Genomic DNA, 57671 nt, shown 5'->3' on the forward strand with positions numbered 1-57671 from the left:
GATTGGTGCGCAGTCGAAGCACAGGGCCGAACGGTTCGACCTTGGTCGGCGTAATCTTGTAGGACTTGAGCACAGTCGGATTGAAGCCATGACGACGAATCTGCGCGTGCAGATCGCTTGCGGAGCCAGGCAGAGCGCTGCCCAGGTCGCTTTGGGATAGCCGACCTTGGGACTTGGAGGTGCGCTCTTTTTTTACAGGAGAATTGTTTTTTTTCACTTGCCGAGAGCGTATTGGCCGCTCCCTATTTCTTTGCCGTGACTTGGGGACCCCGTCCGATTGTGACCAGGACCACCAAGCGGGAGGCTGACGTTTCTTCGGCTTTGGTGAAACGTCAGCTTCAGCCTTTTTTCCATCCCCAGTTGGCTTTTTTGTACCAGGCTTCCCGTCTTTCATCCATTTCGGAGGGCGCATCATCTCGTTGAACAACTGCTTCAGCCAGTCTCCGCCCTTGTTGCTGGTTGATTTGTCCGCCAAGTTATCTCACCTCCGCTTGACATTGCTTTTACAGCATATGACAAGGTGTCAAGCGTTGCGCATACGCAAAAGACCACCCGCTGGTGCCGGGTGGTCTCTGCGTGGATCGTAATTCGTTTACGCGAGCGTTTTCCATACTTCGAGCTTGGTTTTCATACGACGGATCACTTCATCGGTGAAGTCGGTGGTCGATGCGGTGCCGCCGAGATCTGCGGTGCGAGTGCCTTCGACAACCGCTTCCAAAGTCGATTCGTAGATCGCACGGGATGCGAGATCCGCTTCTTTCGTTTTGAAGAAGGTGAGCAAGGATGCGGCTGCGAGGAGCATCGCCATCGGGTTGGCCACGTTTTTGCCGAACAGACCAGGTGCTGTGCCATGCGGAGCTTCGGCCATCACAGTCGAGGTGTTCTGTTGATCGTCGAACGCCAGCAGGATCGATTCGGCACCTGCGATCGAGCCGAACATTTGCAACACGAGGTCGGAGAGGCAGTCGCCGTCGCGGTTCAGTGCCGGGATGACCAATGGTTCGCCCGAAGTGTTCATCAGCAGCGCATAGGTGGCGTCGATCAATTGCGGTTCGTATTTTACTTCCGCATAGCTTTTCGAAGCGAGGTCCATCTCTTCTTTCAGCATGCCTTCGTAAACCGGGGAAACGGTGAATTTCGGGCCGCCGAATACTTTTGCATTGGTTTTGCGCGCTTGTTCAAATGCGTATTGAGCAACACCGCGGCAGATTTTGCGGGAGATTTTCTCGGTGCGGTAGGCGATTTCGTCCACGCCTTCGCCTTCGCGCCACTCTTTTGCGCCGTATGCATCGTCAACCGCCATGCGGACGACAGAGATCGGTGCGTACACGCCTGCAACCGGAGTGATGCCCGGAATGCGGCGACCTGTGCGCACGATGACGGTGCCGTCGATGCCTTTGCGCAGGATCGCGTTCGGGGAGCCGACATCGCCCGGAATCTCTGGAGTGATCGTCGCCGCTTTGTAGCCGTAGCCGTGTTCTTTCATCGCGGCTGCCGCTTCGTGCACCACTTGGTTTTGCGTCGCACGGCGGTTTTCGAGCGACAGGTCAAAACGTGCAAATTCGATGTTGACACCGGTAAGCGTCGGATCGAGCACGCGCAGCCCTTCTTCAAGCAATTCTTGACCGGTTTGGTCGCCTTCCATCACTACTACTGTAAATTTTTCCATGGAGTTCACCTCATATGTCGAATAGCTGAAGCTGTGTGCATGTGCATTGAAAAGTAAAGGGGGAAGCTTGTCGCTCCCCCTTAGTGTTAGCAAATCGTCAGCAGTTCATTAAACCGCTTGGGATTTGGTGTAGTTGAGCAAACCGCCTGCCAGAATGATGTCGATTTGACGTCCGGTCAGGTCATGGGTCACTTTGAACTCGGTGCCTTTGGTTACGTTTTTCACAGTCAGTTCGTTACCTGCTTCGATTTGGCCGCGCAGGTTGTCGATTGCGATTTCGTCACTTTGTTCGATCGATTCGTAGTCCGCTTCGTTCACGAAAGTGAGCGGGAGCAGGCCGAAGTTGATCAGGTTGGCACGGTGGATACGAGCGTAAGACTTCACGATGACAGCTTTCACGCCGAGGTACATCGGAGCGAGCGCAGCATGTTCACGGGAAGAACCTTGGCCGTAGTTGTGGCCGCCGATGATGATCGATTTGCCAAGTTCTTTCGCACGGGACGGGAACTGCGGGTCAACGCGCACGTAAACGTGCTCGGAGATCGCCGGGATGTTCGAACGCAGCGGCAGAACTTTTGCACCAGCCGGCATGATGTGGTCGGTGGTGATGTTGTCGCCGACTTTCAGCGATACCGGAGCGTTCAGTGCGTCTGCCAGTTCGGTGTTGACCGGAAGCGGCTTGATGTTCGGGCCGCGCACGACTTCAACAGTGTCCGGCTCTTCGGACGGAGACAGCACGAGGCGATCGTCGATCAGGTACTTGTCCGGCATTGCGATGGTCGGCAGGTCGCCCAGTTCGCGCGGGTCGGTGATGAAGCCGGTCACAGCAGCAGCTGCGCAAGTTTCGACAGATGCCAAGTATACTTTTGCATCGGCAGTACCGGAACGGCCTTCGAAGTTACGGTTGAACGAACGAACGGATACAGCGCCGGAAGACGGAGCTTGACCCATGCCGATGCACGGACCGCAAGCGGACTCGAGGATACGAGCGCCAGATGCGAGGATGTCAGCCAGTGCGCCGTTGCGAGCGATCATTTCGAACACTTGCTTGGAGCCCGGAGATACGACCAGAGATACGTTCGGGTGTACGGTCTTGCCCTTGAGAACCGCCGCGAGACGCATCAGGTCGGTGTACGAAGAGTTGGTGCAGGAACCGACTGCCACTTGGTTGACCGGAATTTTTTGACCGTTCAGTTCCGGAACCGGAACGACGTTGTCCGGGGAGTGCGGTTGTGCAATGTTCGGTGCCAAAGTGTTCAGGTCGATGATGATCTCTTCATCGTAGGTTGCATCTGCATCTGCTGCCAGCGCAGTGTAGTCGCCGCCGCGGCCTTGTGCTTCGAGGTAGATGCGGGTGTTTTCGTCAGACGGGAAGATCGAGGTGGTAGCACCAAGCTCTGCACCCATGTTGGTGATGGTAGCGCGCTCCGGAACGGTCAGCGATGCTACGCCTTCGCCCGTATATTCGATGATCTTGCCTACGCCGCCTTTAACGGTCATACGGCGCAGAACTTCGAGGATGATGTCTTTTGCTGCGACCCACGGTTGCAGTTTGCCTTGCAGTTCAACCTTTACAACTTTCGGAGAGTTCAGGTAGAAAGCGCCGCCAGCCATTGCGACTGCGATGTCCAGACCGCCTGCACCCATTGCGATCGAACCCATGCCGCCCGCAGTCGGGGTGTGGGAGTCAGAACCAAGCAGGGTTTTGCCCGGCTTTGCGAAACGCTCGAGGTGTACTTGGTGGCAGATCCCGTTGCCCGGGCGCGAGAAGTGAATCCCGTGCTTCGAAGCAACCGTTTGCAGGAAGCGGTGGTCGTCCGCGTTTTCAAAACCGGATTGCAAGGTGTTGTGGTCAACGTAGGAAACGGACAGTTCCGTTTTAACTTGCGGCACGCCCATCGCTTCAAATTGCAGGTACGCCATGGTACCAGTAGCATCTTGAGTCAGCGTTTGGTCGATGCGGATTGCGATTTCTTTACCAGCTACCAACTCGCCTTGGACGAGATGAGCTTCAAGAATTTTTTGTACAAGATTCTTTCCCATTCCAAAAACCTCCCATAAACCTCATATGAGTCTCTGCAATCTAGCGTACCCTAAAGGGAGCCTAGACCAACAGGAAATTCAAACATGATCAGAAGACATCAGCGGTGAACTCGCTTAGACCATCTTGGAGATGAACTCAGTCGATTTGCGCACCGCAAGTGCAAACTCTTCCACCGAAGCCGCAGTGAAGCGGTCTACAGGGCCAGAGACGGACAACGCTGCCACAATCTGGCCTGTGCGCGAGAAGATCGGTGCTGCGACCGCAGCCGCGCCCAACTCCCGCTCTTCGATCGAGACCGCATAGCCTTTGTCCCGCACCGTTTGAATCGATTTGATAAATTCTTCACGGTTCAGATCTTGTGGCCAGCTCGGATCGTTCAAAAACAATTCGATTGGTTCTTCCGCATAGGCGAGCAACACTTTGCCCGATGCGCCGACATAAAGCGGCAAGCGTTTGCCGATATCGGCGACGCGCCGCACTGGCTGGGTGCTTTCCACCGCTTGAATGCGGATGCGCTCAATCCCGGAGCGGACATACAAAGATGTCGTTTCACCGAGTTGATCGCGCAACCGGGTCATCTCAGGTCGGACGATCGAGGATAGGTCGTCCGATCGGTTGATGTTTGAGACCAACTCCAGCACGCTCCAGCCGAGACGATACTTCTCGGTGGTGGGATGGCGTCTCACAAAGCCTTTGCTCTCCAGTGAGGCGAGCAAGCGGTGTACGGTGCTCTTGTGCAGCCCGATTCGCTTGGCGATGTCCGAAAGTCCCAACTCGGTTTCCGATCCGGAAAAGCAGAGCAGGATATCCAGAGCCCGTTCCACCGCACGGACCGTGCCTTTTTCACCTTCCGCAGCCATACTGCAACCTCCTCATAGCGGAGTGTTTCGTTAGATGAAACCCTGTTTCATTTTATAGTATACCATGAGTGGGAAATTGTTCAAAGATTTTTTTTCCTGTCAGGGAGGCAAGCCAAACCCGCATATAGCTTGATGATGAACGCATGCACTCGCTAGTGTCTCTTTTGAGCGGGGAAGCCATTCAAACAGGAGGTCTGCCCCATGGAGAAACAGGTGTGGCTGAAGACGGTCGAGGAATTTTTTCGAGAAAAAAATCGAGCTTGGCTGCAAGGCGAAGAGACGACGCTCCTGCACTATTTGTCAGGCACGCCAGCCGATTGTCATTCGTTTCAGGAGGTGCGGGCACTGCGCAATGCCTTACAGTCCCGAGAGGTGCGTTATCGCAAGGCGAAGACCGATCTGCAGATCGTAAAAACCTATTGGAACAGGGAGCAAGAGACAGCGACGGTCGATCTGATCGAACAGGTCCGCTTTTTTTATGAACAGGGGGATGACATCGGTCATGAAGCGCGGCGCAGCGTGCACCGCCTGACCTTGATTCCGTTTGGCGGCACGTGGAAGGTGGTGCAGGATCAGGCCGACTGTGAGCAGAAAGCACCGCATCATCCGAAAGTAGAAGCCGTACAGCTTGAGGAAGCGAGCGTGCGCTTGGCAGAACAGCGTCTGGTGCGCGGCCGATATGATCGGGTCCGAGCGTTTAAATTTGCGGAGCTGTGGTGGAACAGCTACAACCCGGCCTATCAAAAGATACAGGGCAACGATTGCACAAATTTCATCTCGCAGGTCGTGCATGCGGGTGGGATGCCGATGATCTTCACATCCTCCCGTGGAACTGGCTGGTGGCACCGCAACAAGTCCTGGAGTTACTCATGGGCGGTCGCACATTCGTTCAAACTCGCCTTGTCGCGTCTGTTGCATGCCCAAGCGGTGGCCGACCCGCGGCAACTGAAAGTGGGCGATGTGATCTGCTATGATTGGGACGGCGACGGACGCTGGCAGCACAATACGGTCGTGGTCGATTTTGATGTAAGCGGCATGCCGCTGGTCAATGCGCACACGGTCGCATCCCATCGTCGCTATTGGGATTATCGGGACAGCTATGCGTTCACGGCGCGCACTCAATATGTTTTTTATCACATCCCAGACAATTTTTAAAATTTTTGTCGTGAATGGACGAAAATGAGCAGGAGTCACCCTATTTCCAGTAGAAGTAATGTTCCGATATAAAATTCAGTCAAATTCTAAATGGAAGGGGGAGCTTCCCGCTGGCAAAAAAACGCTATGTATACGGATTGATTGGATTTTTGATCGGACTCTGTTACGGACTTTTTCATTTGACTGCTACTTTCTTTGATATGATCGCGCATGGCGGAATTGGTTTGGGATTCGGTGTGGCACTTTCGGTATTGCAGGAGAAAAATCAAAAATTACTGCGCTCGCACCAGTCGTCGCTCAATGCTCTGGCCAATGCGGTCGCTGCTAAAGATGATGAAACGAACGGACACTGTCAACGCGTCGTGCGCTATTCGGCGTTGATCGGTCAGCGACTCGGCCTTGACGCACGCATGCTCCAGCAGCTCGAGTGGGGAGCCTTGCTGCACGACATCGGGAAGATTGCGGTACCCGATTCGATTTTGAAAAAACCGTCTGCGCTCACGGAAGAAGAATGGGCGGTGATGAAGGAACATCCGTTCATGGGACATTTGATGGTCAAGGACATCGACTTTCTCAAAGAAGGGCAGGATGTGGTGCTCTACCACCATGAGCGAATTGACGGACGCGGCTATCCGGCTCAGTTACATGGGGAGGACATTCCGCTGCTCGCCCGAATTTTTGCGATCGCCGATACGTTCGATGCGATCACGTCCGACCGTCCGTACCGCAAGGCGCAGTCGATCGAATTTGCCCGAGAAGAAATTATGCGCCATGTCGGGGCACAGTTTTGTCCGCGCTGCGTAGATGCTTTTCTGGCGATTCCGATCGGTGATTTGGAACGGATTCAAGAGGAGTCAAAAATATTGGAATATGAGTCTTTGCAGTTACAAAAATTTAAGAATATATCATAAATTCTACTTGAACAGCCTTCCCAGTTGCGAGAGGCTGTTCCTTTTTGTATGCTAGTATCTTAGAAAGCTTTTAACCCTGCTGTTTAAAAAAGGGGGTCCTCACTTCAATGCACATTGTACTTGTTGAACCAGAGATCCCGGCGAATACGGGAAATATCTCTCGTACCTGTTCTTGTACAGGTTGTTCGCTGCATCTGGTCAAGCCTCTCGGATTCTCCGTTGATGATAAGCAGTTAAAGCGGGCCGGTCTCGATTACTGGCACTTGCTCGACTTGCATTACCACGACAGCTTTGCAGACCTCCGGGCCAAGTATCCGCAGGGTCGTTTCTTCTTTGCAACGACCAAAGCGGACAAGTCGTACACCGACATCGAATTCGGCCCTGACGACTTTCTTGTCTTTGGACGAGAGACACGGGGACTGCCAGATGAGCTGATCGAGGAAAACCGCGACAGCCTGATTCGCATCCCCATCCTGCCGGACGCACGGTCGCTCAACCTGTCGAACGCCGTGGCCGTCGTCGTCTTTGAAGCCCTCCGCCAGCAAGGATTTCCGAATTTGACGTAAGAGAAGAGGAGACGCATCATGGGACTGACAACGCTTCTGTTTGATCTTGACGGCACACTGCTGCCGATGGATAACGACCGTTTTGTCAAAGGGTATTTCAAGCACCTTGCTGCCAGCGTGGCCCATCTTTTGCCGCCGGAGCAGTTTGTGGCCCAAGTCTGGGCATCGACGAAAGCGATGGTCAAAAATGATGACGCTGCTCTTTCTAACGAGCAGGTGTTTAAATCGGACTTTCTTGGCACATTACAAGTGACAGGCGATGATTTCTTTCCAATTGTCGATGCGTTTTATGCCCGAGAGTTTGGAGAGTTGGCACACCTGTCCGAGCCGACCCCTTTGGCTCGCGAGATCTGCTTGGCCGCTTTGGAAAAAGGATACCGGCTGGTGTTAGCGACCAATCCGCTGTTTCCGCGCACGGCGACATTACACCGGATGCGCTGGGCTGGTATTGACGATTTGCCCTTTGAACTGGTCACCACATATGAAGACAGTCATTTCTGCAAACCGAATCCAAATTATTACCGCGAGATCGTACAGAAAATTGGCGCGCCTTACGAATCTTGTATGATGATTGGGAATGATGCCTACGAAGATCTCGTCGCTGGCACGATCGGTCTGCAGACCTATTGGGTGAACAACGGCGAGCCAGCACCCGAACATCCTTTGCCGTTTGATCGTCAAGGGACGCTGGATGACCTCTTGCAATTCGTACGCGTTGAACTCCCGGCCTTGCGTTAGCAGCCGACTGCTATGGACTGTGCCCGCGCACAGTCTTTTCTCTTGACTTCATTGTGAATGGGAGCTGTGCTTGCTTAAAAAAATTGGTCTATTCGGGTCTGGAAATGTATAGAATGAATTAACTCCGTTAATAATGTTCGGGTAAAGACGAAAATTAATTGACTCAAAGTAAATGTTCATTGCAATCAGCGAACGACTGATGGATCGAACGAGAGGAGAATGTGTGTATGCCAGCAACGTTGGGACAGAAGATTAAAGAACTACGCATTCAGAAAGGTTTGACGCAGAGTGATCTTGGCTCCGGGATGGTAACCCCGTCGATGATTTCGCAAATCGAAGCGGACAAAGCCAACCCGTCGCACAAACTGCTGCAAGCGATCGCTGAAAAACTGGAGACCCCGATCGAATATTTCCTGACCGATATGCAGATGCAAATTGAGCAGATCGCTACATACAAGGTGGCACGAGCCATGATGGAAGCCGGGGAGTATGAGCAAGCCGTTCCTGTGCTGTCCGAATTGATGGAGGATTCGATTCCGCAGCTGCACTCGGCGGAAATTCAATTTGACCTCGCGGAATGCCAATTGGAGACCGGGCACTTGGATGAGGCGATGGACGGTTTCGACCGCGTCTTGTCGTCGGCTGCCACTCGCAAAGACCTGTACATGCAGATCCTGGCCCTGAAAAAGCTCGGCCTCGTCGAGAAGAAACGCCACAATTATCCGCTGGCCATCTACCACTGGCAAAAGGCGCTCGATCTGATCGAAAAGCTGGAGGAAAAAGATCCGTTCTTGTCCTCGGAGATTCTCAGTCAGCTCGGTGAAGTCTACGGATACCTCGGTGAGAAGAAAGACGCGCTGAGCGCTTACAAGCGCGCGCATGAGCTGTTGGGAGGCTCGGTCAACTTTACGATGATCTCCGATCTGTATCGCCACCTTGGTCAGAAGTTCAAAGAGATTGGCGATTTTGATCGGGCGAGCGAGTATTCGCAACATGCGATCTCCCTCTACCGCGGTTTGAAAAATATCAAGCTCGCGATCGAAGTGAAAGAAAACTTTGGGATCTCCAAAGCAGAAGGTGGCGATCTGAACGTCGCGCTTCAGACGCTGGCTGAGTGCCTGACCGAATACCAAGAGTATGGCTACAATGACAAAGTGGCGCATACGCATGGTGAGATGGCGCGCATCTATCTGACCAACAAAGTGTTTGATGAAGCGTCGAAACACTGTGAGGCGGCACTGCAACTGCTGTCCGATACTGAAGTCGAGCGCGGCTATGTCTATCGCACCTTCGCGATCATCAAAAAGGAGCAAGGCCACTTCGAGGCTGCGATCGAGTATATGGAAAAATCGGTCGGCGTATTCGAAGTTGCCGATCTGCCTCGTGAAATTGCCAAATCGTACTCGCTGCTCGGCGACATCTACAAAGATCAAGGCGACTTGCAAAAGGCGATTCATTCCTTAGAGCAGATGAAGCGCGCAATGGAAAGCAACTTGAAGGAACGTGGCATTGTCCTCTAAGTTCCATCACATACTAAGCACTGGAATAAGCCCCGGAAACGGGGCTTTTTGTATGTTGACACAGTGTCAGTCAGGAGCGTATAATCTTTTCATCATTTGGTTTTTGTACTGACCAGTCAGTTTTAGGAACGAGGAGGTGGATGCCTTGTCTTATGTTTCATTTCAACATGTGGAATTGAGCTACGGGCGGCATCAGATATATCGGGATTTGCATTTCGATTTGGAGGACGGGCAGATTGGGGCTGTGTATGGCCCATCGCGGACGGGGAAATCGAGCGTGCTGTTGCTGGCGTCGGGGAACCTGCTCCCTTCAAAAGGTGAGGTGCAAGTGGGCGGGAAGAAGCCGGACAAAAAACGGGTCGGCCTCGGACCGATTCAAGACTTGTCGCCGCTGTTCGATACGTTGACGGTGGAAGAGCACCTGCTGTTTCAAGCGCGTTTGCATCATGTGCGCAAGGCGAAAGAGCGGGTGAGCGAGCTGTTGAACACGTATGATTTGGAGGAAGTGCGCAAGTATCGGGTGAAAGATATCCCACATTTGGAACAGTTTCGGACCGGACTGGCTACAGCGCTGGTGCATCAACCCAAATTGGTGCTGATCGACGAGCCGGAGCGGGGGCTGACCAATGAGGAATGGGAGATCGCCTATCGCGATATGCGCGACCTGACGGAAGCGGGTAGTACCGTGCTGTTGACGACGGTTCTGTTACAGGTGGCAGAACGCTGTGACCTGGTGGCGCAATTGCCGGAAGGAGAGGTGTGGACACGATGAGTATCTTTTGGATTTTCCGTACTGAATTTCGCCGTCTGCTACGCTCTCGCCTCGGGCGCGCGGCGGTTGTCGTCGGGATGATCATTCCGCTTTTATACAGTGGGATGTACTTGTATGCGTTTTGGGACCCCTATGAGCGACTCGATCAGTTTCCGGTCGCCATCGTCAATCAAGACCGTGGCGAGTACGGGCAAGAACTGGTGGATAAGCTTTTGGAAGACCGAAAGTTTGGATTTGAACTGGTCGATGCGCAAAAGGCGCAAGCAGGATTGGAAGGGGACCGCTATTATTTGACGATGACGATTCCACCGTCCTTCTCCGACGATGTGCGCTCGGTGGAAGGGGATCACCCACAGCGCGCTCAGCTGCATTTTACCCCGAATGAAGGCAAGAACTACATCGCCTCGACGATCACATCGCGGCTGGAAGCGCAAGTGCGCGAGGACCTTGGCAACAAGTTTAGCGAAGAGTATTTCAAAGGCATCTTCGATGTGATCGGTGATGCGGGCAACGGCCTCAGCAAAGCGGCCGACGGCGCGAACAAGCTGGCCGATGGCGCAGGTGATCTGGCGACAGGCAACCGCGACTTATCGGACGGCACGAAAAAAGTGAATGATGCAGCCCGTCAAGTGGCCGATGGCAATGCGAAGCTCGCCGCTGGGAGCGGGAAGATCGACGGTGCGATCGGCACCGCAAACGACGGTTCTGCGAAACTCGCGAGCGGGGCGAAAGACATCGCATCTGGCTCCCAGCAACTTTCGGCCGGGCTTACCACCAGCACAGGGGGAATTCGGCAAGTGCGCGATGGTTTGCAAAGCTCGCTGCCGAACACCGACCGCCTGCAAGCGGGGCTGACCCAGATGCAAGGGACGCTTGGCACCTCGGCAGGACAGCCGACCTCGGCAGACCCGTCACAGTGGTCTGTGCAGGAGATGCTGAGCTATCTCGGACAGAAATATGGCACGATCGCCCAAGATCCTGTCTATCTTGGCGCGATGCAAAAAGTAAACGGAGTCGCTGATGCGCTGGGCCAGACCGCAGGCCAAGTGCAAGGCAGTAAACAAGGTCTGGAGCAAGCGGTCGGCGCGCTCGATCAGATCTCTTCCGGCCAAGATCAAATGGTCAGCGGGGCGCAAAAGCTCACGTCTGGCAGCAACGAGCTGGCCAAAGGCGCTGCCGACCTCAACAAAGGGCTTGGCGAGATCAAAAGCGGATCGGCGACGCTTACCAGTTCTGCGACCGCACTGGCAAACGGCAGCGGTCAATTGGCTAGCGGTACCGAAAATCTGCTCAGCGGAAGCCAGAAGCTCGCCAATGGTTCCCGCGATCTGGCAGACGGCAATCAAAAGCTGGCCGACGAACTGACCCGTGCAACCGCCGATTCGACGATTAAAAATCCGGATCAAAAGGCGGCGATCATGGCCGACCCGTTGGTAACAGAGCGCCAACCACTGCATGCGGTGCCGACTTACGGCATGGGCTTTGCTCCCTATTTCATCCCGCTCTCCTTGTGGGTCGGGGCCTTGATGTTGTATTTCATCCTGTCGATGAGCGAATACCGCTGGACGTTGTCTCCCGTTTCCACGACGTCGCTTGTGCTCGGCAAGTTTTCGGCGCTCGGGGTGATCGGGGTCGTACAAGCGCTGATCGTCTCCTTTTTCTTGACCGAAGTGTTGGGCTTGCAGGTGATGCACCTGGCCGAGTTTTACCTGTTCAACATCCTGTTCTCCTTGACCGCGATTGCGATCATCGGTCTGTTGATCGCACGGCTTGGCAGCGGTCCGGGACGCTTTATCGCCATCTTGCTGCTCATCTTGCAATTGGCTTCAAGCGGCGGTACGTTCCCGATCGAACTGGTGCCGCAGATCTTCCAGAACATCCACAATTTCCTGCCGATGACCTACGGCGTGGAGGGACTGCGCTCGCTCATCTCCACTGGGGATGAAGCGCGCATTCTGCGCGATCTGCTGATTCTCGGCGCTGTGCTGGTCGGCATCCTGCTGGTCCATATCGTCACCACCCGCCGTAAGCTGCGCGTGCGTGACCTGCATGAAAAAGATCAGTTGGCCGGATAACGCAAAAAACGCCTCTGTTCCCATTGGGAACAGAGGCGTTTTTTGCGTTGCAGGCTTATGTGTGTTTCAAAACTCCTGCGAACACCATACGATTCATATCGAGGAACAATGCTTCTTCATCGTACTGCTTTTTGCCAAGCAAGATATGCAAGGCAGAGATCGCCAGCATGCCGAAGATACCCGCACCAGCATTTTCTGGATTGACGGGGTGGAAATCTCCGCTTTCGATCCCTTCAGTAATCACATTTTCAATCAGGTACATATACGAGCGTATCATCTTCCGAAACTCAAGCTGACGTTCTTCCCCGCCCCATGCTTCACGAAGCAGAATCACACAGAAGTCGCGATATTGTCCAAAGAAGTTGATCTGTTCGCGCACGATGACCTCCAGCTTTTCCTTGGGGTCCATCTCGGGCAGAAGTTTGGCCTCCACGCCATCGCGCAACAGTTCAACGCCTTCTTCGACGAGGAAAAAGAAGAGTTCTTCTTTGCTTTTAAAATGGTAGTAGATGGTGCCTTTTGCGACGTTGGCGCGTGTCGCAATGTCATCCATCGTCGCTTTGTCAAACCCTTTTTCGGAGAATACATCGATGGCAGCCTGAAAAATCAGGCTCATTTTGCTCTTGCGCATGACCATTCACCCACTTAGAAGTAAGTACTAATAACCGCTCTTAATATCATATCAGAGAAACGGCCTCATTTCAATTTTTCCAAGGACGCAACAGATCAAACGGGCTTGCATAGATATAGAATACGAACGGCACAATACGAGTCTTATCATTGACCTAATATTCAGAATATTTGCCTCCTACAGTCATAGGGCAAGCATTTGTCCGAATATCCTAATCAATACCACAGGGACCCAGCGGAACAGTTGGGCACGGGCCCGACGAAAAAAGGAGGATGGAGCGAACATGGACCTGCTGAATCGGTTGAATGCCTATCGGGCTCAAGAGGAACAACTGCGATGGGAAGGAACGTTCGTTGACTATCTGCAAATCGTGAGACAGTATCCGGGCGTTTCGCAAACGTCACATTCTCGCATCTATAACATGATCGCATCTGAGGGGATCACGACAGACGAAAACGGACGAAAAAAATACCACTTTTTCTCGGGCGAAATCTTCGGGCTCGATGCATCGCTGGAGCGATTGGTCGAGGAGTATTTCCATTCGGCCGCCCGTCGCCTCGATGTACGCAAGCGGATTTTGCTGCTGATGGGGCCGGTCTCCGGCGGGAAATCGACGATCGTCACGATGTTGAAAAAAGGGCTGGAGCGTTACTCCCGCACCGATGAAGGCGCCTTGTATGCGATCAAAGGCTGCCCGATGCACGAAGAGCCGCTGCATCTGATCCCCAATGAGTTGCGCGCCGATTTTGAACAGGAATTTGGGGTGCGCATCGAAGGCAATCTCTGCCCCTCCTGCCGCATGCGCCTGCAAGCGGAGTATGGTGGGCGCCTCGAGGACGTGCAAGTTGAGCGGATCGTCCTCTCCGAAGACGAGCGCGTCGGAATTGGCACCTTTTCCCCGTCCGATCCGAAATCACAAGACATCGCCGATCTGACCGGTTCGATCGACTTTTCGACGATCTCCGAGTACGGTTCCGAATCAGATCCGCGTGCGTACAAGTTCGACGGCGAACTGAATAAAGCGAATCGCGGCCTGATGGAGTTCCAAGAGATGCTCAAATGCGATGAAAAATTCCTCTGGCACCTGCTCTCGCTAACCCAGGAGGGCAACTTCAAAGCGGGACGATTTGCACTTATCTCAGCCGATGAAATGATCGTTGCCCATACCAATGAAACGGAATATAAAACGTTCATCGCCAACAAGAAAAATGAGGCGCTACAGTCGCGGATGATCGTGATGCCAATTCCGTACAATCTGCGAGTCAGCGATGAAGTCAAAATTTATGAAAAGCTGGTCCAGCAGTCTGACATGCGCCATGTCCACATCTCTCCACACGCGCTGAAGACAGCTTCGATCTTCTCCATTCTCACCCGTCTGAAAGATTCGAAAAAGCAGGGCATGGATCTGCTCAAAAAGCTCAAGCTCTATGACGGGGCGGCTGTGGAGGGATATAAGGAAAAGGACGTACAGGAACTGAAAAACGAGTCACACGATGAAGGGATGTCGGGCATCGATCCGCGCTATGTCATCAACCGCATCTCTTCGGCGCTGATTCGCCGCGATACGAACTGCATCAACGCGCTCGATGTCCTGCGCGCGATCAAAGAAGGGCTCGATCAGCACGCCTCGATCTCCAAAGAGGATAAAGAGCGGCTGATGAACTTCATCGCCGTCGCCCGCAAAGAGTATGATGAACTGGCCAAAAAAGAAGTGCAGAAGGCGTTCGTCTACTCCTATGAAGAGTCTGCTAAGACCTTGCTGGAAAACTATCTCGACAACGTGGAAGCGTACTGCAACTGGCAACGGCTGAAAGATCCAGTCACAGGTGAAGAGGTCGATCCTGATGAACGCTTGATGCGCTCGATCGAGGAGCAGATCGGCATCTCCGAAAATGCGAAAAAGGCGTTTCGAGAAGAGATTCTGATCCGCATTTCCACCTATGCGCGCCGCGGCAAGAAGTTTGCCTACAACTCACATGAACGCTTGCGGGAAGCGATCGAGAAAAAGTTGTTCTCCGACCTGAAAGACGTGGTCAAGATCACCACCTCGACGAAAACGCCCGATGAGCAGCAACTGAAAAAGGTTAATGAAGTGACGAAACAACTGATCGATGAACACGGCTACTGCCCGGTCTGTGCGAATGAACTGCTCCGCTACACCGGCAGCTTGCTCAATCGATAGTCGGCCCAAACGGGGGACAGGACAGCGTTCGCACCTGTCCCTTTTCCAAATCTGATGGTTACAAGGAAGGAGGGAGCGCGAATGGTTCACCAACCAAACTTTATCATCTCTAAAGATGATTGGTCCTTGCATCGCAAAGGCTATCAGGACCAGTTGCGCCACCAAGAAAAGGTGAGGGACGCCATCAAGAAAAACCTCGCCGACCTCGTCACCGATGAGAGCATCATCATGCAAAACGGACGGCAGATCATCAAAGTGCCGATTCGATCGCTCGATGAGTACAAATTCCGTTACAACTACAACAAAGGCCAGCACGGCGGACAAGGCGATGGCTCGTCATCCGTTGGCGACGTGTTGGGCAAAGACCCGAGCGGAGCACAGCAAAAAGGGCAAGGCAAAGGCGAAGGAGCAGGGGAGCAGCCGGGCATCGATTACTATGAGGCGGAAGTGTCGCTCGATGAGATCGAGACGATGCTGTTCAAAGATCTCGAACTACCCAACTTACAGCGCAAAACCCTCGATGATATCCGAACACAGGACATCCGTTTTAACGACATTCGCAAAAAGGGACTCAGTGGAAACATCGACAAACGCCGCACGCTGATGGAAGCGGTACGTCGCAATGCGTTGGCAGGTCAAAAGCACCTGAAAAACATCCACCCCGACGACCTGCGCTACAAGACGTGGGAGGAGATCGAAGTGCCGCATTCACAGGCGGTGGTGTTGGCGATGATGGACACGTCCGGTTCGATGGGACAGTTTGAAAAGTATATCGCCCGTTCGTTCTTCTTCTGGATGACCCGCTTTTTGCGCACTCGCTATGAGCATGTGGACATTCAATACATCGCCCATCATACCGAGGCGAAAGTGGTCACCGAGCATGAATTTTTCACCAAAGGGGAAAGCGGGGGGACGATCTGCTCCTCCGCTTACAGGTTGGCGCTGCAACTGATCGCCGAAAAGTATCCACCCAATAAGTTCAACATCTACCCCTTCCACTTTTCTGACGGTGACAATCTCAGTTCTGACAACGAAAAATGTATTCGACTCGTCAAGGAGCTTATGGAAATTTCAAATATTTTTGGGTACGGGGAGGTAAATCAGTACAATCGTTCTTCGACGCTGATGAGCGCGTTCAAAAACGTGACCGATCCGAAATTCAAAAACGTCCTGATCAAGGAAAAGGGCGAAGTGTACAAAGCGCTGACCACGTTCTTCAAGGCTGGCGATGCCATCCAGGCCTCGTAGAAAAAGGGGGGCTGTTCGTGAAGAAAAACGAGCTGAAAGAGTTGGAAGAGGCGATTGAGGAGATTACGATGATCGCCCGCGACTTCGGGTTGGATTTTTACGACATGCATTATGAAATCTGCCCGAGCGAGATCATCTACACGTTTGGTGCGTATGGGATGCCGACGAGATTTTCACACTGGAGCTTTGGAAAAGCTTTCCATAGAATGAAAGTGCAGTATGATTTTGGACTTTCCAAAATTTACGAGCTGGTGATCAACTCCGACCCGTGCTATGCCTTTCTGCTGGACAGCAACACGCTATTGCAAAACAAGTTGATCGTGGCGCATGTGCTCGGCCACTGCGATTTTTTCAAACACAATGCCCGTTTTTACAACACATCGCGCTTTATGGTCGATTCGATGGCCGCATCGGCAGAGCGAATCCGTCAGTATGAGATCGAATATGGGAAACTGGCGGTGGAGGAGTTTATCGACTCGGCGCTCGCCCTGCAAGAACATGTGGACCCGGCGCTGGTCGGCCGCAACATGCGCAAAGGAAATCAGGCCCAGTCTGTCGCTTCTCCGGAGCAAGTCGATCCGTATGCGGACCTGTTCGAGATCGGCGCTGTGAAAGAGGAAACGCAGTCTCAGCCGACACCGCGCTTTCCTGCAGAGCCAGAGAAGGACCTGATGATGTTCATCATGGAACATGCCAAGCACCTGCAGGACTGGCAACGCGACATTCTGTCGGTGATGCGAGAAGAGATGCTCTACTTCTGGCCACAGCTGGAGACGAAGATCATGAACGAAGGCTGGGCGACCTACTGGCATCTGCAGATCATGCGGGAATTGGACCTTGATGAAGGGGAGACGGTGGAGTTTGCAAAAATGAACGCCGGTGTGATCATGCCATCGCGCACTTCGCTCAACCCGTATCATGTGGGACTGAAGATGTGGGAAGATATTGAAAAGCGCTATGGTCGCGAGGCGATGTGGGAGATTCGCGAGGTGGAATCGGACTCGTCATTCCTGCGCAACTATCTGACCAAAGAGCTCTGTGAGGAGATGGACCTCTATCTCTACCAGAAAGTGGGCAACGAGTGGAAGGTCGTCGAAAAAGACTGGGAAAAGGTGCGTGACATGCTGTGCGCCTCCCGTGTCAATGGCGGGTTCCCCGTGTTGACCGCACAAGATGGCGATTATTTGAAAAATGGTGAACTGTATCTCAAACACAGTTTTGACGGTACCGAACTTGATGTCAAATACCTCGAAAAGACGCTTCCCCACGTCTACAATCTCTGGGGACGGACGATTCATTTGGAAACCGTTCTCGACGGTCGGGCTGTGATCTTCACCCACGACGGAAAGAAAAATCACCGCAGGTTTCAATGAAGTGCGGTTGTGGAAATACAGCAAAGGACGCTCTGCCTGCGGGCAGGGCGTCCTTTGCTTTCAGGGGGAAAGCAAATTCAAAACTACTATTCTCTCCGCAGCTTGCATCAGTTATACTGGAATTGGAAATACTTAATGGAGCAGAAACTGATTTTCGAGGATCTCCCCGCTTTTTGATGCAAAAAGTCGATCCTCGAAAAAATGGCCAATGCAGACGGGACAAAGCGTCTCGTCAAGCCGCGCCACGACTGAGTTTACTCATGCCGACCGAGGTCGGTAACAATGGCAGACCCGATGTATAGGGGACTGAAAGACCTGTACCACGAACATTGTTGTACATTATGAGTACCGTAACAATGGCAGACCCGATGTATAGGGGACTGAAAGCTCTGGTTCGCGTTCAGTGCTTGATTCATCATTCCGACGTAACAATGGCAGACCCGATGTATAGGGGACTGAAAGTTTGCGAAGCCTGTCCATCCGTGCTCCGCATTGAGGAGTAACAATGGCAGACCCGAGTAGAAGGGGACTGAAACTTCTGGATGTTGGACGTATACGGGTAATACTTGTAGCTATTTTTTTATTTGTAGTTCCCTACTTCTTGCTGCACCACCCAAATCAAAAACTGGAGGATATGAAATGCTCGATGCCTTACGAATTTCAAAATATCGATTCACCCTCGAAGCGGGAGCGAATGGGCTGGAACTTCCGCCATTTAAGACGTCTGCCTTTCGTGGTGGATTTGGACGTGTGTTTAAGGCGCTGACTTGCGCTTTTCCGGGGAAAGAGTGTACGGATTGCTCAATTCAGCATTCGTGTCCGTACATCTATGTATTTGAAACTAAACCACCAGTAAACTCTAAAGTTGCTCCCAAATTTGAAAGTGTTCCGCGACCGTATGTGATCTCCAGCGAGTTTGACGGAAAGCGCTTTTTTAAACCGGGGGAAAAACTGAGTTTTGAGCTATCCATCTTTGGCGATGCTTTTGATTATGTGCCATTTTTTATTCGTGCCTTTGAAATGCTGGGCTCAAAAGGGATCGGCAAAGAACGCAAACCCTACACCTTACATCGAGTGGAAGTGATTAATCTTTCCACCGGTTCCTCCTTTCTCATCTACGACAGCCATCAAAAGCATATCCAGCATCGTCCAATCATCTTCACAGGTCAAAAACTGCTCGACCGTGCGGCCCAAATCACCGCTCACAGCTTTACCGTCACCTTTGAAACACCACTGCGCATGAAATACAACGGGAACTATACCGCAGATCCACAATTTCATCTGCTAATCCGCAATGCCTTACGCCGCGTGAGCAGTCTGTTGTATTTCCATCATGGCGGACAGGAACTGAACCTCGACTTCCACAACCTGTTGCGAAAAGCCGAAGGAGTTAAAGTCGTAACCTCTTCTGCCCGCTGGGTCGATTGGGAAAGGTTCTCGGCGCGTCAGGATACGAAAATGAGCTTGGGCGGAATTATGGGCGAAGTATCGTATGAAGGTGATCTCACACCGTTCATTCCCTTCCTGCTCGCCGCAGAAGCGCTAGGTATCGGCAAACAGACCGTGTTTGGCTTAGGTAAACTTCATCTCATCTGGGGTTCATAACAAAAATGATCATCAACCACCAAGACGTGTAAAGTTTTGGTGGTTTTTGTTTTTTGTAAAAGGTTTTCTCTTGATAAATATCGAAATGAAAGAGAGATAGGTAAATAGATTATACATTTGATTGTATTTATGTATGTCTAAGATCAATTCAACAAACAATATTTACATCGGATAAGGAGCGATCTCATTGAATGTGATTGACTGGCGCAGTTGGTTGCGCGATCCGTTTCAAAAAAGAGAGCCGCGACCGTATCGTGCCACAGATTACCTTTGGCGGGACTCGGTGACGGGCGTGGAGTTTGGCATCGATCAACAAGACTATGCAGAACTGCTACAAAAAGCAGCAGGCCAACTGCAAGGCAAAAGTCCGGCCAAAAGGTACCAAGTCTGGACAAGCTCCGCGTTTCCATTCGGGCAAGTCGATGATGAGCTCCTTGCCTTCCACTTGCCGTATCCCGTACCGCAGACTTCACAGGACAGCCGCTCCGGACAAACCATAGAAACGCGCAATCGTCTGGCGGACTTTGTTCTGCTCCGAGTGGGCCTCTATTATGCACTGTTTCATCCGCAAGAGGAAGAGTGGAGCCAATTGCGTGCGGAACTTCTGCACATCGCTCCGACAGTTGGCGAGTTGCAAGAGCGCGTGCAGGCGATCGACCATTTCCTGATCACAGGCGAAGTGGCCGTGGAATGGAAAGACCGTCAACTCTCTATCGTCAAAGCAGGGGCGGTCAAGATCAAACAGTACCTCTTGGAATCGAACAAAATTCAGGAGATTCGCGGCGCGAGTCGACTGCTGGAAGGGATCAGCCAAAAACAGATCCCACAGTTCCTTCTCAACACGCTGACCCCAGAATCGGTGGTGTACAGCGGGGGCGGGAACATTTTGCTGATCTTGCCAGAAGCACAAGGCAAACCAGTCGCGAAAAAGATAGAAAACATCTACCGCGAGATGACTGGCAGCGCCCAAGCGGTCGCTTACTCGGCCACCGTTACATGGGGAGAGTTAGACTGCACCCATTTCAATGGCACCTTGGCTTGGATCGAGCAAAAGAAAACCGAGCGTCAAATGACGATGGGAACCGACTTCGCTGCCTCCATTCAGATGCGTACCCGGGACCACTCACTGTTGAGCGGTGATCTTGAACATCCCTATGAATTGAGCGATTTTCAGACCTATCTCCAAGAATTGCAACGAGAAACACGCGACACCGCCTTTCTCTTGCTGGAAGACAAAGCGATCTGCGTCTCCTGCCGCTTGCGTGAAGCCACGGTGTTTGTCAAACGCAACGGAATTCAGGCGCAATGTACTGCCTGCTTTCAAAAAGTATGCAGTGGCAACCAAGAGGCAGAGAAGGAATTTTTGCAAGAGATGGAAGTAATGTCAAAACAATATCGTGCTGAGCTTGGCAACGTCCAATTGGAAGTGTCAAAAGATCTGGATGCCATCGCTGGGGTAAAGGGAGCTGATGGCCAGATTGCAATCGTATACGGAGACGGAAACAACATGGGCAAAGTGGTCGAACGGTTGGAGAGCCTGACCCAGTTCCGCTATTTTTCCGTGCTGTTTGATCAGGTTACGCGCTTGGCGACCTACACGACGATTGTCGAACGAAAGTTGCAGTGTGAAGTCATCGCCGTCGGGGGGGACGATGTCTTGCTGATTCTGCCCGCCAATCATGCGCTACAAGTGGCGCGGGTGATTGGAGAGAAATTTGACCAAGCCTTGGATACCTATGCCGAGCAAGAGGGGATGACCATCTCGTTTGGCATTTCTATCGCCGCGGCGGCGACCCCGTTTGCCATCCTCTTTCGCACAGCTTCCGACTTGCTGACCTCAGCCAAACAGGTCAAAAAGCAGAACAGAGAAACATGGCGCGGCGGCAGTATCGACTTCCAAGTCCTACGCAGTACAGCACTTGGCGAAGGCGTGCAAGAAGAGCGCAATCTGCTCTTTCAAAAGTCGGCCAAAGATCGCTACCAAAACCCGATCACCGTCTATCAATTGATGCGCCCTTATTCTTTCCCACAGGCACAGTTGATGGAAGCGTGGATCGATGAGTTGCAAAAGACGGTTGGCTCGCGAAGCATCCTCTACCACATGCGCGATGTGGTACAGAATCTTTCGGTCGAAGAAGCTAAGCTGCACTACTACTATTACATGCTGACAGATCGCGAATCGAACAAACAGCGCCAAAAGGTGCATCAGTGGCTGGAATCTCACCCGATTGCGGGGATGGAAAATGACCTGCTCTACTATCGCAAACAACAACACGATGCGGAAGAAGGGATGCAACTCTACAGCCCTTGGCATGATCTGGTAGAGCTTTGGTCTGTTTTGAAGGGAGGGGTACAGGATGAAGCCTAAAGTGAGGCTTGCTTGTCAGTATCGCTTGCAGTTTCAATCAGCTTGGTTGATCGGCGGGACGGCCAACCAACAAGGAGGCGTGGATGCCGGGTATCTGACCGATTTTCTGGGACGGCCCTATCTGCCGGGCTCGACGATGAAAGGGAAGGTTCGGGACTCCTTCCGTCGCCTGCTCTCGATCAACCCAAACTGGGCCAGACATCAACAATTTTTGTTCGGCAATGCCGGTCAAAACACGGGGCAGGTGTATTTTCAGGACGCGCTGCTCGATACGGCACAGATTGACGATGCCGATTGGTCGCACCTCTACACGCGCGTCGCGATGGATCGGTATCGCAAAACGGTGAAAGACACAGCCGTGATCACCGAAAAAGTAGTCAAGCCGATGCTCCCGTTGCAAGGTACGCTGGAGACGTTTGTTCAGGAAGAGGAATCGGAGGAGATCGGTCTGGTCCTGCTCCTGTGCCTGTTGGATATTAAATCGATCGGCTCCGGTGCCTCAATCGGGCGCGGGCGTATCGAAATGACCTATGGAGTGCCAACGGATATGGAATTGGCACGGGCAGAGCAAAGTTATTGCTGGTTGGAAGTGAAGCAAAACGAGAGCACGGAAATCTGGGAGTGGGAGCATGTGAAATCGCTCCTGCAACGAGAGCAAGAAAGGCAGGCGAACGCGAGATGATCCGCTATAAAATTACACTCACGCCGCGTTCTCCTTTCTTGATCGGTGGGCATCAACTGCGTGATAACCACTACGAAACCTTGGAGTACGTCCCCGCTCCGAACCTGCAAGCGGCGCTGGCACGGCGGATTCTGGAAGCGCACGGCGGCTATGATGTCGAGCGCGAAGCAAGAGAAGGACAGAAGCGCTATTACATTGATTCGGAACGAATCGGAGTCGAGGGTTGTGAAGCGAAGTGGATTCCGTGGTTCCAACATTTCTCCCAACTGCGCTTTACAGACTGCTCCCCATTTGGAGTGGAACACTTCGCCGCATCCACGTTTGGTTGCAAACTGGATCGAAAGCATCCGCAAGCTGATTTTCTGAGCGCTTTCTATCGCACTCGCCACCAGCGAAGCAAAGGGACGCGAATGGCCTGCACATGTGGCGAGCGTTTGGAACGAAAATCCGGGTGGAAATGGCCGGAAGGAAAACGCTTGTTCAAACGGACAGTGACCCGCGTCGCCTTGGATGAGCGTCGCCGAGTGAGTGCGGATGGGCAACTGTTCAGTTTGCAAATCGGCGAGCCATTTTGCGATGAACAGCGCACGCCTTTGCAGTTTGTCGGCGATCTGTTGGTGCCGGAGGAAATCGCACAGCAATTCGATTTCTCGGTACAAGATGCAGGGCTTCGCATTGGCAAGCACATCACCGTGGGCCTTGGTCGAATGTGCATACAGGTGGAAAAAGTGGACTCTGAGCCATTTCCGAGTCAGAGAATTGCAAACTGGCAAGCGACTGTCGGCGATACCTCGGTGCCGTTGTTGCTCAATGGTATGTTGCCTGTGGAACTCCCCGCTTTTGACGAAAGCGACGAGGACGACATTGAGACCTACTGCCAAGCTTATGCAGAGTGGCTGAAAAACAAGGCGGGAGCACCTGCCGACCTGCGCGTGACGTTTGCCTACACCCAGCAAACGATGCGGAGGAATTTTCAAAACGGTGCCATGGCGCGACAAGAGCAGATCACACGCTACCTGCTCCCTGGCTCGATTTTGGTGGTGGATGCGGAGGTCCAACAAGGATTGCAGTCGTGGCTTGAGCAGATTCATGCGCAAGGGCTACACCTGTCGCCCCATTCCAGCTTGGTTACGCTTGCACCCAGTTTTGTATTGAAGGAGGAGCGTCATGATCACGAATAACACGATGTTCATCGAAAAAGCGGTCAAAGACTCATCAGATTTTTTGTTGGAGCAACTGGAGGGGTTGAAAGCGCATTTGGAACGGGTGATTCCGCTGGGCAACGACGAGAAGGGCATTGGGAAAAGCCAAGTGCAAAACTTGTTGCGCGCCTCGCAGACTGCTTCCGGGATTCCTGAACTCAAACTGTTTGTGCGGTACCAGATGGGGCGGGATGGAGGAAACGGCTGGGCGCATATGCACGAGGGCAAAAAGTTTGGGGATCGGATGGTCGCAGTGCTGAACCGGATTGATGGGGAGGCGAAGAAGATTGCTTCTGATGTTATGGAATGCGACGGGGTGACTGAGCTTGGGATGAGATTGGTCGAGCGGTTTTTTGTGTACATGCATTGGCAGTTTACTTACAGTTCCTCGACGATTAAAAAGAAAAATGACAATCGGACAAGAACTGAGGATCGAAATTCGCATGGGTCTGATCGTCTCAAAGGATACAAGGGGCATCAAAAAGGGGGGGGAAGATGAGCCAGTTCCATCTCTTTCAAAACGAACTGTCTGTTTGTGGGGAAGTTCACCTTGTGACTCCGCTCCACATTGGAGCAGGAAATAATGGATTGTTCGGAGTGGGGAACGAAGTAGTTAAGCGTGCAAACGGTGCGCCTTATATTCCGGGCTCTTCGTTGAAAGGCACACTTCGTTCGGTATTAGAGCGATTGTCTGACGTAGCAACATTACCCAAGTCGGCCAGTGGGAAGTCGGCTTGTATCTCGACCGATGACGATCATTTTTGTTTGAAGGACTCGCAGAAGTATGAGGTCAGAGATATTCACTTTCGTAATGGTAAGCAGGCAGAAGAGATTGCTCAGATCGTCAGTAATGAGTCTTGTATTTTGTGCCATCTGTTCGGTAACACGATGATGGCGGGGAAAGTGCAATTTTTTGATAGCGAGGTGGTGCTGGATTCGTGGGGCGGACGCTATGACCACCGCGATGGCGTGGGTATTGACCGCGATTCGGGTACGACCAAGCATGGCGTGAAGTACGAATTTGAGGCAGTACCGGCAGGCACGGCGTTTCATTTCTCACTACGTGCTTCGAATTTGACGGACGAGGAAAAGGTCTGGCTTTTTGTCGGGCTGGAACTTTTGCGCAGCGGTGAGGTGACGCTTGGTGGTAAGGCGGCTCGTGGGTTAGGTAAAGTCGAAGGCGCTAATTGGAAGGTGCTCGAACGCAATCCGAACAACTTTTTTGCCGCGCTGTTAAAGAAAGAGGGAGCCGAAGTTCCGTTTGAATCATATGCAACCCCACTCTTCGCTCCTCTGCAGATGGAGGTGTAGCATGTTTAAAGAACTTCGAAATGAGGCAGTGTTTCAGTTTCACTTGCGCACAGATTCCCCCTTTGTGGTCAAAAGTGGAAGCGAAGATCTCTTAGACCCGACTTTGCCGGACAGCCAAATTTTGCGCTCCTACCGCAAGGGGAAATTGGAAGCGGTCATCCCGGGTTCGAGCTTGAAAGGCGTGTTTCGTTCGCGGGCGGAGCAACTTTTGAAAACGATGGGTCACCATGGTATCGATACGTTTCGCAGAATTCGTAAGGAAAAAGATGATGTGATCAAGGACATCTACGAGAAAAAATCGGACCCCGTCCAGCAACTTTTTGGATCGACGGCGATCAAATCTCGAATTTTGTTTCAAGATGCTTTCCCGCTCGAAGGCACGGAAGTGGTGACCGGTTTGCGACATGGCGTAGGGATTCACCGTGTCACCGGAGGGGCAGCAGACCGAGTAAAATTTGACACGGAGATTGTGGAGAGTGGCGTTTTCCAAGCCGAGATTCGGCTCACCAACTATGAGCTGTGGCAACTGGCTCTGGTGGCGTGGTTGCTCCAAGATTTAGATGAGGGATTTATCAAAATCGGCTCGATGACCACGCGTGGATTCGGACGTTTCCTCGTTGAAAACCTGCAACTGAAGGTGCGCGATTATCGCATAAACACGTCACAACTCACCGGATTTCAAGACAAGGACGTGATCGGTAAAGCGCTTGAGTGGAAAGCCTCGTTGCTGCGGAAGGAAGCGTATTTTGACTCGCTGGAAGAACTGATCGGCGACGGCGGAATTCTGCTGGATGTTCCTTTCCCCGCACCTAAGGAGGCGCGAGCATGAGCAAGCCGTATCGCTTTGTATCTTTCAACAAAGAAGTTGAACGGGAACAGATTGTTGGACGTGAACAGATGATCTCCGACCGTTACCACGGAAAACTTTCTTTGAAGATCACCGCGTTGACCGAGCTTTTGGTCGCTACAGGCAAACTGGAATCGGCGGATGGGAAGTTGGTCAATGGCTTGACCACATGTGAGGGGAGGCCGGTGATTCCCGGCAGTTCCTTGAAGGGAATGAGTCGGTCTCATACGGAAATGATCAGCTATTCTTGCAACCCGTTTCGGGGTGCCAAATATGGGCATGTGCCAGAGCAAAATAACTTCCCATGCAATGATGAGGTCAAAAATCCTCGTCATGTGCGAGCTTGCGTAGCTTGTCGACTATATGGCTACACGATGAAACAGAAGGGCAATGTCGCCAAGGGATTGATCGACTTCACCGACTTCAAACTTGAAGGGGATGTGCAAACGCATATTGGAGTCTCCAAAATTCCTTCGCTATACGCTCCATTGCGAGAGGAGAAAGCACTAAAGCACTATCAAAATGACGAGGACTATTTGCAGCGGAAGATGTATCGGCATGGAACGCCGCAAACTCACATCGGCAGTGAGTATCAGGTGGTAAAGGCGGGGGCTGTGTTTCAAGGAGAGATCACGTTCCAAAATTTGCAACAGGAAGAGTTGGCCTTGCTGGTGCTGTCCTTGGGCGCGGCAGAAGGGGCGAGAAAGTTTCAAAGCAAAATCGGCTATGCCAAACCTGCTTATTTCGGCAGTGTACAGATCGAACTGGAGCAGGTGCATCCTTATGCACGTCCCTTCATGAAGGGTGTTCGCTCGTTTACGAAAGATGACGTCATGCAGTGGGTCGAGCAGTACGGGAAAGATGAGTTTTTGCGTGCACAGGTGCAACGTGTGGTCGAACATTATCAGTACGAGCGCGACAAGAAGAACCAATGGGGGCGAGACCGCTACGGGCATAAGACTTATTAGGAGGGAAGGCATGACGACCGCACAGCTTTCAAAACAGCGTAAGGGTGAACTGATTGACTATATCGATCAGATGCTGAATCGTTCGAATCATTTGCAGTCCGCTTCCGTTACTCGCAGAAAAATTGCCGGTTCTGCTTGGAGTCATGTTGCCCAACTACAACAAGCGGCAGACCGAGCTTGTTCGGAGGAGTATGCGAGCCAGCAGCAGTTCAACCGATGGGTGGAGGAGCTGCCCTCTCGTTCGAAGGAGTTAAAAGTGAATCAAGGCGATCTGGAAAAAGTAAAAGCGTTCTTGTTACATCCGAAGTTTCAGAGTTTTACTCAAAAGGAACAGCAATACGTGATCGCTTGGCTATTGCGATTGGGGTAGTTTGATCCGCAACGATTTGGAACGGAGGGAGCTTATGACGGAGAGAGTTTTAATCACGACAGTGGGTGGGTCGCGTGTTCCGATCATCAACGCACATCGTGACATGAAACCCAAGTACACCGTGTTTATCACATCAAAAAGCAGAGAAAATCAGCCAAGCAGTAGCGACAGTGTGAAAAATGACGGGTCAACAAGTGCGACTCGGAAACCTGCGAAAGAAACCTTTACTGCCGTCACAAAGTATTTGCTGGCCACGTCAAAAGAACAAAATGAAATGTACCTATCGGAATCCGATCTGGTAGCGGTCGGGAAGCACCTGCTAAATGAGGCTGGGAAGTCGGAGCAATCCATTCTCAATCAACTCCAACTGCAAGAAGACGAGTACAACATTATCGAACTGGACAGCCCTGACGACATTTCTGAAGCGTACTCGAAAATCACAGCACAGGTGCAACTCATGCGCCAAGAATATCCCCATGCTGAGATTGTGATTGATATTACAGGTGGCACCAAATCGATGAGTGCAGCTGGAGCGTTGGTTGCCAATGATGAAAAGGTCTCACTTTCCGTGGTCGTAGGAAAACGGCCGAACTTGGATAAGGTTGACGATTTCAGCCGAGCACGTTTTCAAAATTATGGGGTTGTAGAGTTGCGAAGAGAGGTCAGACGGATTCAGGAGCGTCTTTATGGTCGTGACTATCCATCTGCGGTTGAATTGTGCCAAGAAGTTTTACAAGATGTTCAGAACAAACATTCCAAGGAAGTTGAACAAGAGCAATTGGTTGAGAAGTTAGAGCAACTCGAAAGCTACGCAAAAGCTTTTCGTCTCTGGGATGAATTTGAACATGATGCGGCGGTCAAGACGTTGGAATATCTGGGGGAGGCTGCGTTGCAGTTGCGGTTGTTTGGGCAAGAAGTTGCTAAGGCGAAACGCTTGATGATCGGCTACTATAATGATCTGACGAAGCCAAGAGTGGAACGGGTTGGCTTCGAATTGGCATACGACCTCTATTTCAATGCGGTTCGTCGAGGCGAGCAACAGAAGTTTGATGATGCGGTCGCGCGACTGTATAGAACCTTAGAAGTGTTAGGGCAATTGTTGTTGCTGAACCGTCATGGGATTCGCACGAAGTGGGTGTTGGTAGCAGAGTTGGAAGGGAAGGTATCAGCTGAATACTACCAGGCGATGCAAAAGAAATGCAATGAACAGGGCGTGATGGAAACCGCGCTGATGGATTCGATCAAACTGTTGTTTGAGATCGATTCGAATCTGCGACCTTTCTTAAAGGGGAATTTGAAGAAATTGAGAGGTCTTCTCGGGAGCAGGAATCAATCCATTCTCGCGCATGGTTTTACAAGGGTCGATGAAAAGGTGTACCAAGAATTTCAGGAGTTTGTGCGAGAGTTTATAGTTGAGGTCGATGGTTTGGTAAAGAACAAGCCCTGTCTGGTCAATTACGAGGACAGACAGTTTCCTCGGGAGATCATTTTCCAAAGTTGAAGTGCCTGCTTGAAGGGAAAACAGATGAGCCTCGTCGATACATGGCGAGGTTCTTTCTTAGTGGAAGCGGTGCAAACAATGCCAGACCCGATTAGAAGGGGACTAAAAGTGATACGACAAAACAGCAAAACTGGCTGAAAGAATTGAGTAACAATCACAGACCCGACAGATAGTGTGCTTACTAGGAATCGCAGAAACGGCCGCAGTCAGCATTGGGATCTATAAGTTGGTTTCTCAGTCGAATAGGTGAATGCTAAAGCTTTCCATAGAATGAAAGTGCAGTATGATTTTGGACTTTCCAAAATTTATGAGCTGGTGATGTAAGGAGATGGACTTCTACCTCCGGACATCGATCTGCTTATGCAGGCTCGAACTTCTGCAATCCACATCTGGCACGATCTTGATAAAACGCGTAGAATTGGACAAAGATGAAGGGATGAAGTTTTACCGTCTGGCAGGAAGGGAGCCGAAAGATGAATCCGTATCGAGAACTATTTGAAAAATATACGGCAGAGCTGGGACAGGCTGTGGTCGATGAGGAAGAGCGTCGCGAGCGAATTCGCGAGCGCAATCGGGCAGAGTTTGCCAGTGAAGAGGAACTGGAGAAATGGATGACCGAAGCATGGCAACCGGTCGCTTTTGCAGGACGTGTGATCGCTGTGTTTCGCAAATACTGGATCGCTTGTGACAAGTTGAACGCCCAATTCGAGGCGATGGACCTTGAAGAGGAATTGGAAGAAGGCAGTGAGGATGCCGCTTTGGTGTTGGAAGAAGCACAGTTGACGGCAAAGGATGAGGACAAATTTTTCGATGGGATGACACATGCCAACCCGAAAGATTTTACGATCGATTGGTTGGCGGAGGAGCATGCTCCACTCTACCGCATCGTTTCGAAACTGCCCTACTATCCGATCGGCATCGACGAGCACGGGCAATACTGCTGATTGGGAAAGGGAGGGAGAAGCGATGGGGCATGAGATCCAAGGGATTCCGGTGATCAACCAATATCCCGTCCTGCCAACCGGGTGCGAAGCGACGGCGCTGACGATGCTGTTGAACTGGGCAGGAGTTGACGTGCTCTACACGGAGGTAGCCAAAGCCTTGCCCAAAGTCGCGCTGCCACATGAGGTGGACGGCAAATGGTATGGAGGCAACCCGAACAAAGGGTTTATCGGCGATCCGTTTCAGAAAGAAAGCTATGGCGTGTTCCACGGGCCGATCGCTGAGCTGATCGAGCGATATTTGCCGGGCCTTGCAGTCGATCTCAGCGGTGGAAGTCTGGCCGAGGTGTTGGCAGTGCTCGACAGCGGGCGTCCGGTCGTCGTCTGGGCGACGCTCAAATTGCGCGAAGGGCGGGTGACGGACGTCTGGCAGGATGAAGACGGTACCGAAATTCGCTGGATTTCGCCACAGCACTGCATGCTGATGACCGGCTATGACGATCAGCATGTGATCATCAACGACCCGGACACGGGAGCGGTCGAGCACTATCCGCGCGAGCTGTTTGAAGACCGCTGGGTATTGCTCGGCAGACAAGCGGTAACGGTGCGGGCATAGCGGGTGTGCAGCAATCGAACGCTGCTGTATGCTACAGTTTGCTGGATCGGCGGATGCAGGTTCAGGTCGGGGCTGAAAGATGGTCACGGAAGATCGCCGGAGCGGAATTGAAGGCAGGCTGTGCGGGTCGAGAGGGCAAATTGCGGAGGTGCGTTTGTCTCGATCTGAGTCAAAAGCCCGCTTCCATCGTGGAAGCGGGCTTGTCTTGTATACGACGATCTATTCAAATTCGACGACTTCTGTGACGCTCGGTTCGAGCCAGTAGTCGAGCACTTTGCGGTTTAAGACTTTGTTGGCGATCATAGCTTGGTGAAGGGGTTTGAACAGATCTCGCCATTCCAGGCCCTCACGTTCCGCAATCTCTACGGCCATCAGCAAACGCGACCAAGCGGCATGTCGTTTGTACCAAAAGAAGTTTGGATCTTCTAACATGAACGGGTAAAGATCATCAAATTTGGTGTGTTTACAGTCAACAGTTCGGTCAAAATTCTCCTTCGCTTCTTGTACATAGCGCAAGATGTTCGAAGCCATGAGGCATTCCCTCCCTTATCTATCACTATACCTGAGAGTTCCCCATCACGAAAGCGTTATCTTGGCTTATGGAGAACTCTTGTGAATGACAGTGTGCTCACTACAGATTATTGTATCAAATTTAATATCTTCTTTCAATATTTCTAAGATGTTGTAATTGATTGGTAAACCTTACGGGCTATCAACTTCATGATATTATGGATCGAGTCTCATGGGAGGAGCGAACGCCAGATGGATGCGTTGATCGGATTTGCAGGGAGCGCCCTGATCGCTTTGCTTGCCTATCGCAAAAGGTCGTTGACCGTCTCGGGGGCTTGGGCTGCGGTCGTGGTTGGCACGATTTTGTACGGGGTCGGCAGTTTGCCGTGGTTTGGTACCTTGATTTTCTTTTTCATCTCCTCGACGCTTTTGACCAAGTGGAAGCAGCATGCCAAAGCGGAGTTGGAAGCGAACTATGAAAAGACGGGGCAACGCGATGCCGGACAGGTGTTCGCCAACGGTGGCCTTGCCGTCCTGCTTTGTTTAGGTGCGTGGGCGTGGCCTCATCCGTTCTGGTGGTATGCGTTTTTAGGCGTGATGGCGACGGTGACCAGTGATACGTGGGCGACCGAAGTCGGCGGTTTGAGCAAGCGGCCACCCCGCTTTTTGCTGACTGGTAAGCAAGTGGCGCCAGGCACCTCTGGCGGGGTCACCCGCATGGGCCTGAGCGCATCGCTTTTGGGCGGGGTTTTGATCGGCGCTGTTGCCTGGGGGTTAGCAGTTGTTTCTGAAGGCGAGATGAACTTGCTGCAACTGCTGATGATCGGCGGCGTTGCGGGCTTGGCAGGATCGCTGTTCGATTCATTGCTCGGAGCTACTTGGCAGGCGATGTTCAAATGTTCGGTCTGTGGCGCACTGACCGAGCGGCGTGAGCATTGCGGACAGCAGACACTAAAAGTGCGCGGACTGCCCTTTTTGTCGAACGATCTGGTCAATTTGGCAGCCTCGCTGTTTGGCGGAGCGGTCGCTGTGCTCTTGAGCCTGTTGTAAGGCGAGCCGGTCTATGCGCAACACAGGCTGAGAGTGTGATTGAATAGGTCGGGGCAAATCGACATGCTCTTTCGAATAAAATGTTGGAAACGCGAATGGCTGTTTGCAGTAAAGGGATGGCTGGAACAACCTCTCCGTTTTGTGAGAGGTTTTCTTTGTTTTTAGTCGAACTAGTCAGTATAAAAAGTCATCTGGATGGCGAGGAGGAATTTTCGTGAAAGACAAAGTGGTGATCGTCACAGGCGGCAGTAATGGCATGGGCAAAGCGATGGCCAAAAAGTTCGCACAGGAAGGCATGAAAGTCGTCATCACGGGACGGACGGCAGAGAAACTGTTGGCAACGAAGCGTGAGATCGAGCAGTATGACGGTCAGGTGCTGACCGTCGAGATGGATGTGCGCGATCCGGAATTGGTGCAGAAGATGGTTGATCAGACCAAGGCCGAATTTGGCAGGATCGATTTTCTCGTCAATAACGCAGCCGGGAACTTCATCTGCCCGGCGGAGAAACTGTCGCTCAACGGTTGGAACTCGGTGATCAACATCGTCCTCAACGGCACGTTCTACTGCTCGCAGGCGGTGGGCAAAGAGTGGATTGAAAACGGTCAGCGCGGCAGTATTTTGAACATTCTTGCAACCTATGCGTGGACGGCTGGAGCAGGTGTTGTTCATTCGGCCGCCGCCAAAGCGGGCGTACAATCGTTGACCCGCACGTTGGCTGTCGAGTGGGGCAGTCGCTATGGCATTCGCGTCAATGCGATCGCACCAGGTCCGATCGCGGAGACGGGCGGTGCGGAAAAACTGTTGCTTTCCGAAGAGATGCATCAAGCGACGCTCGAATCGATCCCGCTCAAGCGGCTCGGGCGTGTCGAGGAGGTCGCCGATCTCGCCTACTTCCTCTTCTCTCCGCAAGCAGAATATATCAACGGCGACTGTATCACCATCGATGGTGGTCAGTGGCTGAACCGCATGCCCTTTTGACCGTAGCCCCCTGAATGGGGGCTTTTTTCGTGCCCGCTTGCTGGTGGCATGTTGGGCAGCAGTGCGAGTCGGTTAGAGGAGCGCTCAGTTTGCGCACCTGCTCGCCGATTTTTTCATAACATGGTACAAAAACGGACCTGAGAGGTGATCGAAATGAAGGAGGAAAAGCGACCGATCTTCGGGATCATCACGACAGCCATCGCTCGTCGTCAGCACTGGAAACGCCGTCGTTCCGGCTACATGCCAAGCGCGATTTGGCAGGCTTTGGAGCAACGTGCTTCCGAACTTGGCCTGACGACATGTCTGTTTCGCCCTGAAGATCTCGATGTCCGACGAGGTCGCGTGAACGGTGTGGTGTGTGTACGCAGTGGCGAAACAAAAGTCTGGCGGCGCATCACGTGCCCACTGCCCGATGTGGTCTACGATAACGTTTTTGTCCATCTAAGCACTACACCTGCGCTCAAGCGAGCACGACGCTTTTTTGAAAACAGAGGCACACCTGTGTTCAATCCCCGGCTTGGCAACAAAGCGGAACTGGCGGCGTGGCTTCGCAACTATCCGAACTTGTGGAACTACCATCCCGAGACGATGCTGTTCACCGACCCGGCCCAACTCGAAGCGCTGCTCAAGAGCCACCAATCCGTCTATTTGAAACCTGTGCTTGGCAGTGCCGGACAAGGCATCATCGAGATTCGCACGCAAGAGGACGGAAACTATCTGGTGCGGGCCGTGAAATATGGCAAAGACAAGCGTTCGTTCACCCGCGTGCTTGGCACAGCGGGGATGCTGGCATTTGTCCGGGCGGAACGGCATCGTCAGCGCTACATTTTGCAGGCAGGCTGTGAACTGCTGTGGATCGACAAAGGGAAAATCGACTTGCGGACACACTTGCAACGCAATCAGCAAGGGGAGTGGGAGGTGGTCGCTCTGATCGTCAAGCGCGGGAGTCCCGGCTCGATCGTCTCCAATTATCATGCAGGTGGATCTGTCCATTCCTGGTACTGGTTGAAGCGGTGGGCCAAGGACAACGATTTCGAACTGCCCCGCCGTCGTGAGCTGTTCCAACTGTCTGTAGCGATCTGCAACGCGTATGCAGACAAGTCGCCCTACCTCTCCAGCTTAGGTCTTGATCTTGGCATCGACGAGGTGGGCAAGATCTGGCTGCTCGATGTCAACGCACGACCTGGACGCAACATTTTGGAGCAGGAGCAAAAGATTCGCTGTACACAGTTACATGCAGAATTTGCCTATTATTTGTGCTATCATAGGCAGTAAGAGACATGATAGGCTGGAGCGTCGCATCAGAAGTGCGCTCGGACCAGAGTGTCGATCTGGGAACAAGGGTTGCTCGATGCAATCTGCGGTGAGTAGTTGCGCCTGGCTGCTCCGTTCCGTTGTGCATGGTGCAGTGGAAAAGGATGCTTCTGGCCGTTCAACTTGAAGAAGCAAAGCATCCCGATGTGTAAAAACTGGGTATACTGGTTAGTAGGCTTAAGGGCCCGGCATGCAAGTGTCGGCCTTTTTGATTGGAGGTCTAATCGTACAATGAAGATACTGTTTATCACGGTAGGCGTCGGCGCATTGATCGGTCTGTTCACCAACTGGTTGGCGATCATCATGCTGTTTCGACCGTGGCACGAAAAGCGGTTGTTCGGCAAACGATTGCCGTTTACACCAGGTCTGATCCCGCGTCGGCAACAGGAGCTCGCTGAAAAATTGGGTGAGATCGTCGAAAAGGATTTGCTGACACCCGATGGGCTGGCCAAGTCGCTGTCCCGACCCGATTTGGAATATGCGGTGAAGCGGGCCGGCATTCAGGGATTGGCAGAGCGTTTGAACAAAGCTCCGACAGCTGGACTGCTCGCCCGTCAGCTGTTCGGGCCCGATGCGCTTGAGAAGTCGAGGAAGTGGATGGTTGAAAAAGCGGTGGTCTTTCTACAGAGTGAAGCGGGCCGCAGCAAACTGGAAGGGCTGGCCGACGGACTGTACGACCATCTGCGAGGAGCGCTGTCCAAAGCGGAAGTGCGCCGTGATCTGGCGCACGGATTTGCAGGCCCCTTCTACGCCAATCTAGCGACCGGGCAGACGACGTGGCAGGAAGCGCTTCCGGAAGGAACGCGCGCGATCGTGGAAGAACGCTTGCGGGCGAGTGTCCAGCCGATGCTCGAAGGAGCATCCGTTTGGATGGAGGAGCCGCAGGTGGTGCTTGCGATCTCGGAGATGTTGCAGGACAAGGTGAAAAACATTCCGTTGCTCGGCCCGATGGCGGTGTCCTTTTTGTCGCCGGAGCGGGTGGCGGGCGACATCGTGCCGCGGTTGCAAGCGGTCATCGTGTCCGCTTCGGTGCGTGAACTGGTCACCGAGCGCCTGCACGAGGCGGTCGGAAAGTTCTGGGGCCAACCGATCGGAAACCTCGTCAGCCACATGTCGCCCTATGATTTTGCCGACCTGTTGGACAAGGTGCTCGGCGTGGTGTTGGAGCGAGCGCTTTCTGACGAGGCGTCATCGAGGCGGCTGTTCAAAGAGATGATCGTAAACGGTGTCGTGGCTGGTGCGAACCAGGCTGCGATCAGCGAGCTCGTTCACCGTCTGATGGACGCACTGGACGGATGGAATGTGCGCGAGGTCTACATACAACGTACTGAAGAGGTCGATCGCCTGTTCATGAAGGGGTGGCGCTGGCTGCGCGGCGAACTGATCGAGGCGATGCCTGCACTGCTCGATGCGATGGCGATTCGTCAGGTCGTTCGTGAGCAAGTGGCCTCCTATCCGATCCCGACGCTGGAAAAATTGATCGTGTCGGTGGTGAACAAGGAATTGCGTTTGATCACTCTGCTAGGCGGCGTGCTTGGCGGTTTGATCGGACTGGTACAAGCTTTGCTTGTGATGTAGGCGGATGCCGCAAATTATATTAATACTCATATACAGAATTTACAAAGCATATATTGATTTGTGAATGGTATCTTTGCTACCATTGAAAATGAATCCATTCTTTACAGGAGGTCTTCAGGTGCATGAATCCATACGACAAAGCACATGAGCTGGCCCGCGCCTTGCAGAACAGTCAAGAGTTTCAGCTCTTGGAGCTCTTGAAAAAAAGCGTAGACCAAGACTCGGCTGTCAAAAAGCTGTTGGATGATTATCGCCGTCGTCAATGGGAGTTGGAGACGCGCCGACTGATGGGGGAAGAGATCACCCAAGAGGATCTTGGGCAGATGGCTCGGCTACAGGAAGCGCTGACATCAAACGAGACCGCTCGCCAGTATCTTGCGGCGGAATATCAATTTGGCCTGATGTACTCCGATATTCATAAAATTCTCGGCGATGCGGTGCGTCTCGTGATCGCACAGCCGACAAATGTATAGAGAAAAGAGGTATGTGCAAAGATGAAAGTGACTTTTTTAGGACATGCGTGCACATTGGTGGAAGCAGAAGGAAAACGAGTGATCATCGACCCGTTCTTGAATGGCAACCCGCAGGCGACAGTAAAGCCGTCTGACGTACAGGTTGATGCCGTATTGATCACACACGCACATGGCGACCATGTGGGTGACGCGGTGGAGATCGCCAAGCGCAACGACTGTCAGATCATCGCCAACCACGAAATTGCTACCTATCTGGAGGGGCAGTATGGCGTGAAAGTACACGGGATGAGCACTGGCGGGGCGTTTCAATTCGAATTTGGCCGGGTCAAACTGACGCCAGCTTTTCATGGCTCTGGATTTGAGTTGGAAGGCGGGAATTTGATGTATGGCGGGCAACCGGGTGGAATTTTGTTAACGATGGCAGGGAAGACGTTCTATCATGCTGGCGATACCGGGTTGTTCGGCGACATGAAGCTGATCGGCGAACTGAACAAGATCGACATCGCCGCGCTGCCGATCGGGGACAACTACACGATGGGTCCGGAAGATGCACGGATCGCCGCCTCTTGGATCAAAGCAGGCGTGACCTTCCCGATCCACTTCGATACGATCCCGTTGCTCGCGCAAGATGCACAAGCATGGGTCGCGAGTTTAGGAGAGTACGATCTGAAGGGTATTGTGGTCAAGCCGGGCGAAGCGGTCGAAGTGTAAAAGAGAATCAACGTGAAAAAGAGGAGGTGCAGGTTGCACCTCCTCTTTTCGTTAGCAAATCAGTGATTGGCGACGAGGTTGACCATGACGCGAGCCAGTGCATGGCGATCTTCCTCGTTGCTGACATTCCACATTTCTTGCAGGAGGCGTTCCTGCTCATTTTTCGGGTCCACTTTGTCAGCGAGGTATTCGCCAACACGGAATGCGACATTGGAGACTTTCTCGTTGGACATCCCAGCTTCAACCGCTTGTTCCACACGGTCGCCCAGAAATTCTTTCCATTGATCGAAGTTGCTCAGAACGGACATAGCGATCCCTCCTCATCAGAATTCAGGATAACTGACTACAAGCGTTACTATCCCACGGGTGCGCGATCGCTATACGGCCGACCATTGCATGAAAAAAACATTCTCTTGTAAGCTGTTTGTAATGATGTCGTAATATATCTGGCGTATGATAGAACTAAATCGACATTACCCCCTTTTCAGAAGTGACCCCGCGGTTTGTGGTCACCTATTTTTTTGTCTTTTTTCGGATTTCGATCCTTTGACATACCTCCCAAACTTCGCGCATATCGTGTAGCAAACAGGACTTGTACGAAGAGAAGGGGGCAGTTCGCTTTGCAGCGCAAACAGACGACGAGAAGTTTTGTCTATTTGACGATCGGTCTTGCCTTGCTGTTCTACGCACTTCCACGCGTACCGCATGTGACAGGGTCGCTCGAAGGTGCTTTTACTTGTGTCTGGCTTGGCTTCGCCATGTTGATCATCAGTTCCAACCTGTACTACCTTATCGGAGTGGACAAGGAGCGACAGGATTGGAAAATGAAGCGCCATGCTTGGCTTCAGCGGGGCATGCGAGACTTGCAACGCGGCTATTTTAACGAAGCCAAACGCGAGATCAGACAAAAGAAGCAGCGACGTTTCATGTCGTAGCAGAACGCATCCGAAAAGGGTGCGTTTTTTTTCGGTAAGCTGTACTATAATAGGAGAGTATTCTCGGGAGAGACAGTTAGATCAGGAAGAAGTTCGGAGGCTGTATAGATGAGCACGACCAAACACGAGCAGATATTGTTATATATCGAGGACCTTGTAGTAGGAAGCAAGATCTCCGTCCGCCAGATTGCCAAAGTGATGGAGGTCAGCGAAGGGACAGCGTATCGCGCGATCAAGGAAGCGGAGACGCGCGGGTTGGTCTCGACGATCGAGCGGGTCGGCACGGTGCGCATCGAGAAGAAGCAAAAGAAAAACATTGAGCGTCTGACGTTTGCCGAGGTGGTCAACATCGTGGAAGGGTCGGTGCTCGGTGGCAAAGAAGGACTGCACAAGACGCTGAGCAAATTTGTGATCGGTGCGATGGAAGTCGATGCGATGCTCCGCTACATCGACCGCGACTCGTTGATGATCGTCGGCAACCGCGAGCAGGTACATAAAATTTCGCTGGAGCATGGTGCGGCGGTGCTGATCACGGGCGGATTTGACACGACCGATGAAGTGAAGATCCTGGCTGATCAACTCCAACTGCCGATCATCTCGTCAGCGTATGACTCCTTTACGATCGCGACGCTGATCAACCGCGCGATCTATGACCGTTTGATCAAGAAGGAGATCTTGTTGGTCGAAGATATTTTGCCGACCCATGTGATTCCCGATGTGCTACATATTGGGGACACGGTGCAAGCGTGGTATCGGAAGGTCGAAGGGACGGGGCATACCCGCTTTCCAGTGCTGGACAGCGGCGAGCGGCTGGTCGGAATTGTGACCTCCAAGGACGTGACGGGCCACAAATTGGACGAGCCGATCGAGCGGGTGATGACACGCAACCCGATCAACGCCTCCGGGCGGACGACGGTGGCCTATGCGGCACACATGATGGTCTGGGAAGGATTTGAACTGCTCCCCGTCGTCGATCACAAGCGGCTGGTCGGGGTCATCTCACGGCAGGACGTGATCCGTGCGATGCAGCAAATCCAAAACCAGCCTCAAGTGGCGCAGACGATCCAAGACATCATCCTGAGCCACTTTAAAGAAGAAGATGGCGATGGGCGGAGCGTGGTACTGTCCGGCGTGGTCACACCGCAGATGACGAACCAGATGGGCACGATGGGGCCCGGCGTGCTGATGACTGTGCTCAATGAAGCAGGTTCGCTTGCCATTCGCAGGCTGAAAAATTCGGATATGGTCGTGGAGAACGTCTCCGTGTATTTTTTGAAACCGATCCAGATCGACGCCCCTGTGAGCGTCCGCGCCACCGTCGTCGATTCGGGCCGCAAATTTGGCAAAGTGGACATCGAAATTTCCAGCCGTGGCGATCTGATGGGGAAAGCGCTCTATACGGCACAGGTGCTGGAAAGGTAGACGGATGGACAGGGGTTTCTTATAATGAATTTGGCTTTCTGATAGATTTTAGGAGATGATTGTACGATGCGGGATTCGTTTCGCTTAGAGAAATCACCGTATCAGGCGGGTCTGTTCCTTGTGGTGTTACTCTTATTGGGGCTGGCTTATCTGAATCGGTTTGTGCAAGATGACGCTTTTATCACCTTTCGTTATGCGGATCATTTCGCATCCGGCCTCGGCCTCGTCTGGAACGAGGGAGAGCGGATTGAAGGGTATACCAACTTTTTATGGACCTTGCTGATGGCCGTACCGATCAAGCTGGGCATCGATGTGATCGCTTTTTCCTACGCAGCGGGGCTGCTGCTCTTTTTGGTGACGCTCCATTTTACCTACCATGCGGCAGTCCAAGTGTTCGAATCAAAAGCGGTCGGATTGCTCACCGTCATTTTGCTCGGGACGAATTACACCTTTAGCATGTATGCCACCGGCGGGTTGGAAACGCAGTTGCAAACGAGTTTGTTCGCGATGATCCTCTACATCCTTTTGACGGGCATCAAACGCCGCCGCTTTGGCATCTTGGCATTCCTTGCGATTTCCCTGCTGGCGAGCCTGGCTGCGATGGCGAGGCTCGATTCGGCCCTGTTTCTGATCATCATCGGTCCGTTGACCCTCTTTTTCCTGCTCCGCGCCAACGTGTCTGGCTCACAAAAAGCGCTGCATTTTGCCGCTTTGGCCTTGCCATTTTTGCTGTTGGTCGGCGGGTGGTTCCTGTGGAAACTGTCTTATTACGGCAATATTTTACCGAACACTTTTTATGCGAAAGTGGGCGAAGTCGCCCTAGAGAAAAATGGCATCCGCTTTCTCGGCATGTTCTTTTTGTCCTATTGGTTGCTCCCGTTCCCGCTGTTGGCGCTGGTGTTTGCCAAGCGGATCTTCACCAACGTGTACACGGCGATCTTAGCGGTGCTGACTTTTCTTTGGCTCGGCTATATCGTCAAGGTCGGCGGAGATTTTATGGAGTTCCGCTTTCTCGTGCCGATTCTGCCCGCCGCCTACATTCTGATCGCTTGGCTGATCGTTAAATGCGTCAAATGGCGCTGGCTGCAAGCGTTGCTCGTGCTGGTCGTGCTTGCAGGCTCGATCAGCCACGCCTATCAGTTTGACACGGCGAGCTACCGCAAAAACATTGAAACGCGCACGACGCTCGATGCCCATCTCACCAGTGCCAGCGAAAACTGGGATGAGATTGGCCGTGTGCTCGGCAAAGCGTTCGACTACAATGGCCGTGACGTGACGATCGCCGTCACCGCAGCAGGCGCTACCCCGTATTACTCAAAACTGCGCACCATCGACATGCTCGGCTTGAACGACGCTTGGATCGCCCGCAACGGAGACCACCACAGCAACAAGCCAGGGCATTACCGGATCACCACGCTCTCCTACTTGAAAGAGCAGGGTGTCAACCTTGTCATCGGACACCCGTGGATGGAAATGGGCGATGTCACTCGCAGCGCGTTTACGGTGGGTGACCTCTATCGCTATCGAGTGTGGAACAAAGAAATGCTCCCGACAGAAGCGAAAATGGTGAAAATTCCGATCGACAGCGACTGGCACTTGTACGCGCTCTACCTGACGAAAAGTCCTGAAGTCGAAACTGCGATTCGCGAACATGGTTGGGATGTCTATCCGATTCAATGAGTGTGAAGCAGCAAAGCCTCCTGTGCAACTTGTGCAGGAGGCTTTTTCATTTCCGATTCTGAGGCATAATAACCCCATCCAAACGGCACACTTTCATTACGTTTTGCGATTGAACGGGGAGGATTGACAGCATGTCTGACATTGACCTTTCAAAATTTGAGAAAAAGATGATCTTGCGCAACATCGCGCGTGAGGACTTTGAAGAGTTGATCGCTTTGCAAACGATCTGTTTTCCCAATATGGACCTTTGGAAACTTGACCAGTTGGCGAGTCACCTGCGCTATTTTTCAGAAGGCCAGTTCTGTGTTGAGTTTGAAGGCAAGATCATCGGTTCTTGTTCCAGTTTGATCGTCGATTTTAATGAATACAACGCCCAGCACACGTGGAACGAGATCACCGACTATGGTTATATCCGCAACCATGATCGCGAAGGCTTCAATCTCTACGGCATGGAGGTCATGGTGCATCCAGACTATCGCCGTATGAAAATTGGGCGCCGTCTCTACGAAGCGCGGAAAAAATTGGCTCAAGAGCTCAACTTGAAGAGCATCATCATCGGCGGACGCATCCCGAACTACCATCTGTACGCCGACAACATGTCACCTCGCCAATATGTCGAAGAAGTGATGGCGCACAATATTTACGATCCCGTCTTGACGTTTCAGTTGATGAACGGGTTCACCGTAAAGCGGATCAACACCCACTATCTTGACGATGACAAACAGTCCTTGCAGTACGCGACGTTGATGGAGTGGAACAACGTCGATTACTGGCCACAGACGCGCAAACAGTTCAAAACCTCCTTTCCGGTGCGGGTGTGCGTGATCCAATACATGATGAAAAAGATCGACCGCTTTGATGACTTTGCCCAGCAGTGCGAATATTATGTGGACGTAGCGTCCAACTACGGGTCGGACTTTGCGGTGTTTCCGGAGATTTTCACGATGCAGCTCCTTTCCTTTTTGGATGAAAAAACGCCAAGTGTTGCGGTGCGCAAACTGACCGAATACACCGAGGATTATCTGCATCTCTTCACGAACCTTGCCGTCAAATATAATGTCAACATCGTTGGCGGCTCGCATTTTGTGGAAGAGGACCACCACATCTACAACATCGCCTACCTGTTCCGGCGCGATGGTACGATCGAGCGGCAATACAAAATCCACATCACGCCTAATGAAACGAAATGGTGGGGCGTGCAACCAGGCGATGACATTCGCGTGTTCGAAACCGATTGTGGGAAGATCGCGATCTTGGTCTGCTATGACATCGAATTCCCTGAGTTGTCCCGCATCGTGACGCAAAAAGGCGCGAACATCATCTTTACGCCTTTCAACACGGAAGACCGTCAGGGTTACCTGAGGGTGCGCACCTGCTCGCAGGCCCGAGCCATTGAAAACCAAGTTTACACGGTGATCTCAGGAACTGTTGGCAACCTGTCCGATGTCGAGAACATGGACATTCAGTACGCCCAGTCGGGGATATTTACTCCGTCCGACTATTCTTTTCCGCGAGACGGGATTGTCGGCATGTGCAGTGAGAACATCGAGACGATCGTCGTGGGCGATATCGATTTAGAACTGCTGCGCAGGACGCGAAAGTCGGGCAGTGTGACCCAGCTCCGAGATCGGCGCTTGGATCTGTATGAGGTGAAATTGAAGCCGCAGACATAATGTGCGGGGCAGAAAATCAATTTGCAACGAAAATCCTTCTCCAAAGTCATATGATGGAGAAGGATTTTTTGTATAATAAGGGGAGAATGTTTGTTCGCTTGATCCCTGTTTGATCGATAGAAAGGGGGCTGGACGATGAACGGGTTCGTCCACCTGAATGTACATACAGAATATAGTTTGCTGCGTGGGCTGTGCCGGATCGAGGAACTGGTCGAGCGGGCTGTGGCTTTGGGTATGGATGCGGTGGCGATGACAGACCTCGGTGTGATGTACGGGGCGATCGAGTTTTATAAAACGGCCAAGGCGGCTGGCATCAAGCCGATTCTTGGCTGTGAGATGCTGGTGGCGCGCGGGAACTTGCGCGACCGCCCGATGCGCGGGGAAGAACCGCATCGGTTGGTGCTGTTAGCGGAGAATGTGGACGGGTACCGCAATTTGCTCAAGCTCGTGTCGGAAGCGCAACTGGACAGCGGCGGGACGCTGCCATGCACCGATAAGCATGCGCTCAAGCGGTATCGCGAGGGCTTGATCGCACTGTCTTCAGGATTGGAGGGCGAGGTTGCGCACAAGATCTTGCAGGGCGACCTGTTGGCGGCTGAACATGCGGCAAACGAGTATGCGGCGATTTTTGGCAAAGGCAATTTTTATTTGGAATTGCAAGATCACGGGATTCTCGAAGAGAAGCAGGTGTTGCAGAATCTGGTGCAGTTGTCCTATAAGCTCGATCTGCCACTTGTGGTCACCAATGCGGTGCACTATCTACAACAGGAAGCCGCTCCGGTGCAGGATGTGCTGGCCTGCATCCGCGAAGGGCGGACGATGGGGGAGGACAATCGGCCCCGTCTGTTGAGCGATCAGTATTACTTAAAATCGGATGCGGAGATGTCGGCGTTGTTTGCCCATTTTCCAGAGGCGTTGCACAATGCGCGAGCCATTGCCGACCGCTGTCAGGTCGAGCTGAACCTGAGCGAGACGCATCTGCCAGCGTTCGATTTGCCGCAAGGGTTTACGGAGCAGAGCTATCTGGCTCATCTCTGTGAGCAAGGGGCACAGATGCGCTATGGTCAACCGGGGCCGGAAGTTTGGGACCGCCTGCGCTATGAGCTAGATGTGATCGGGAAGATGGGCTTCTCCGGCTATTTTTTGATCGTCTGGGATTTTATGAAATTCGCCCATGAAAACGGCATCTCGACCGGTCCGGGTCGCGGTTCGGCGGCGGGGAGTTTGGTGTCCTATGTACTTAGCATCACAGATGTTGATCCGATCAAATTCAATCTGCTGTTCCAGCGCTTTTTGAATCCGGAGCGCATTTCCTGGCCCGATATTGATATCGACTTTGAGTTTGAGCGGCGCGGAGAAGTGATCGAGTATGTCACGCGCAAATATGGCAACGACCGCGTGGCGCAGATCGTCACGTTCGGAACGATGGCTGCGCGGGCGGCGATCCGCGATGTCGGGCGCGTCCTCGATCTGTCGCAGGCTGTGGTGGATAAGACGGCGAAGCTGGTGCCGCATGCGCTTGGCATCACGATCGAGAAAGCGCTTGCCGATGAGGAGTTCCAGTCCGCTTACCGCTCGGACGCACAAGTGCGCAAATTGGTCGATCTGGCGCGTCAGGTGGAAGGACTGCCCCGCCACACCTCGCTTCATGCGGCAGGCGTCGTGATTTCGAAAGCGCCGCTCACCGAGTACGTCCCGTTGCAACGCGGGGCGGAAGGCGGTGTGGTGACACAGTATTCGATGGAAGTCTTGGAGGATGTCGGACTGCTCAAGATGGATTTTCTCGGCCTGCGCTATCTGAGCTTGATCGATCAGACGGTGGAGATCGTGGAAAAGACAGAGGGGCGGACGATCTCCTTTGCCCAGATGGAAATGGACGATCCCAAGACGTTCGAACTGTTGTGCCGGGGTGATACGGATGGCTGTTTTCAGTTGGAATCGAGCGGTGTCAAACATGTGCTGCGCGAACTTCGTCCTTCTTCGTTTGAAGATATCATTGCGGTGATCTCGCTGTACCGACCGGGTCCGATGGAGAATATCCCTACCTTTATCAAAGCAAAGCACGGCGAGATCGCGGTGCGCTATCCGCATCCCGATCTGCAGGGGATCTTGGCGGATACGTACGGCGTGATCGTCTATCAGGAACAGATTATGCAGATCGCTTCGACGATGGCTGGCTTTTCGCTTGGGCAGGCCGATCTGCTGCGCCGAGCGGTCGGCAAGAAGAAGCGGGATGTGCTCGATGAACAGCGAGCGATTTTTGTGGACGGCTGTTTGCAAAAAGGCTATGCGGAGCAATTGGCCCATGAGGTGTACGATTTGATCGTGCGCTTTGCCGACTATGGATTTAACCGCGCGCACGCGGCTGCCTATGCGGTGCTGGCCTATCAAACCTGTTATTTGAAAGCGAATCATCCGGCCGCCTACATGGCGGCACTGCTGACCAGCGTGATGATGTCGTCACGCAAGGTCGCGCAGTATGTGGATGATTCGAAACGGATGAACATCGAGGTGCTCCCTCCCGATGTCAACAAGAGCACATACCGTTTCACGGTGGAGGATGGCAAAATACGTTTCGGCCTGCTGGCGATCAAAAATGTCGGTGTGGCGGCGATTCAATCTTTGGTGCAGACGCGACGCAAAAAGCCGTTTCTGAATCTGGTCGATTTTTGTGAGCGGGTCGATGCCAGGTCGTGCAACAAAAAAGCGATCGAATCGCTGATTCGCGCCGGATGTTTTGACGAACTGCATGGCAATCGGCGGGCGATGTTGTTGGCGCTGGAAGAAGCGGTGGAGCAAGGGCGCGTGAAACAAAAGGAGCATGATGACAGTCAGATCAGTCTGTTCGGGCTGATCGAAGGGCAGACGGAGCAAAAGCGAGAGTTTGTTCTGCCAGCGACGAGTGACTATTCGGCACGTGAGCGGCTGGAGATGGAGAAGGAATTGCTCGGCCTGTATGTGAGCGGATCACCGCTGACCCCCTATCGCCGCCAGATGGAGCAGCTCGCCGATAAGCGGGTGATCGAGCTTGTCGAAACGCCGGACGGTGCGATCGTCACCGTCTGCGGCATGCTTCGCACGGTGAAGAAGATCCAGACCAAAAAAGGTGCCCGCATGGCGTTTTTAGAGGTCGAGGACAGCACAGGCATTGTCGAAGTCGTCCTTTTTCCGGAGGTGTTTAAGCGAGCTGAGTCGATGCTTGAAGCTGAAGTGATCGCCATTCGCGGTCGGCTTCAACTGCGGGGAGAAGAAGGGAAGATCATCGCAGATCGATTGAAAGTGCTCGAACCGGAAGAGCCGTCGCTCACACAACCTGCAAGTCCGACATTTGCGGGCCACCCGCCACAAGACGGGACGCGCTCGCCAGTTGCCGCGCAAGAGCGGGTGGTCGTCTACGTTCGCATCCGCCCGGAGGATGAAGCGAGGCTGGCCGCTCTGCAGCAGGTGATCACCAAGCATTCAGGAACGTTGCCCGTCCTTTTGTTCTACACCGCGTCGCGCAAGGCGCGAGCACTGTCGGAGCGCTATGCGGTGGCGATGACGCCGGAGTTTGTGGCGGCGGTGGAACAGATTTTGGGGCGTGGGGCGGTCGTCGAAAAAATGCGCAAAAAGTAAGCAACCTCGTGGGCACCTGCACATACGATGTAATTATCTTCTCTTATCTGCAGGGAGGTTGTACCCAGATGGCGCGTGAGATGATTGAACTGTTAAAACGTCGCGGAGTCACCATCGACGATATTGCCGATATCGTGTATACTCTTCAAAAACCTTATCATCCCGATCTGAAGCGAGAGCCTTGTGTCACCAGCGTTCTGCACGTGCTCGAAAAGCGCGAAGTGCAGTACGCCCTGTACACCGGGATCGCCTTAGACGAACTGGCCGAGCAGGATGCGTTGCCCGAACCTTTACAGCGCATTCTCAATACGGATGAGCCGCTGTATGGCGTCGATGAAATACTCGCCCTCTCGATCACCAACGTATACGGTTCGATCGGGCTTACTTCCTTCGGGTATTTAGACAAGGAAAAAATAGGTATCATCTCGAAACTTAATAACAAGAGTAATGGTGTCCATGTGTTCCTCGATGATTTGGTTGCAGGCGTTGCAGCGGCTGCCTCTGCCCGCATCGCTCACCGATCTGCCAAATCTTAATCCGGCTTACTTCGTAAGTGACTGTTTGGTAGAAAGAGAACTCAGCGACATGATATAATAAATTTGATGCTTGACCCTGCCCAATTTTTCCTTTGTTGGCGGGGCACGGAAAAGGAGTGGAATCCCGTGTCGTTGCGTGAAGATGCACTTGAACTACACCGAGTTCACCAGGGCAAGCTTGCCGTCACCGCGAAGGTGCCTGTAAGCAACGCCCGTGACCTCAGTTTGGCTTATAGCCCGGGGGTCGCTGAGCCCTGTAAAGAGATTCACAAGACGCCTGAGCGCGTTTACGATTATACAGCCAAAGGAAACTTTGTTGCCGTCGTCAGCGACGGAACTGCTGTGCTCGGCCTTGGCAATATCGGGCCGCATGCGGCATTGCCTGTTATGGAAGGGAAAGCGGTTCTGTTCAAAGCGTTCGCTGGCGTAGATGCGGTGCCGATCTGTCTGAACACGACCGATGTGGAAGACATCATCCGCACCGTCAAACTGCTCGAACCGACGTTTGGCGGTATCAATCTCGAAGATATTGCCGCTCCGGCCTGTTTTGTGATTGAACAACGGCTCAAAGAAGAGCTGAACATCCCCGTCTTTCACGATGATCAGCACGGCACGGCGATCGTCACGCTCGCTGGCCTGATCAATGCGCTGAAAGTGGTCGATAAGCGGATGCAGGATATCAAAGTCGTAGCCAACGGCGCGGGTGCGGCTGGTATTGCGATCATCAAGCTCTTGCTCTCGATGGGTGTCAAGCATGTGGTCATGTGTGACACGAAAGGCGCGATCTATGAGGGCCGCGTCGAGGGTATGAACCCGGTCAAAGAGATGATTGCAAAAAATACCAACCGCGAGCGCGTCACCGGCACGCTCGAAGAGGTATTGGTCGGAGCTGACGTTTTCATCGGCGTTTCGGTCGCTGATGCGGTCACTCCGGACATGGTGCGCTCGATGAACCGCGACCCGATCATCTTCGCCATGGCGAACCCCGACCCGGAGATTCGCCCTGATGAAGCGATGGAAGCGGGTGCGAAAGTCGTTGGGACAGGCCGTTCAGACTACCCGAATCAAGTCAATAACGTATTGGCCTTCCCCGGTATTTTCCGCGGCGCGCTCGATGTGCGGGCCACGATGATCAACGAAGAGATGAAAATTGCTGCCGCCTATGCGATCGCTGATCTGATTCAGCCGCATGAGCTGTCCTCCGACTACGTGATTCCCAGACCGTTCGATTCGCGGGTGGCGCCAAGCGTGGCCAAAGCGGTCGCCAAAGCGGCGATGGATACCGGAGTCGCTCAACTGTTTGTCTCGCCTGACGAAGTGATGGAACGCACCGCACGACTGACAAAAAGTGAGTAAAACAGTCAATATCGCTCAGTTGCTGTGCTCCCTGCCCGTATGCTATGATTAATCCAAAATTGCGGACGTAGCAGGGAGGATCTCTCGTATGTGGACTGTCATCTATATTGCGCCTAACTCGAAGACGGCCGAGCGGATCAAGGACAAGCTTACGGAAGAAAGCTTCCTGGTCAAACTCCGCCAGACTAACGCAGCTAAGCAGCAATTTGAGATTTTGGTTCCCGAGACAGAATTGGAAGAAGTGCAAGAAGTCTTAAAAGACATTCTCCATTCCTCACATCGCGAATCATAGAATGAGGTGAAAATGTGGCGTTGAAGGACATTTTTCATATAAAGAAGCAACGATATGCAACCTTGACCTCTGCCGACGTGGCAGAGCGGCTGGGGCGGACCAAGCAACCTGATATTTCTGTCCCAGAAGGTCTCATGTCAAAGTGTAAGCGCTGTGGTGAGATGACCTTCACAAAGGAATTGGAGAAGAACCTCAAGACCTGCCCGAAGTGTGACTATCACTATACGATGAACGCGGAAGAACGGATCAAGGCCACGCTTGACGATGGCCGTTTCTTTGAGTACGACGCCGGGATGACAGCTGTTGACCCGCTCAAGTTCCCGGACTATCCGGCAAAAGTAGAGCGTGAGCAGAATAAGACGGGCATGAAGGAAGCGGTTGTGACGGGTGAAGGCACGATCGGCGGCTATCCGGTGATCATCGGCATCATGGATTCGACCTATTTCATGGGCTCGATGGGCTCTGTCGTCGGGGAGAAACTGACCCGGGCGATCGAAGCGGCGCTTTCCAAACGTTATCCGCTCATCATCTTCACCGCGTCTGGCGGTGCACGCATGCAAGAGGGGATTTACTCGCTGATGCAGATGGCCAAAACATCTGCTGCACTGCGCAAACTTCACGAAGCGGGTGGGTTGTACATTGCCGTCAACACCTATCCGACAACGGGCGGTGTCACCGCTTCGTTTGCGATGCTTGGCGACATCAACTTGGCCGAACCGGGCGCATTGATCGGTTTTGCCGGACGTCGTATCATCGAACAGACGATTCGCCAGAAACTGCCCGACGATTTCCAAACGGCAGAGTTTTTGCTCAAACACGGCATGCTCGATATGGTCGTGCCGCGCAAAGACATGCGTCAAACTCTTTCGACCCTGTTAGAACTGCATGGAGGTGTACCGAGTGGCGAATGAGCTCATGTTTGAAAAGCCGCTCTTAGAACTGCATAAGAAAATCAAAGAATTGCGCACCTTCTCGGAGCAGAGCGGCTTGGACTTTTCGGAAGAGATTGCCAAGTTAGAAGCAAAAGCTTCCCAACTGGCAGGCAATATCTATACCGAACTCTCACCGTGGCAGCGGACGCAGATCGCCCGTCATGCGGAGCGTCCCACCACGCTCGATTACATTCGGGGCATGTGCACCAACTTTTTAGAACTGCACGGGGACCGCACGTTTGGCGATGATCCGGCGATCGTCGGCGGCGTCGCGAAGTTTGACAACATTCCGGTCACGGTGATCGGCCATCAGAAGGGCAAGGATACGAAAGAGAATATCCTGCGCCGCTGGGGCATGCCGTTTCCGGAAGGCTATCGCAAAGCGTTGCGGCTGATGAAACAGGCGGAGAAATTCGGACGTCCGATCATCAACTTCATCGACACGTCTGGAGCGTATCCGGGCATCGAGTCGGAAGAGCGCGGCATCTCGGAAGCGGTGGCGCGCAACCTGATCGAGATGGCAGGTCTGCGCACTCCCATCATCTGTGTCGTCACGGGTGAAGGCGGTTCGGGTGGCGCGCTGGCGCTTGGCGTTGGCGACCGTGTCTACATGCTGGAGAATGCGATCTACTCGGTCATCTCGCCAGAAGCGGGCGCAGCACTGCTCTGGAAGGACTCGGGACAAGCGCAACGCGCTGCGGAAACGTTTAAGATCACCGCAGGCTACATCCATGAATTTGGCATCATCGACGGTGTGATCCCAGAACCGCAAGGCGGCGCGCACAAGAATCATGCTGCGACGATTGCAGCAGTTCGGGAGCAGATCGCTGCCGCTTTGCATGAACTGATCAAGCTGCCGGGCGATGTGCTGGTCGAACAGCGTTACCAGAAGTTCAAGAAGATGGGTCACTTTGCAGAATAACTGCATAGTGACAGAAATAGGAGTGAACACTGTACCAGAGAAGGAACGTGTTCACTAGCCACAGGTGTGCTCGTTCCAGAACGGGCACATCCTTTTACGCAAATATGGGACTCATTTTGTCCCGTGGGACATAATCGGTCTACTCGTCATTTGATGAAGCAGGGAGAGTGGAGCAGATGCATAAAATCGGGGTGTTGACCAGTGGCGGTGATGCGCCGGGCATGAATGCGGCGATTCGTGCGGTGGTGCGAAAAGCGATTTTTCACGGATTGCAAGTCGCGGGGATCAAGCGGGGCTTTCAAGGGTTGATCCAAGGCGATATCATCGACATGGATCTCGGTTCGGTCGGCGACATCATCCATCGTGGCGGAACGATGCTGTTTACGGCGCGTTCGGACGAATTTCGAACGGAGCAGGGTCGTGAGAAAGCGTTCCAACAAGTACAAGAGCATGGGATTGACGGGTTGATCGTGATTGGCGGCGATGGTTCGTTTCGTGGAGCCAAACTGCTGTCCGACATGGGCGTGCCGACAATCGGAATTCCGGGCACGATCGACAATGACATCCCCTGCACCGAATTTACAATCGGCTTTGATACGGCGATCAACACGGTGATCGATCTGGTAGACAAAATCCGCGACACCGCCACCTCGCATGAGCGCACCTATGTGATCGAAGTGATGGGGCGCAACGCAGGAGATATCGCGTTGGTAGCAGGCGTATCGGTTGGTGCGGAGTCGATTTTGATTCCAGAAGAGAAGTATGACATGATCAAAGTTGTGGAGAAATTAAAACGCGGGGCAGCGCGGGGCAAGAAGCATTCGATCATCCTTGTAGCTGAAGGAGCGGGCAAAGGGTTTGCGATCGGTGAAGTGATTCGCGAACTGACCGGATGGGAAACGCGGGTGACTGTGCTCGGACACATTCAGCGCGGGGGGTCGCCAAGTGCGTTTGACCGGATGTTGGCGAGCAAGATGGGTGCTTATGCGGTCGATCTGCTCAAAGCGGGTGAGAGAGCTAAAATGGTTGGTACGATGGGCGGACAGTTGCAGGCGACCGATATCACCGAAGCGTTGGCCACGCCGCGCAAGCCCGATCTGACTTTGTATCACCTCGCCGACGCGCTCTCAATTTAATTTAGGCTTAATCCAATCTGCGGTAAAGTGTGGTAAAGTGTAGTCATTACGGAGACAATCAAGGGGGATCACCCATGCGAAGAACGAAGATCGTTTGTACGATTGGACCAGCCAGCGAATCGGTGGAAATGCTGAAGACACTGATTCAAAACGGATTGGATGTCGCGCGGCTCAATTTCTCGCACGGAACGTACGATGAACATGCAGCCCGTATCCAAAACATCCGCCAAGCGGCGAAAGAAACGGGCAAAGCTGTCGCGATCATGCTAGACATCAAAGGACCGAAGATCCGCACTGGACTGGTGAAGAACGGAGCGGTCGAATTACATAATGAGGCTGCGATCATCCTGACGACCGAGCAGATCGAAGAAGGCGATGAACATCGCATCTCCATCTCGTATGACGGCCTGCCAGAAGATGTGCAACCAGGCTCCATCTTGCGCATTGACGACGGTTTGATCGGGTTGGTGGTCGAAAAGGTGGAGAACACCGAAATCCATTGTCGCGTCACCAACGGCGGTATGCTCAAAAACCGCAAAGGGATCAACGCACCGGGGGTCAAACTGCGGATTCCGAGCGTCACTGAAAAAGATATAGCAGATATCCGCTTTGGCATCGAACAGGGAGTGGATATCATCGCTGCTTCCTTCGTGCGCAAAGCGTCCGATGTGCTCGATGTGCGCCGTATCTTAGAGGAAGCGAACGTACATAAAGATATCATTTCGAAGATCGAAGCAGAGGAAGCGCTCGATATGATCGATGAGATCTTGGCGGTGACTGATGGCGTGATGGTAGCACGCGGCGACCTTGGCGTCGAGATTCCGACCGAAGAAGTACCGCTTGTGCAAAAGATGTTGATTCAAAAATGCAATAGCCTCGGCAAGCCGGTAATCACAGCCACGCAAATGCTCGATTCGATGGAACGAAATCCTCGTCCGACCCGCGCCGAAGCGAGCGACGTAGCAAACGCGATCTTTGATGGTACCGATGCGATCATGCTGTCCGGCGAGACGGCTGCAGGCAAATACCCGTCCGAAGCGGTCGCGACGATGGCACAGATCGCCAAGCGTGCGGAGGAAGCTCTGTTCAACAACCTCGTGCCGTCGCGTCGCAATATCATGCCAGCGGAAGCGAACGTGACCGACGCGATGTCGTTGGCCGTTTCCACGATTGCTGACGATCTCAAGGCAACTGCGATCGTCACGGCGACTTCAAGTGGCCACACCGGGCGCAAAGTGTCGAAGCATCGCCCGACGACGCCGATCATCGCGGTCACCGACAGCGAAGAGGTAGCACGCCGTCTGATGCTGTCCTGGGGTGTATACCCGGTCGTGTCGCGCACCGCGAAGACGACTGACGAAATTCTCGCTATCTCGATTCAAGGGGCTCTCGATTCGGGTTATGTCAAACACGGTGACCTGATCGTGATCACCGCAGGTGTTCCGGTCGGCCAACCGGGCACGACCAACCTGCTGAAAGTGCATACGATCGGTGAGATTCTCGCCAAAGGCCAAGGTATTGGTCAAAAGGCGATCAGCGGACGCGTCCTTTCCTCGAACAAATCGGAGGAGCTGATGAAAATCGAAGAAGGTGACATTCTCGTCACGCACTCCACCGACCGCGATGTGGTTCCGGCGATGGAACGTGCTGCAGCGGTGATCACCGTTGAAGGCGGCCTGACTTCACATGCGGCAGTTGTCGCTCTGCATTTGGGCAAACCGGTAATCGTCGGCGTTGAGAACGGTACGGAGCTGCTCAAGACCGGGATGATCGTCACCGTCGATTCGAAATCAGGTTTGATTTACGAGGGCGTTGCCCACGTTATCTAAAAACTAGTAAATATTACTTATAAAAAGGCTCCTTTGCAAACTGGCAAAGGAGCTTTTTTGCTATAATAAGTACATCGTGCAGAGGAGGGAAAACGCATGGCTGAATTTTATGAAGTGGAACTGCGCGTGCGCTATCAAGAGACCGATCAGATGGGCGTCGTGTACCATGCTAACTATCTGAATTGGTTTGAAGTCGGCCGCACCGAGTGGCTTCGTGAGTATGGACTTTCCTACCGCAGTCTCGAAGAACAAGGCTGGTTGCTTCCGGTGACAGAAGTGTGGTGCAAATATCATGCCTCAGCCAAATATGATGATCTGGTGCGGGTCAAAGTCTGGATCGACGCGCTGAACAAAATCCGCATGATCTTTGGCTATGAGGTGACCCGTGCATCTGATGGTGAAAAGCTGGTCAGCGGCAAAACGGAGCATGTCTTCATCAACGGCGAAGGCCAAGTGCAGCGAATCAACCGCATTTTGCCAGACCTGTACGAATTGATGACTCAAAAAGCGAGGACTGCCACATGATGCGCATCTTTCTGATCTTGATCATCGTTGTTCCGGCGCTAGAAATTTTCACAATGATTCAAGTAGGTCAAGTCATCGGCGGCTGGCAGACCTTTCTTCTGATCATCGGGACGTCGGTGCTCGGTGCCTATCTGTTAAAAGTGCAGGGCAGAAGCACTTGGCGGCAAATCAACCGCGACATGGAGATGAGGGTGCTTCCCGGCGACTCACTGCTTGACGGCGCCTGTGTGGTGGTCGGCGGCACGCTGTTGCTTGTGCCAGGATTTCTCAGCGACATCGTCGGGCTATTGATGCTGTTGCCCGGCTTGAGGGAAATTCCGAAGCACCTGATTAAGTTATACCTGATGCGAATGATGCAAAAGGGGAACTTTTCGATCTATCGCAAATTCTAGAAAGAAGGGCACTCACATTTATGGAACAGGACAAAAAACTGCCCGTTTCGCCACTCGTTTTCCTGATCATCGGCGTGCTCGCCGTCTCCTTTTCGGCGATCATCATCAAATGGTCAACGGCGCCTGCCGCCATCCTTGGACTTTATCGACTCCTGTTCACGTTTCTTTTGCTCGGGCCCTTTTTGCTGACCAAAGCTGCGCGGCAGGAAGTGAAAACGCTGAGTCTGCGCACATGGGCGCTGATTGCGCTGTCCGGCGTATTTTTAGCGTTTCACTTCATTCTTTGGATCGGATCGCTGAAGTACACGACGGTGGCAAGCTCCACAATCCTGATTACGCTACAGCCGATCTTCGTCATGGTGATGGCCTATCTCACCTTAAAAGAACGCACGTCATGGCAGGCGTGGGCCGGAGCGGGAATCGCCATGATTGGAAGCACGTTTATCGGCTGGGGTGATCTGCAGATCAGCGGCACTGCGCTGTGGGGAGATCTGCTGTCCCTGTTGGGCACGCTTGTCATCAGCGGCTACTTGGTGATCGGGCAGTATCTGCGCGGCGCGATGTCGTCGATGGTCTACTCACTGCTCGTCTATGTCTTTGCGATTTTCGTCATGTTTTTCTACTGCATTGGGGAAGGCTATTCTTTGGTGGATTACAGCGGTCGGGAATGGTTTTTGTTTGCATTGCTCGCTGTGATTCCAACCGTCTTTGGGCACACGCTGTTCAACTGGCTGTTGAAGTATGTCAGTGCTACGACGATCTCGATGGCGATTCTCGGCGAGCCGATCTGCGCCACCATCTTGGCCTACCTGCTGCTCGGGGAAGCGGTCACATGGGCGCAGTGGATTGGTGGGGGGATCATCATGAGTGGTATCTGGCTCTTTTTGTCCACACAAAAGCGTCAAGGAGCAAAGCCGACGACCCCTAAAGGTTTCACAGGGTGAAACGATGGTTCGGATGGCGAAAAACTCCTTGTTCCCTTCCCGAAACATATGGTATGATTTACATGGCTGGATTTTTAACTCACACGTTCAACAGCGGGTAAGGAGACAAAAGTGTCGCCTTACCCAATCATATATCTATACATAGCCAGGAGGTCGAAATCATGTTTGAAAAGTACACCGCTCCAACTGCTGGTGAGAAGATCACCATCGAAAATGGCAAGTTGAATGTTCCGAACAACCCGATCATCCCGTTTATCGAAGGTGACGGTACCGGTCCTGACATCTGGAATGCTTCCGTCCGCGTTTTTGAAGCGGCTGTTGAGAAAGCGTACAAAGGCGATAAGAAGATCGAATGGTTTGAAGTGCTCGCAGGTGAAAAGGCTTTCAACCAAACGGGCGAATGGTTGCCGAATGACACCTTGACCGCATTCCGCGAATTCCTCGTCGGGATCAAAGGCCCGTTGACCACTCCGGTTGGCGGCGGTATCCGCTCCCTGAACGTCGCATTGCGTCAAGAGCTTGACCTGTTTGCATGCGTGCGTCCGGTTCGCTACTTCAACGGTGTTCCGTCCCCGGTTAAGCATCCGGAACTGGTTGACATGGTCATCTTCCGCGAAAACTCCGAGGACATCTATGCTGGTATCGAGTATGCAGAAGGCACCGACGAAGTGAAAAAGCTGATCTCCTTCCTGCGCGAAGAGATGGGCGCTAAGAAAATCCGCTTCCCGGAAACGTCCGGTATTGGCATCAAGCCGGTTTCCAAAGAAGGTACCGAGCGTCTGGTTCGCGCGGCGCTCGACTATACGATCCAACAAAACCGCAAGTCCCTGACCCTCGTACACAAAGGCAACATCATGAAGTTCACCGAAGGCGCTTTCAAAAACTGGGGCTACGAAGTGGCTGAGCGCGAATATGCGGATAAAGTGTTCACATGGGCACAATATGACCGCATCAAGGACGCAGAAGGCACTGCTGCGGCGAACCAAGCGCAAGCGGATGCAGAAGCTGCTGGCAAGATCATCGTAAAAGACGTGATCGCCGACGCATTCCTGCAACAGATCCTCACCCGTCCGGCTGAGTACGATGTCATCGCAACTCTCAACCTGAACGGCGACTACATCTCCGACGCGCTGGCTGCACAAGTTGGCGGTATCGGTATCGCTCCGGGTGCAAATATTAACTACGTAACCGGTCATGCAGTCTTCGAAGCAACGCACGGTACCGCTCCGAAGTATGCAGGTCTCGATAAAGTAAACCCAGGTTCTGTGATTCTCTCCGGCGTCATGATGTTCGAATTCTTGGGCTGGCAAGAAGCGGCTGACTTGATTGTCAACGCGCTTGAGAAAGCGATTGATCAAAAAACGGTAACGTACGACTTCGCTCGCCTGATGGAAGGCGCAACCGAAGTGAAGTGCTCCGAATTTGCAGACGCGCTGATCAAGAACCTGTAGTGTAGCGAGCGAAGCCAGATAAACAATCGTTTTGAGTGGAGGAGATCGCCATGACCATGAAGCGTAACAAAATCACTATCGTCGGCGCAGGCTTTACCGGTGCAACCACCGCACTTTTCCTGGCACAAAAAGAATTGGGCGACATCGTCCTGCTCGACATCCCGCAATTGGAGAACCCGACAAAAGGCAAGGCGCTCGATATGTTTGAAGCTACCCCGGTACTTGGGGTCGATTCGAACATCATCGGCACCTCGAACTACGAAGACACAGCTGACTCCAATGTTGTCATCATCACCGCAGGTATTGCACGCAAGCCGGGCATGAGCCGCGATGATCTTGTGGCAACCAACGCGGGCATCGTGAAGTCCGTTACTGAGCAAGTGGTGAAGTACTCTCCGAATTCGATCTTGATCATCCTGTCCAACCCAGTAGACGCGATGACCTATGTCGCTTACAAAACTTCCGGTTTCCCGAAAAACCGTGTTATCGGTCAATCGGGTGTGCTCGACACAGCTCGTTTCCGCTCGTTCATCGCGATGGAGCTGGGCGTTTCCGTTGAAGACATCCAAGGCTTCGTGCTTGGAGGACATGGTGACGACATGGTTCCGCTCGTGCGTTACTCCTACGCTGGCGGCATCCCGCTTGAGAAGCTGATCCCGGCTGAGCGTCTCGAAGAGATCGTACAACGCGCACGCGTTGGCGGCGGTGAGATTGTGCAACTGCTCGGCAACGGCTCTGCTTACTACGCACCGGCTGCATCGCTCGCTCAGATGACCGAAGCGATCCTCAAAGACAAAAAGCGCATTCTGCCTTCCATCGCACTGCTCGAAGGCGAATACGGCTACAACGACCTGTTCATGGGCGTACCGACACTGCTTGGCAAAGGCGGTATCGAAAAAGTGTTCGAACTCGAACTGACTGCGGACGAAAAAACGGCGTTGGACAAATCTGCTGACTCCGTTCGCAAAGTGATCGAAGTCGTAGAAGGCCGCTAGTTTCATTGCAAAAGTATTACAGGTAGATTACATTTTACAAAAAATTCCCCGGAATTAGAAAATTCTGGGGAATTTTTTTCGTCTCTGTAGTACAATAAAAAAACAAAATCGCTTAGCAATTCGAATATTTGCACCTTAATAACGTTGGATATTGTAGAAAAATGTCGAATCTATCTAGAAATGTTCTAGAATCCTGACGAATTTTAGCCATAAATGACTCGCATGTATAACATCTTTATGATATTGTATAACTTGTGGCTGTTCGG

The 57671-nt window shown here is 52.8% G+C and carries 52 protein-coding genes (1 of these 52 cut by a window edge); 45 read left to right on the forward strand and 7 right to left on the reverse strand.

The window, feature by feature from the left end:
- The 4 genes from CIG75_RS05330 to CIG75_RS05345 all read right to left on the reverse strand — a co-directional run.
- Nucleotides 1-475, reverse strand: the start of a protein-coding gene (locus tag CIG75_RS05330; protein WP_094235721.1) for a CotS family spore coat protein. 905 nt of this gene lie to the left of the window's left edge; only the first 475 of its 1380 coding nucleotides appear in the window; its start codon is at nt 473-475; the stop codon falls past the left edge of the window.
- Nucleotides 476-592: 117 nt separating this feature from the next.
- On the reverse strand, nt 593-1669 hold the full coding sequence (locus tag CIG75_RS05335; protein ID WP_094235722.1) for an isocitrate/isopropylmalate family dehydrogenase: 1077 nt from the start codon (nt 1667-1669) through the stop codon (nt 593-595).
- Nucleotides 1670-1777: 108 nt separating this feature from the next.
- Nucleotides 1778-3712: an aconitate hydratase gene (locus tag CIG75_RS05340; protein ID WP_094235723.1), complete on the reverse strand. Its 1935-nt coding sequence runs from the start codon at nt 3710-3712 to the stop codon at nt 1778-1780.
- Nucleotides 3713-3826: 114 nt separating this feature from the next.
- Complete coding sequence (locus CIG75_RS05345; protein ID WP_094235724.1) at nt 3827-4573, reverse strand: IclR family transcriptional regulator; 747 nt, start codon at nt 4571-4573, stop codon at nt 3827-3829.
- 201 nt (nt 4574-4774) lie between these two features.
- On the opposite strand from CIG75_RS05345, the gene CIG75_RS05350 reads away from it, so the two are divergent.
- The 7 genes from CIG75_RS05350 (at nt 4775) to CIG75_RS05380 (ending at nt 12310) form a co-directional block, all read left to right on the forward strand.
- A complete protein-coding gene (locus CIG75_RS05350; protein WP_094235725.1) occupies nt 4775-5728 on the forward strand; it encodes an amidase domain-containing protein in 954 nt (317 codons plus the stop codon).
- A 224-nt stretch (nt 5729-5952) separates the two neighbouring features.
- Nucleotides 5953-6639, forward strand: a complete 687-nt coding sequence (locus CIG75_RS05355) for an HD-GYP domain-containing protein (RefSeq protein WP_157729401.1) — start codon at nt 5953-5955, stop codon at nt 6637-6639.
- A 107-nt stretch (nt 6640-6746) separates the two neighbouring features.
- Nucleotides 6747-7205, forward strand: a complete 459-nt coding sequence (gene trmL / locus CIG75_RS05360; RefSeq protein WP_094235727.1) for a tRNA (uridine(34)/cytosine(34)/5-carboxymethylaminomethyluridine(34)-2'-O)-methyltransferase TrmL — start codon at nt 6747-6749, stop codon at nt 7203-7205.
- An 18-nt stretch (nt 7206-7223) separates the two neighbouring features.
- Nucleotides 7224-7943, forward strand: coding sequence for an HAD family hydrolase (locus tag CIG75_RS05365; protein ID WP_094235728.1), 720 nt, complete (start codon nt 7224-7226; stop codon nt 7941-7943).
- A gap of 227 nt (nt 7944-8170) precedes the next feature.
- Nucleotides 8171-9463, forward strand: a complete 1293-nt coding sequence (locus CIG75_RS05370) for a tetratricopeptide repeat protein (RefSeq protein ID WP_094235729.1) — start codon at nt 8171-8173, stop codon at nt 9461-9463.
- A 145-nt stretch (nt 9464-9608) separates the two neighbouring features.
- Nucleotides 9609-10235 carry an ATP-binding cassette domain-containing protein gene (locus CIG75_RS05375; protein ID WP_157729402.1) on the forward strand — a complete coding sequence of 209 codons (627 nt, stop codon included), beginning with the start codon at nt 9609-9611 and terminating at the stop codon, nt 10233-10235.
- Nucleotides 10232-12310, forward strand: a complete 2079-nt coding sequence (locus CIG75_RS05380) for a YhgE/Pip domain-containing protein (protein ID WP_094235731.1) — start codon at nt 10232-10234, stop codon at nt 12308-12310. Before CIG75_RS05375 ends, CIG75_RS05380 begins: the two co-directional genes overlap by 4 nt.
- 55 nt (nt 12311-12365) lie before the next feature.
- On the opposite strand, the gene CIG75_RS05385 is transcribed toward CIG75_RS05380, so the two are convergent.
- A complete protein-coding gene (locus CIG75_RS05385) occupies nt 12366-12941 on the reverse strand; it encodes a TetR/AcrR family transcriptional regulator (RefSeq protein WP_172844416.1) in 576 nt (191 codons plus the stop codon).
- 283 nt (nt 12942-13224) lie between these two features.
- Here CIG75_RS05385 and CIG75_RS05390 point away from each other — a divergent pair, with 283 nt between their 5' ends.
- The 15 genes from CIG75_RS05390 (at nt 13225) to CIG75_RS05460 (ending at nt 30155) form a co-directional block, all read left to right on the forward strand.
- The gene (locus tag CIG75_RS05390; RefSeq protein ID WP_094235733.1) at nt 13225-15123 is read left to right on the forward strand and encodes a PrkA family serine protein kinase; all 1899 of its coding nucleotides are present in this window, start codon (nt 13225-13227) and stop codon (nt 15121-15123) included.
- A gap of 81 nt (nt 15124-15204) precedes the next feature.
- Nucleotides 15205-16371, forward strand: a complete 1167-nt coding sequence (gene yhbH / locus CIG75_RS05395) for a sporulation protein YhbH (RefSeq protein WP_094235734.1) — start codon at nt 15205-15207, stop codon at nt 16369-16371.
- Between the two features lie 17 nt (nt 16372-16388).
- Complete coding sequence (locus CIG75_RS05400; protein ID WP_094235735.1) at nt 16389-17744, forward strand: SpoVR family protein; 1356 nt, start codon at nt 16389-16391, stop codon at nt 17742-17744.
- A gap of 639 nt (nt 17745-18383) precedes the next feature.
- Nucleotides 18384-19349 (forward strand): CRISPR system precrRNA processing endoribonuclease RAMP protein Cas6, encoded by a 966-nt coding sequence (gene cas6 / locus CIG75_RS05405; protein ID WP_094235736.1) that lies wholly within the window; start codon nt 18384-18386, stop codon nt 19347-19349.
- A 193-nt stretch (nt 19350-19542) separates the two neighbouring features.
- Nucleotides 19543-21717 (forward strand): Cas10/Cmr2 second palm domain-containing protein, encoded by a 2175-nt coding sequence (locus tag CIG75_RS05410; RefSeq protein ID WP_407701284.1) that lies wholly within the window; start codon nt 19543-19545, stop codon nt 21715-21717.
- On the forward strand, nt 21707-22399 hold the full coding sequence (locus tag CIG75_RS05415; RefSeq protein WP_094235738.1) for an RAMP superfamily CRISPR-associated protein: 693 nt from the start codon (nt 21707-21709) through the stop codon (nt 22397-22399). The genes CIG75_RS05410 and CIG75_RS05415 overlap by 11 nt, the downstream gene beginning before the upstream one ends.
- Nucleotides 22396-23580, forward strand: coding sequence for a hypothetical protein (locus CIG75_RS05420; protein WP_094235739.1), 1185 nt, complete (start codon nt 22396-22398; stop codon nt 23578-23580). The genes CIG75_RS05415 and CIG75_RS05420 overlap by 4 nt, the downstream gene beginning before the upstream one ends.
- Nucleotides 23567-24100, forward strand: a complete 534-nt coding sequence (locus tag CIG75_RS05425; protein ID WP_094235740.1) for a hypothetical protein — start codon at nt 23567-23569, stop codon at nt 24098-24100. Before CIG75_RS05420 ends, CIG75_RS05425 begins: the two co-directional genes overlap by 14 nt.
- Entirely contained in the window at nt 24097-24912 is an 816-nt protein-coding gene (gene csx7 / locus CIG75_RS05430) for a type III CRISPR-associated RAMP protein Csx7 (protein WP_094235741.1), read from the forward strand. Before CIG75_RS05425 ends, csx7 begins: the two co-directional genes overlap by 4 nt.
- Nucleotide 24913: 1 nt before the next feature.
- Nucleotides 24914-25741 carry an RAMP superfamily CRISPR-associated protein gene (locus tag CIG75_RS05435; protein ID WP_157729403.1) on the forward strand — a complete coding sequence of 276 codons (828 nt, stop codon included), beginning with the start codon at nt 24914-24916 and terminating at the stop codon, nt 25739-25741.
- The gene (locus CIG75_RS05440) at nt 25738-26727 is read left to right on the forward strand and encodes an RAMP superfamily CRISPR-associated protein (RefSeq protein WP_094235743.1); all 990 of its coding nucleotides are present in this window, start codon (nt 25738-25740) and stop codon (nt 26725-26727) included. Before CIG75_RS05435 ends, CIG75_RS05440 begins: the two co-directional genes overlap by 4 nt.
- A gap of 10 nt (nt 26728-26737) precedes the next feature.
- Entirely contained in the window at nt 26738-27097 is a 360-nt protein-coding gene (locus tag CIG75_RS05445) for a hypothetical protein (protein WP_094235744.1), read from the forward strand.
- 1 nt (nt 27098) lies between these two features.
- Nucleotides 27099-28598 (forward strand): TIGR02710 family CRISPR-associated CARF protein, encoded by a 1500-nt coding sequence (locus tag CIG75_RS05450; protein WP_157729404.1) that lies wholly within the window; start codon nt 27099-27101, stop codon nt 28596-28598.
- 473 nt (nt 28599-29071) lie between these two features.
- Nucleotides 29072-29542 (forward strand): hypothetical protein, encoded by a 471-nt coding sequence (locus CIG75_RS05455; RefSeq protein WP_094235746.1) that lies wholly within the window; start codon nt 29072-29074, stop codon nt 29540-29542.
- Between the two features lie 22 nt (nt 29543-29564).
- Complete coding sequence (locus tag CIG75_RS05460) at nt 29565-30155, forward strand: C39 family peptidase (RefSeq protein ID WP_157729405.1); 591 nt, start codon at nt 29565-29567, stop codon at nt 30153-30155.
- Nucleotides 30156-30374: 219 nt separating this feature from the next.
- On the opposite strand, the gene CIG75_RS05465 is transcribed toward CIG75_RS05460, so the two are convergent.
- Nucleotides 30375-30686: a zinc ribbon-containing protein gene (locus CIG75_RS05465; protein ID WP_094235748.1), complete on the reverse strand. Its 312-nt coding sequence runs from the start codon at nt 30684-30686 to the stop codon at nt 30375-30377.
- 231 nt (nt 30687-30917) lie between these two features.
- Here CIG75_RS05465 and CIG75_RS05470 point away from each other — a divergent pair, with 231 nt between their 5' ends.
- The 6 genes from CIG75_RS05470 to CIG75_RS05495 all read left to right on the forward strand — a co-directional run bounded on the left by CIG75_RS05470 (nt 30918) and on the right by CIG75_RS05495 (nt 36770).
- Nucleotides 30918-31715 carry a DUF92 domain-containing protein gene (locus CIG75_RS05470; protein ID WP_094235749.1) on the forward strand — a complete coding sequence of 266 codons (798 nt, stop codon included), beginning with the start codon at nt 30918-30920 and terminating at the stop codon, nt 31713-31715.
- A gap of 214 nt (nt 31716-31929) precedes the next feature.
- The gene (gene fadH, locus CIG75_RS05475) at nt 31930-32694 is read left to right on the forward strand and encodes a 2,4-dienoyl-CoA reductase (RefSeq protein WP_094235750.1); all 765 of its coding nucleotides are present in this window, start codon (nt 31930-31932) and stop codon (nt 32692-32694) included.
- Nucleotides 32695-32847: 153 nt separating this feature from the next.
- A complete protein-coding gene (locus CIG75_RS05480; RefSeq protein WP_094235751.1) occupies nt 32848-33969 on the forward strand; it encodes a YheC/YheD family endospore coat-associated protein in 1122 nt (373 codons plus the stop codon).
- Nucleotides 33970-34239: 270 nt separating this feature from the next.
- Nucleotides 34240-35586 carry a DUF445 family protein gene (locus CIG75_RS05485; protein ID WP_157729406.1) on the forward strand — a complete coding sequence of 449 codons (1347 nt, stop codon included), beginning with the start codon at nt 34240-34242 and terminating at the stop codon, nt 35584-35586.
- Between the two features lie 122 nt (nt 35587-35708).
- Nucleotides 35709-36059, forward strand: coding sequence for a YlbF/YmcA family competence regulator (locus tag CIG75_RS05490; protein ID WP_094235753.1), 351 nt, complete (start codon nt 35709-35711; stop codon nt 36057-36059).
- Between the two features lie 21 nt (nt 36060-36080).
- Nucleotides 36081-36770, forward strand: coding sequence for a metal-dependent hydrolase (locus tag CIG75_RS05495; RefSeq protein WP_094235754.1), 690 nt, complete (start codon nt 36081-36083; stop codon nt 36768-36770).
- Between the two features lie 59 nt (nt 36771-36829).
- Here CIG75_RS05495 and CIG75_RS05500 read toward each other — a convergent pair whose 3' ends face one another.
- Nucleotides 36830-37078 (reverse strand): DUF3243 domain-containing protein, encoded by a 249-nt coding sequence (locus CIG75_RS05500; protein ID WP_094235755.1) that lies wholly within the window; start codon nt 37076-37078, stop codon nt 36830-36832.
- 312 nt (nt 37079-37390) lie between these two features.
- Here CIG75_RS05500 and CIG75_RS05505 point away from each other — a divergent pair, with 312 nt between their 5' ends.
- The 17 genes from CIG75_RS05505 (at nt 37391) to mdh (ending at nt 57405) form a co-directional block, all read left to right on the forward strand.
- Nucleotides 37391-37705 (forward strand): hypothetical protein, encoded by a 315-nt coding sequence (locus CIG75_RS05505; protein ID WP_094235756.1) that lies wholly within the window; start codon nt 37391-37393, stop codon nt 37703-37705.
- 108 nt (nt 37706-37813) lie between these two features.
- The gene (locus CIG75_RS05510) at nt 37814-39127 is read left to right on the forward strand and encodes a DRTGG domain-containing protein (protein WP_094235757.1); all 1314 of its coding nucleotides are present in this window, start codon (nt 37814-37816) and stop codon (nt 39125-39127) included.
- A 66-nt stretch (nt 39128-39193) separates the two neighbouring features.
- Entirely contained in the window at nt 39194-40807 is a 1614-nt protein-coding gene (locus tag CIG75_RS05515; RefSeq protein ID WP_094235758.1) for a hypothetical protein, read from the forward strand.
- Between the two features lie 131 nt (nt 40808-40938).
- A complete protein-coding gene (locus CIG75_RS05520) occupies nt 40939-42480 on the forward strand; it encodes a bifunctional GNAT family N-acetyltransferase/carbon-nitrogen hydrolase family protein (RefSeq protein ID WP_094235759.1) in 1542 nt (513 codons plus the stop codon).
- A 135-nt stretch (nt 42481-42615) separates the two neighbouring features.
- Nucleotides 42616-46095 (forward strand): DNA polymerase III subunit alpha, encoded by a 3480-nt coding sequence (locus CIG75_RS05525; protein WP_094235760.1) that lies wholly within the window; start codon nt 42616-42618, stop codon nt 46093-46095.
- Nucleotides 46096-46163: 68 nt separating this feature from the next.
- Complete coding sequence (locus CIG75_RS05530; RefSeq protein ID WP_094235761.1) at nt 46164-46631, forward strand: phosphatidylglycerophosphatase A family protein; 468 nt, start codon at nt 46164-46166, stop codon at nt 46629-46631.
- Nucleotides 46632-46757: 126 nt separating this feature from the next.
- On the forward strand, nt 46758-47987 hold the full coding sequence (locus CIG75_RS05535; protein WP_094235762.1) for an NADP-dependent malic enzyme: 1230 nt from the start codon (nt 46758-46760) through the stop codon (nt 47985-47987).
- 88 nt (nt 47988-48075) lie between these two features.
- Nucleotides 48076-48279 (forward strand): glutamate decarboxylase, encoded by a 204-nt coding sequence (locus CIG75_RS05540; RefSeq protein WP_094235763.1) that lies wholly within the window; start codon nt 48076-48078, stop codon nt 48277-48279.
- Between the two features lie 20 nt (nt 48280-48299).
- Nucleotides 48300-49190: an acetyl-CoA carboxylase, carboxyltransferase subunit beta gene (accD, locus tag CIG75_RS05545; RefSeq protein WP_265415065.1), complete on the forward strand. Its 891-nt coding sequence runs from the start codon at nt 48300-48302 to the stop codon at nt 49188-49190.
- Nucleotides 49180-50133 carry an acetyl-CoA carboxylase carboxyltransferase subunit alpha gene (locus tag CIG75_RS05550; protein ID WP_094235765.1) on the forward strand — a complete coding sequence of 318 codons (954 nt, stop codon included), beginning with the start codon at nt 49180-49182 and terminating at the stop codon, nt 50131-50133. The genes accD and CIG75_RS05550 overlap by 11 nt, the downstream gene beginning before the upstream one ends.
- A 176-nt stretch (nt 50134-50309) precedes the next feature.
- Nucleotides 50310-51269, forward strand: coding sequence for a 6-phosphofructokinase (gene pfkA / locus CIG75_RS05555; protein ID WP_094235766.1), 960 nt, complete (start codon nt 50310-50312; stop codon nt 51267-51269).
- 74 nt (nt 51270-51343) lie between these two features.
- Nucleotides 51344-53098, forward strand: a complete 1755-nt coding sequence (pyk, locus tag CIG75_RS05560; RefSeq protein WP_094235767.1) for a pyruvate kinase — start codon at nt 51344-51346, stop codon at nt 53096-53098.
- A 96-nt stretch (nt 53099-53194) separates the two neighbouring features.
- The gene (locus CIG75_RS05565) at nt 53195-53623 is read left to right on the forward strand and encodes an acyl-CoA thioesterase (RefSeq protein WP_094235768.1); all 429 of its coding nucleotides are present in this window, start codon (nt 53195-53197) and stop codon (nt 53621-53623) included.
- Entirely contained in the window at nt 53620-54015 is a 396-nt protein-coding gene (locus tag CIG75_RS05570) for an FxsA family protein (RefSeq protein WP_094235769.1), read from the forward strand. The genes CIG75_RS05565 and CIG75_RS05570 overlap by 4 nt, the downstream gene beginning before the upstream one ends.
- Nucleotides 54016-54035: 20 nt before the next feature.
- A complete protein-coding gene (locus CIG75_RS05575) occupies nt 54036-54959 on the forward strand; it encodes a DMT family transporter (RefSeq protein ID WP_094235770.1) in 924 nt (307 codons plus the stop codon).
- 161 nt (nt 54960-55120) lie between these two features.
- Nucleotides 55121-56410, forward strand: a complete 1290-nt coding sequence (icd, locus tag CIG75_RS05580) for an NADP-dependent isocitrate dehydrogenase (protein WP_094235771.1) — start codon at nt 55121-55123, stop codon at nt 56408-56410.
- Nucleotides 56411-56460: 50 nt separating this feature from the next.
- The gene (gene mdh / locus CIG75_RS05585; RefSeq protein WP_094235772.1) at nt 56461-57405 is read left to right on the forward strand and encodes a malate dehydrogenase; all 945 of its coding nucleotides are present in this window, start codon (nt 56461-56463) and stop codon (nt 57403-57405) included.
- The last annotated feature ends 266 nt before the right edge of the window (nt 57406-57671 follow it).

The sequence above is a fragment of the Tumebacillus algifaecis genome (assembly GCF_002243515.1).
Lineage (GTDB): Bacteria > Bacillota > Bacilli > Tumebacillales > Tumebacillaceae > Tumebacillus_A > Tumebacillus_A algifaecis.

Excerpts from the sequence above, each read along its gene's own strand:
- CIG75_RS05335 (WP_094235722.1), bottom strand. The coding sequence starts at position 1,669 with ATGGAAAAATTTACAGTAGTAGTGATGGAAGGCGACCAAACCGGTCAA.
- CIG75_RS05340 (WP_094235723.1), bottom strand. The coding sequence starts at position 3,712 with ATGGGAAAGAATCTTGTACAAAAAATTCTTGAAGCTCATCTCGTCCAA.
- CIG75_RS05345 (WP_094235724.1), bottom strand. The coding sequence starts at position 4,573 with ATGGCTGCGGAAGGTGAAAAAGGCACGGTCCGTGCGGTGGAACGGGCT.
- CIG75_RS05350 (WP_094235725.1), top strand. The coding sequence starts at position 4,775 with ATGGAGAAACAGGTGTGGCTGAAGACGGTCGAGGAATTTTTTCGAGAA.
- trmL (WP_094235727.1), top strand. The coding sequence starts at position 6,747 with ATGCACATTGTACTTGTTGAACCAGAGATCCCGGCGAATACGGGAAAT.
- CIG75_RS05365 (WP_094235728.1), top strand. The coding sequence starts at position 7,224 with ATGGGACTGACAACGCTTCTGTTTGATCTTGACGGCACACTGCTGCCG.
- CIG75_RS05370 (WP_094235729.1), top strand. The coding sequence starts at position 8,171 with ATGCCAGCAACGTTGGGACAGAAGATTAAAGAACTACGCATTCAGAAA.
- CIG75_RS05380 (WP_094235731.1), top strand. The coding sequence starts at position 10,232 with ATGAGTATCTTTTGGATTTTCCGTACTGAATTTCGCCGTCTGCTACGC.
- CIG75_RS05385 (WP_172844416.1), bottom strand. The coding sequence starts at position 12,941 with ATGCGCAAGAGCAAAATGAGCCTGATTTTTCAGGCTGCCATCGATGTA.
- CIG75_RS05390 (WP_094235733.1), top strand. The coding sequence starts at position 13,225 with ATGGACCTGCTGAATCGGTTGAATGCCTATCGGGCTCAAGAGGAACAA.
- yhbH (WP_094235734.1), top strand. The coding sequence starts at position 15,205 with ATGGTTCACCAACCAAACTTTATCATCTCTAAAGATGATTGGTCCTTG.
- cas6 (WP_094235736.1), top strand. The coding sequence starts at position 18,384 with ATGCTCGATGCCTTACGAATTTCAAAATATCGATTCACCCTCGAAGCG.
- CIG75_RS05415 (WP_094235738.1), top strand. The coding sequence starts at position 21,707 with ATGAAGCCTAAAGTGAGGCTTGCTTGTCAGTATCGCTTGCAGTTTCAA.
- CIG75_RS05420 (WP_094235739.1), top strand. The coding sequence starts at position 22,396 with ATGATCCGCTATAAAATTACACTCACGCCGCGTTCTCCTTTCTTGATC.
- CIG75_RS05425 (WP_094235740.1), top strand. The coding sequence starts at position 23,567 with ATGATCACGAATAACACGATGTTCATCGAAAAAGCGGTCAAAGACTCA.
- csx7 (WP_094235741.1), top strand. The coding sequence starts at position 24,097 with ATGAGCCAGTTCCATCTCTTTCAAAACGAACTGTCTGTTTGTGGGGAA.
- CIG75_RS05435 (WP_157729403.1), top strand. The coding sequence starts at position 24,914 with ATGTTTAAAGAACTTCGAAATGAGGCAGTGTTTCAGTTTCACTTGCGC.
- CIG75_RS05440 (WP_094235743.1), top strand. The coding sequence starts at position 25,738 with ATGAGCAAGCCGTATCGCTTTGTATCTTTCAACAAAGAAGTTGAACGG.
- CIG75_RS05445 (WP_094235744.1), top strand. The coding sequence starts at position 26,738 with ATGACGACCGCACAGCTTTCAAAACAGCGTAAGGGTGAACTGATTGAC.
- CIG75_RS05455 (WP_094235746.1), top strand. The coding sequence starts at position 29,072 with ATGAATCCGTATCGAGAACTATTTGAAAAATATACGGCAGAGCTGGGA.
- CIG75_RS05460 (WP_157729405.1), top strand. The coding sequence starts at position 29,565 with ATGGGGCATGAGATCCAAGGGATTCCGGTGATCAACCAATATCCCGTC.
- CIG75_RS05465 (WP_094235748.1), bottom strand. The coding sequence starts at position 30,686 with ATGGCTTCGAACATCTTGCGCTATGTACAAGAAGCGAAGGAGAATTTT.
- CIG75_RS05470 (WP_094235749.1), top strand. The coding sequence starts at position 30,918 with ATGGATGCGTTGATCGGATTTGCAGGGAGCGCCCTGATCGCTTTGCTT.
- CIG75_RS05480 (WP_094235751.1), top strand. The coding sequence starts at position 32,848 with ATGAAGGAGGAAAAGCGACCGATCTTCGGGATCATCACGACAGCCATC.
- CIG75_RS05485 (WP_157729406.1), top strand. The coding sequence starts at position 34,240 with ATGAAGATACTGTTTATCACGGTAGGCGTCGGCGCATTGATCGGTCTG.
- CIG75_RS05490 (WP_094235753.1), top strand. The coding sequence starts at position 35,709 with ATGAATCCATACGACAAAGCACATGAGCTGGCCCGCGCCTTGCAGAAC.
- CIG75_RS05495 (WP_094235754.1), top strand. The coding sequence starts at position 36,081 with ATGAAAGTGACTTTTTTAGGACATGCGTGCACATTGGTGGAAGCAGAA.
- CIG75_RS05500 (WP_094235755.1), bottom strand. The coding sequence starts at position 37,078 with ATGTCCGTTCTGAGCAACTTCGATCAATGGAAAGAATTTCTGGGCGAC.
- CIG75_RS05510 (WP_094235757.1), top strand. The coding sequence starts at position 37,814 with ATGAGCACGACCAAACACGAGCAGATATTGTTATATATCGAGGACCTT.
- CIG75_RS05515 (WP_094235758.1), top strand. The coding sequence starts at position 39,194 with ATGCGGGATTCGTTTCGCTTAGAGAAATCACCGTATCAGGCGGGTCTG.
- CIG75_RS05520 (WP_094235759.1), top strand. The coding sequence starts at position 40,939 with ATGTCTGACATTGACCTTTCAAAATTTGAGAAAAAGATGATCTTGCGC.
- CIG75_RS05525 (WP_094235760.1), top strand. The coding sequence starts at position 42,616 with ATGAACGGGTTCGTCCACCTGAATGTACATACAGAATATAGTTTGCTG.
- CIG75_RS05530 (WP_094235761.1), top strand. The coding sequence starts at position 46,164 with ATGGCGCGTGAGATGATTGAACTGTTAAAACGTCGCGGAGTCACCATC.
- CIG75_RS05540 (WP_094235763.1), top strand. The coding sequence starts at position 48,076 with ATGTGGACTGTCATCTATATTGCGCCTAACTCGAAGACGGCCGAGCGG.
- pfkA (WP_094235766.1), top strand. The coding sequence starts at position 50,310 with ATGCATAAAATCGGGGTGTTGACCAGTGGCGGTGATGCGCCGGGCATG.
- pyk (WP_094235767.1), top strand. The coding sequence starts at position 51,344 with ATGCGAAGAACGAAGATCGTTTGTACGATTGGACCAGCCAGCGAATCG.
- CIG75_RS05565 (WP_094235768.1), top strand. The coding sequence starts at position 53,195 with ATGGCTGAATTTTATGAAGTGGAACTGCGCGTGCGCTATCAAGAGACC.
- CIG75_RS05570 (WP_094235769.1), top strand. The coding sequence starts at position 53,620 with ATGATGCGCATCTTTCTGATCTTGATCATCGTTGTTCCGGCGCTAGAA.
- CIG75_RS05575 (WP_094235770.1), top strand. The coding sequence starts at position 54,036 with ATGGAACAGGACAAAAAACTGCCCGTTTCGCCACTCGTTTTCCTGATC.
- icd (WP_094235771.1), top strand. The coding sequence starts at position 55,121 with ATGTTTGAAAAGTACACCGCTCCAACTGCTGGTGAGAAGATCACCATC.
- mdh (WP_094235772.1), top strand. The coding sequence starts at position 56,461 with ATGACCATGAAGCGTAACAAAATCACTATCGTCGGCGCAGGCTTTACC.